This window comes from Mesomycoplasma hyorhinis ATCC 17981 (assembly GCF_000383515.1).
GTDB lineage: Bacteria > Bacillota_I > Bacilli_A > Mycoplasmatales > Metamycoplasmataceae > Mesomycoplasma > Mesomycoplasma hyorhinis.
In genome coordinates this window covers 1-45,527 of sequence record NZ_KB911490.1, presented here as the reverse complement: position 1 = coordinate 45,527, position 45,527 = coordinate 1, and the positions used below count along the sequence as shown (strand labels likewise).

General features: G+C 25.7%; 40 protein-coding genes and 3 pseudogenes. 21 read left to right on the top strand and 22 right to left on the bottom strand.

Features of this window, described 5'->3' with window-relative positions; translation table 4 throughout:
* Positions 1-116: IS3 family transposase (locus F801_RS04310; RefSeq protein ID WP_155225892.1), on the top strand; the 116-nt coding region annotated here is incomplete at its 5' end.
* Between the two features lie 475 nt (positions 117-591).
* Here F801_RS04310 and F801_RS0102050 read toward each other — a convergent pair.
* Entirely contained in the window at positions 592-915 is a 324-nt protein-coding gene (locus F801_RS0102050; RefSeq protein ID WP_014582700.1) for a hypothetical protein, read from the bottom strand.
* A 396-nt stretch (positions 916-1,311) separates the two neighbouring features.
* Between F801_RS0102050 and F801_RS0102045 the strand changes: the two genes are divergently transcribed.
* On the top strand, positions 1,312-1,584 hold the full coding sequence (locus F801_RS0102045) for an HPr family phosphocarrier protein (protein WP_014335727.1): 273 nt from the start codon (positions 1,312-1,314) through the stop codon (positions 1,582-1,584).
* Between the two features lie 4 nt (positions 1,585-1,588).
* Complete coding sequence (gene msrB, locus F801_RS0102040) at positions 1,589-2,020, top strand: peptide-methionine (R)-S-oxide reductase MsrB (RefSeq protein ID WP_020104573.1); 432 nt, start codon at positions 1,589-1,591, stop codon at positions 2,018-2,020.
* A gap of 47 nt (positions 2,021-2,067) precedes the next feature.
* Here the strand turns inward: msrB and F801_RS0102035 are convergent, their stop codons facing one another.
* The 3 genes from F801_RS0102035 to trpS are packed head-to-tail and all read right to left on the bottom strand — an operon-like array spanning position 2,068 to position 5,261.
* Positions 2,068-2,538, bottom strand: coding sequence for an MAG3450 family membrane protein (locus F801_RS0102035; RefSeq protein WP_014335725.1), 471 nt, complete (start codon positions 2,536-2,538; stop codon positions 2,068-2,070).
* Entirely contained in the window at positions 2,531-4,276 is a 1,746-nt protein-coding gene (thrS, locus tag F801_RS0102030; protein WP_013302419.1) for a threonine--tRNA ligase, read from the bottom strand. The genes F801_RS0102035 and thrS overlap by 8 nt, the downstream gene beginning before the upstream one ends.
* Before the next feature lies 1 nt (position 4,277).
* Positions 4,278-5,261, bottom strand: coding sequence for a tryptophan--tRNA ligase (trpS, locus tag F801_RS0102025; RefSeq protein WP_015084295.1), 984 nt, complete (start codon positions 5,259-5,261; stop codon positions 4,278-4,280).
* A gap of 50 nt (positions 5,262-5,311) precedes the next feature.
* On the opposite strand from trpS, the gene F801_RS0102020 reads away from it, so the two are divergent.
* From F801_RS0102020 to F801_RS0101995, 5 genes are all read left to right on the top strand, one after another.
* Positions 5,312-5,677, top strand: a complete 366-nt coding sequence (locus tag F801_RS0102020; protein ID WP_013302417.1) for a PTS sugar transporter subunit IIB — start codon at positions 5,312-5,314, stop codon at positions 5,675-5,677.
* Positions 5,670-8,816 (top strand): DEAD/DEAH box helicase, encoded by a 3,147-nt coding sequence (locus F801_RS0102015; RefSeq protein ID WP_020104572.1) that lies wholly within the window; start codon positions 5,670-5,672, stop codon positions 8,814-8,816. Before F801_RS0102020 ends, F801_RS0102015 begins: the two co-directional genes overlap by 8 nt.
* 43 nt (positions 8,817-8,859) lie before the next feature.
* Positions 8,860-9,150 (top strand): YneF family protein, encoded by a 291-nt coding sequence (locus F801_RS0102010; protein WP_013302415.1) that lies wholly within the window; start codon positions 8,860-8,862, stop codon positions 9,148-9,150.
* 16 nt (positions 9,151-9,166) lie between these two features.
* Positions 9,167-10,681 carry a 2,3-bisphosphoglycerate-independent phosphoglycerate mutase gene (gpmI, locus tag F801_RS0102005; protein ID WP_014335720.1) on the top strand — a complete coding sequence of 505 codons (1,515 nt, stop codon included), beginning with the start codon at positions 9,167-9,169 and terminating at the stop codon, positions 10,679-10,681.
* 134 nt (positions 10,682-10,815) lie between these two features.
* Positions 10,816-11,697, top strand: coding sequence for a ZIP family metal transporter (locus tag F801_RS0101995; protein ID WP_015084292.1), 882 nt, complete (start codon positions 10,816-10,818; stop codon positions 11,695-11,697).
* Here the strand turns inward: F801_RS0101995 and F801_RS0101990 are convergent, their stop codons facing one another.
* The gene (locus F801_RS0101990; protein WP_015084291.1) at positions 11,698-13,068 is read right to left on the bottom strand and encodes a hypothetical protein; all 1,371 of its coding nucleotides are present in this window, start codon (positions 13,066-13,068) and stop codon (positions 11,698-11,700) included.
* Between the two features lie 110 nt (positions 13,069-13,178).
* On the opposite strand from F801_RS0101990, the gene pyrH reads away from it, so the two are divergent.
* From pyrH to F801_RS0101955, 7 genes are all read left to right on the top strand, one after another.
* Positions 13,179-13,895, top strand: coding sequence for a UMP kinase (gene pyrH / locus F801_RS0101985; RefSeq protein ID WP_013302411.1), 717 nt, complete (start codon positions 13,179-13,181; stop codon positions 13,893-13,895).
* Between the two features lie 4 nt (positions 13,896-13,899).
* The gene (locus F801_RS0101980; protein WP_014335717.1) at positions 13,900-14,460 is read left to right on the top strand and encodes a ribosome-recycling factor; all 561 of its coding nucleotides are present in this window, start codon (positions 13,900-13,902) and stop codon (positions 14,458-14,460) included.
* Between the two features lie 4 nt (positions 14,461-14,464).
* Positions 14,465-15,388: a phosphatidate cytidylyltransferase gene (locus tag F801_RS0101975; protein WP_027332470.1), complete on the top strand. Its 924-nt coding sequence runs from the start codon at positions 14,465-14,467 to the stop codon at positions 15,386-15,388.
* A 29-nt stretch (positions 15,389-15,417) separates the two neighbouring features.
* The gene (locus F801_RS0101970) at positions 15,418-19,791 is read left to right on the top strand and encodes a PolC-type DNA polymerase III (protein WP_015084289.1); all 4,374 of its coding nucleotides are present in this window, start codon (positions 15,418-15,420) and stop codon (positions 19,789-19,791) included.
* A 38-nt stretch (positions 19,792-19,829) separates the two neighbouring features.
* Complete coding sequence (locus F801_RS0101965) at positions 19,830-20,252, top strand: S1 RNA-binding domain-containing protein (protein WP_015084288.1); 423 nt, start codon at positions 19,830-19,832, stop codon at positions 20,250-20,252.
* Entirely contained in the window at positions 20,219-21,712 is a 1,494-nt protein-coding gene (locus tag F801_RS0101960) for a glucose-6-phosphate isomerase (RefSeq protein WP_015084287.1), read from the top strand. Before F801_RS0101965 ends, F801_RS0101960 begins: the two co-directional genes overlap by 34 nt.
* A 101-nt stretch (positions 21,713-21,813) precedes the next feature.
* A complete protein-coding gene (locus tag F801_RS0101955) occupies positions 21,814-23,208 on the top strand; it encodes a glucose-6-phosphate isomerase (RefSeq protein WP_023518740.1) in 1,395 nt (464 codons plus the stop codon).
* A 22-nt stretch (positions 23,209-23,230) separates the two neighbouring features.
* Here the strand turns inward: F801_RS0101955 and F801_RS0101950 are convergent, their stop codons facing one another.
* The 4 genes from F801_RS0101950 to F801_RS0101935 all read right to left on the bottom strand — a co-directional run bounded on the left by F801_RS0101950 (position 23,231) and on the right by F801_RS0101935 (position 27,013).
* Positions 23,231-23,731: a dUTP diphosphatase gene (locus F801_RS0101950; protein ID WP_014335711.1), complete on the bottom strand. Its 501-nt coding sequence runs from the start codon at positions 23,729-23,731 to the stop codon at positions 23,231-23,233.
* Positions 23,732-23,808: 77 nt separating this feature from the next.
* Entirely contained in the window at positions 23,809-24,501 is a 693-nt protein-coding gene (locus F801_RS0101945) for a LemA family protein (RefSeq protein WP_014335710.1), read from the bottom strand.
* Between the two features lie 21 nt (positions 24,502-24,522).
* Entirely contained in the window at positions 24,523-26,544 is a 2,022-nt protein-coding gene (locus F801_RS0101940; RefSeq protein WP_020104568.1) for a hypothetical protein, read from the bottom strand.
* Positions 26,545-26,557: 13 nt separating this feature from the next.
* A complete protein-coding gene (locus F801_RS0101935) occupies positions 26,558-27,013 on the bottom strand; it encodes a hypothetical protein (protein ID WP_020104567.1) in 456 nt (151 codons plus the stop codon).
* A gap of 91 nt (positions 27,014-27,104) precedes the next feature.
* Between F801_RS0101935 and F801_RS0101930 the strand changes: the two genes are divergently transcribed.
* From F801_RS0101930 to mnmE, 4 genes are all read left to right on the top strand, one after another.
* Positions 27,105-27,539 (top strand): Dps family protein, encoded by a 435-nt coding sequence (locus F801_RS0101930; RefSeq protein WP_014335708.1) that lies wholly within the window; start codon positions 27,105-27,107, stop codon positions 27,537-27,539.
* A 92-nt stretch (positions 27,540-27,631) separates the two neighbouring features.
* Positions 27,632-29,221, top strand: coding sequence for an APC family permease (locus tag F801_RS0101925; RefSeq protein ID WP_013302401.1), 1,590 nt, complete (start codon positions 27,632-27,634; stop codon positions 29,219-29,221).
* 138 nt (positions 29,222-29,359) lie between these two features.
* Positions 29,360-30,976 carry an ABC-F family ATP-binding cassette domain-containing protein gene (locus F801_RS0101920; protein WP_014335707.1) on the top strand — a complete coding sequence of 539 codons (1,617 nt, stop codon included), beginning with the start codon at positions 29,360-29,362 and terminating at the stop codon, positions 30,974-30,976.
* Entirely contained in the window at positions 30,976-32,310 is a 1,335-nt protein-coding gene (gene mnmE / locus F801_RS0101915) for a tRNA uridine-5-carboxymethylaminomethyl(34) synthesis GTPase MnmE (RefSeq protein WP_015084283.1), read from the top strand. The genes F801_RS0101920 and mnmE overlap by 1 nt, the downstream gene beginning before the upstream one ends.
* Before the next feature lie 978 nt (positions 32,311-33,288).
* On the opposite strand, the gene F801_RS0101905 is transcribed toward mnmE, so the two are convergent.
* The 4 genes and pseudogenes from F801_RS0101905 to F801_RS0101890 form a co-directional block, all read right to left on the bottom strand.
* On the bottom strand, positions 33,289-34,035 hold the full coding sequence (locus F801_RS0101905; RefSeq protein ID WP_015084282.1) for a DUF3800 domain-containing protein: 747 nt from the start codon (positions 34,033-34,035) through the stop codon (positions 33,289-33,291).
* Positions 34,016-34,780, bottom strand: coding sequence for a hypothetical protein (locus F801_RS0101900; RefSeq protein WP_015084281.1), 765 nt, complete (start codon positions 34,778-34,780; stop codon positions 34,016-34,018). The genes F801_RS0101905 and F801_RS0101900 overlap by 20 nt, the downstream gene beginning before the upstream one ends.
* Before the next feature lie 129 nt (positions 34,781-34,909).
* Positions 34,910-35,520 (bottom strand): annotated as a pseudogene (locus tag F801_RS04030) (putative N-acetylmannosamine-6-phosphate 2-epimerase).
* Between the two features lie 160 nt (positions 35,521-35,680).
* Positions 35,681-36,601, bottom strand: coding sequence for a sodium:solute symporter family transporter (locus F801_RS0101890; protein WP_015084278.1), 921 nt, complete (start codon positions 36,599-36,601; stop codon positions 35,681-35,683).
* Between F801_RS0101890 and F801_RS0101885 the strand changes: the two genes are divergently transcribed.
* Positions 36,601-36,855, top strand: coding sequence for a hypothetical protein (locus F801_RS0101885; protein ID WP_020104566.1), 255 nt, complete (start codon positions 36,601-36,603; stop codon positions 36,853-36,855). The genes F801_RS0101890 and F801_RS0101885 overlap by 1 nt on opposite strands.
* Here F801_RS0101885 and F801_RS0101880 read toward each other — a convergent pair.
* Both F801_RS0101880 and F801_RS04305 read right to left on the bottom strand, forming a co-directional pair.
* Positions 36,824-37,336, bottom strand: a complete 513-nt coding sequence (locus F801_RS0101880; RefSeq protein ID WP_015084276.1) for a sodium:solute symporter family transporter — start codon at positions 37,334-37,336, stop codon at positions 36,824-36,826. The two genes, F801_RS0101885 and F801_RS0101880, sit on opposite strands and share 32 nt — an antisense overlap.
* A gap of 1 nt (position 37,337) precedes the next feature.
* Positions 37,338-38,157 (bottom strand): annotated as a pseudogene (locus tag F801_RS04305) (N-acetylneuraminate lyase).
* 228 nt (positions 38,158-38,385) lie between these two features.
* On the opposite strand from F801_RS04305, the pseudogene F801_RS04430 reads away from it, so the two are divergent.
* Positions 38,386-39,228: pseudogene (locus tag F801_RS04430) on the top strand (ROK family protein).
* Here the strand turns inward: F801_RS04430 and F801_RS0101845 are convergent.
* The 7 genes from F801_RS0101845 to F801_RS0101815 form a co-directional block, all read right to left on the bottom strand.
* Positions 39,223-39,915, bottom strand: coding sequence for a glucosamine-6-phosphate deaminase (locus tag F801_RS0101845; RefSeq protein ID WP_013302394.1), 693 nt, complete (start codon positions 39,913-39,915; stop codon positions 39,223-39,225). The pseudogene F801_RS04430 and the gene F801_RS0101845 overlap by 6 nt on opposite strands.
* Complete coding sequence (locus F801_RS0101840; protein WP_014335705.1) at positions 39,915-40,736, bottom strand: MurR/RpiR family transcriptional regulator; 822 nt, start codon at positions 40,734-40,736, stop codon at positions 39,915-39,917. Before F801_RS0101840 ends, F801_RS0101845 begins: the two co-directional genes overlap by 1 nt.
* A gap of 88 nt (positions 40,737-40,824) precedes the next feature.
* On the bottom strand, positions 40,825-42,249 hold the full coding sequence (gene gatB, locus F801_RS0101835; protein ID WP_020104564.1) for an Asp-tRNA(Asn)/Glu-tRNA(Gln) amidotransferase subunit GatB: 1,425 nt from the start codon (positions 42,247-42,249) through the stop codon (positions 40,825-40,827).
* The gene (locus F801_RS0101830; protein ID WP_014335703.1) at positions 42,239-43,615 is read right to left on the bottom strand and encodes an amidase family protein; all 1,377 of its coding nucleotides are present in this window, start codon (positions 43,613-43,615) and stop codon (positions 42,239-42,241) included. Before F801_RS0101830 ends, gatB begins: the two co-directional genes overlap by 11 nt.
* Positions 43,608-43,916, bottom strand: a complete 309-nt coding sequence (locus F801_RS0101825) for a glutamyl-tRNA amidotransferase subunit C (RefSeq protein WP_013302390.1) — start codon at positions 43,914-43,916, stop codon at positions 43,608-43,610. Before F801_RS0101825 ends, F801_RS0101830 begins: the two co-directional genes overlap by 8 nt.
* A gap of 6 nt (positions 43,917-43,922) precedes the next feature.
* Positions 43,923-44,792, bottom strand: a complete 870-nt coding sequence (locus F801_RS0101820) for a pseudouridine synthase (RefSeq protein ID WP_020104563.1) — start codon at positions 44,790-44,792, stop codon at positions 43,923-43,925.
* Between the two features lie 431 nt (positions 44,793-45,223).
* On the bottom strand, positions 45,224-45,527 hold a 304-nt coding region (locus F801_RS0101815; RefSeq protein ID WP_020104562.1), incomplete at its 5' end, for an IS3 family transposase.

Here is a 45,527-nt window from a genome sequence, read left to right as displayed (position 1 = left end):
TTCACAAAGCAATTGCAAATTATATTTATTATTACAATCACAAACGAACTGAAGATAGAATAAAATGAATGTCTCCCATTAAATTTAGGGAAACATTCATTTCAAATTATAATTAATTTAATTATTTAAAATTTTATTAAGAAAAGGGTATCACCTCATTTTTTGGGCTCATTATTTTAAAAACTTAACTAAATTTTAAAAGTAAATACTAAGTTAAAATTAAAAAATCCTTCAAAAATGAAGGATTTTGGACTGTTATTTCGTTATATTTTTTAGAATATCAACTATATCGTATGAAGGAAATAAAGTAATATTTTGATTTTTTGGTATAAAAAAATAGTTATAATCTGTCCTGTATGGCCTACAAAATCTTTTACATCTCTTGAGTGTTTACCATTATTTCACTCTGTATCAATAATATATAATTTTTTTGTTTTTTTAATAAATTTAAAAAACGGTTTCAGCCTTCAACCACCACCACCATATCTAGAATATGAAAAACCTTTGTAATAAGATTTTAATATGTATATATCATTACTAGAAAAAACCTCTTCCATTGTCACTTGTCAAAAGTATCTGAAATATATTTATTTAATGTTGGTATCACTTTGATTTTTCTAATTTTTTTATATATTGGGAATTTTTTATAACCATAACTTCGTTATAAAAAAAAGGAATTTTCAACTTTGAATTCTTTTCCTCTTCTTGTTTCAACAAATTAATTTCTTCGGAAGTCAGATAGCCTCGATCAAAGATTTTATCACTATAATTTGACAGTCAGTAAGTTTTGGATTTAAACATTTTTAAATATTGATTTCATTGTTCACTTCGGATGTCTAAAAAATTCTTATCAAAATAATAAATTTTTTCATTTAAATTTTCTTTATTTTTAAGAATTTCTATTTTATTATCCAATACATCTTTGTTTTTATTTTTATCATTAGAAACATTATTATTACAAGAAATTAAAGTAAAAGTAGAAGAAATTAATGTTAAAGAAAAAATATTATTTTATTGTATTTTCTAATTTTAACTATTATTTAAATTTAACACCTTTTTATTGTATAAGTAACTGCTCAAATATCTTTTATATAATTATATAATTTTCAAATAATGTACTTCAATTTTTTTTATAAAAATTATATAAGTATTCGAGTCTGTGATTTGAACTTTTCATATTTTTTTGTTTTTTTGTTTAAAAAACTTCCAAAAAGAAGGAAAAATAGATGGATTAATTTTTCTTGATACTTTAAAGAATTAAATATAAGTAAATATAGTAAAATATTATCAAATTAATTTTTAGGAGAAGATATGGAAACATTTGAATCAGTTGTTATAGATAAAATTGGTTTTCACGCAAGACCAGCTTCCAAAATAGCTTCAATAGCTTCTAAATTTAAATCAGATATTAAAATTATTTCTGGTGGAAAACAAGGAAATTTAAAGTCAATTATGAATATAATGGCTTTAGGTATTAAACATAGTGCAATCTTTCAATTAGAAATTGAAGGAGAAGATGAAAAAGAAGCAAAAGAAGCAATTGTTCAAGCAATGATAGATAACGAATTAATTTATAAAATATAGAATTATGAAGAAAAAAGAAGAACTTTCACATTTAACTGAACTTCAATATGAAGTAACTCAGAATAGCAAAACTGAAAAACCTTTTGAAAATGAATATTACAATAATTATAAAGAAGGACTTTATGTTGATATAGTTGATGGAACACCTTTGTTTTTGTCAATTCATAAATACGATTCAGAATCTGGTTGACCAGCTTTTACAACACCTATTGATTTAGAAGACATAGTTGAATTAGACGATTATTCTTATAAATTTGCTAAAAGAACAGAAGTTCGTTCTAAAAAAGCAAATTCACATTTGGGACATGTTTTTGATGATGGTCCAAAAGAATTTGGTGGTAAAAGATATTGTATTAATTCCTCTTCATTAAGGTTTATTCCCAAAAGTGATATGGAAAAAGAAGGTTATTCAGAATATTTAAAATATTTTAAATAATAAAAAACAGAGTTTAAACTCTGTTTTTTATTATTGATTTATTAAATTTAAGATTTTGTTTTTCTTTTATAGTTTTTTTTATGATTATTCATTTTTTTAGAAAATTTATTGTTTCTTTTTTCAGATAGATATTTGTAAAGAATTAAGGTAGGAATAATTAATAAAATAGAAATAATTATAATAAGTACTCTGAGTCAAGTATAACCTTGATTAGTAAGGGGATAAGTACACATTATCATTCAAAAAGATAACGCTAATACTGAATTATAAAAAGGAAATGAAAATTTTGTCATTCTTAAATAGTAGAACAAAACAGATAAAAGAGTTATGGCTAATCAATAGACAAACCCTATTGAAAAAAATACTCCAAAACTTATACTAGGAACTAGTTCTTTAGTTACATTATCATATTTAACATGTATTTCAGGAGATAAAAGTAAAAAAATCAAGAGAAAAGGAATAATAACTAATAAAAATGAAAAAATTCCATCAGGTATTTTTGTTATTTTTTTATTCATTATTTTCGATTTTTGCTTTTATAAATTTAATAAGGTCTTCAAAGTTTAAAGTATTAGAATTTTGTTGCCCATATTCTCTGTAGGTAATATTTTTGTTTTCTACTTCTTGATCACCAACGATAATTTGAAACTTGGTTTTTTGCATTTGAGCTTCTCTAATTTTTTTGTTTATTCTTTCATTTCTATCATCAACTGTTACATTAAAATTAAGCTCTTCTAATTTTTTAGCAATTTCAAGTGCAAAATCAGAGTGTTTGGAATTTTCAATAGGAATTACTACAAATTGTTTTGGACTTAATCAAAAAGGTAAAATTCCTTTTGTTTGTTCTAATAAAATAGAAACAAAACGTTCATAAGTTCCAATTAAACCTCTATGAATTAAAATCGGAGTCTCTTTTGCATTATCTTGGTTTATAAAAGAAATATCGAATTTTTTAGGTAGTAAAAAATCAAGTTGTAAAGTTGAAATTGTAATTTCATGATTTAAAACTGTTTTGATTTGAAAGTCAATTTTTGGTCCATAAAAAGCAGCTTCACCAATTTTTTCTTGATATTCAACACCAAGTTCTTTTAAAACCTTTTCAAGATCTGATTCAGCTTGGTTCCACATTTGATCATCATCAAAAAATTTTTCTTTATTTTCTGGATCTCTTTTTGAAAAAGAAACATAATTTACTTCAATTTTGAAGAATTTTAACACTTCGGAAATCATTTGGTACAGATGTTTAAATTCATCTACAATTTGAGTTTTAGCTACAAAAATATGTCCTTCAGTTAGCAACATAGATCTAACTCTTTCAAGACCAGTTAAAGCACCTGATTTTTCATAACGATATAGTCTTGATTGTTCTGAAATTCTATAAGGAAGCTCACGATAGCTTTTTTTGAAAGTGTCAAACAAAATAATGTGGTGAGGGCATGTCATTGGTCTAGGAATTAGATTTTCACCTTCTACTACTAAAGCACCAAACATATCTTCTTTATAATGCGTGAAATGACCTGAGATTTCGTATAATTTTTGTTCTCCAAAGTGTGGAGTAAACACTTCTTTAAATCCATATTTTTTGTCATAAAACAAGATTTTTTCCTTGATTTTATTAACAATTTTCATTCCATCTTCTAATCAAATAGGAAAACCTTGACCAAATAACTTATTAAAGGTAAAAAGTTTTAATTCTTTACCTAATTTTCTATGATCACGTTCTTTTCTTTCTTGTAATATGTGTAGAAATTCTTCTAATTCTTCTTTTGTATCTCAAGCAGTTCCGTAAATACGAGTTAATTGTTCATTTTCTACTTTTCCTCTTCAGTATGCACCAGCAATACTAAGGAGTTTAAAATGCTTGATTTGCTTCATATTTTCTATATGTCCACCAGCACAAAGATCTTCAAAAAGATATTCATTTTTAGTTGGATTTACTATAGAAAAGAAGGTTATTTTTCTATTTTCGGAAGTAAATTGATCTAATAATTCTTTTTTGAAAATTTGTTTGGAAAAATCAATTTGTGTTCCTAGAGTTTGCTTCATAACAAAGTTATTATTAGCAAGTTTTTGCATCATTTTTTCAATTTTTATCAAATCATGTTCAGATAAAGGATTTACAAATTTAAAATCATAATAAAAGCCTTCATCAGTAGCAGGCCCAAATCCTAGTTGAACATCTGGAAATAGTTTGATTACAGCAAGTGCTAATAGATGCGAAGCACTATGATTTAGTTCTTTATTGATGTTCTTCATTTTATAAACCTATTTTTTGTTTAATAAATTTTAGGTGTTCAGAAGCTACAGCTTTAGCTCTTTCTTTACCTAATTGACTATATTTTTCTATATTATCTTTAACTTTCTTGTATTCACTTTGTATGTGAATTAAAAATTCTTTAACTATTAAACCAACTTCATGTTTGAGATCTTTGTAGTTTTTATCTTTAAAAAATTCCAAAGTTTTTTCCATTTCTCATTCTTTTAGTGAAGAAAAAATTGTAAGTAAGTTTTTAACACCTGGTTTATCATCACTTAAATAAATTTTATTTTCTGAATCAGTGATAGCTTTTTGAATTTTTTTGTAAGCTAATTCTGGATCATCAAGTAAAAAAATGGCTGAATTAGGTTGCTGAGTTGATTTAGACATTTTTTTAGTAGGATTAGTTAAAGACATAATTTTACCTCCAATTTTTGGAGTCATAATTTCAACTTCTTTAAATTTTGTTTTATATTTATTATTTAGTTTCAAAGCTAAATTTCTTGTTAATTCGATATGTTGTTTTTGATCTATTCCGACAGGAACAAAATCAGGATTATAAAGTAAAATATCAGCTGCCATTAGTGTTGGATAGGTAAGTAAACCAGTTGGAATTGTTTCAGTTCCGTTATCAGTTTTAATTTTACTTTTATCTTTGAATTGCGTCATTCTAGATAGTTCACCTATAGACGTGTGAGTTTGCATAATTCATGCTAATTCAGAATGTTCTGCAACATCAGATTGATAAAATATTATAGATTTTTCTGAATTGATTCCACAAGCCAAATAAAATGCAAAAATATCTTTTTTATTTTCTCTAAGCTCTTCTGGTTTAATATCAACTGTGAGAGCGTGTAAATCTGCTACAAAAATATAGGATTCATATTCTTCTTGCATTTTGACCATTGTTTTAATAGAACCTAAATAATTACCTAAAGTAAGTTTTCCTGTGGCAGTAACTCCGCTCACAATTCTATTTTTCATAATTTATTATTTTAGCATAAAAGGTATAATTTAAGATAAAAAGGTTTATTATGAGAAAAGCATCAAAATTTATTTATTATTTTTTAAAAATTATTACTTTTAATCAAATTACAAAATATTGGGCAAAAAAATACAACAAAGTCAACACAACTTTTATTACTTCCGATAAGATACCTTTTAGTTTGGAAGATTTGATAAATTTGCTAGGCAAAGATAATGTTGCAAACATAAACAATACACTTTCTAGAGTACAAATAACTTTGAATAATTCCAAAAATTTAGATCTTAATAAAATTAAAGAATTAAACGGAATTTCAGGCGTGGTTTTAAGTCAAAACACTTTAAACTTGATTGTTGGAAATAATGCATCTACAATAGCTCTTCAATTAAAAGAAAAGGTTTTAAACAATGGATAATTCAAATTGAAACAAAAAACAAGATTCAGATAATTATCAACGCTTATTAGATAATTTGATTGATATTAAGCGAAATGATAGTTGTTTGTTTGCTAAAGTTGATAATTCAGATTTTATTGATTTAGTTGATTTTTTATCCAAACAAGATAGAAGAAAAATATCTGTTCAACCAACTTTTGCAATTTATTTATCCAATGACTCTCTTCAGAAAAAGAAGGAAAAAATTGAAAAAGCTCTTTCAGCAGATGAAATTTATGAACTAGCTGAAGAGTATCGGACAGAGGTAGAAAAAAAGTTTTCTAAAGCGCTAAATCAAGATTTTGAAGAAGCTAAAAAAGATGTTGTTGATTTTTTTGAAAAAGAAATTCAAAAATCTGCAATTAAGTGAAAAAAATATATTAGAAAAGCAAATTCAATCAATGCTGAAAGAAACATTTGACCAGTTCATATTGGTTTTTGTTACATTAGCGTTAAAACCGATACTAAAACAATATTCGCACCTTTGTTTTTTAAAGAAGTAAATATTGAATTAAGACAATCACTTCCAATTTTGACATCTAATGGAGAAATTAAAGTAAATCAAAAACTACAAATTTTTCTCAAATCACAAGAACTTAATAATTTTGAGTTAGATTTTGATTTTTCACAAGCAACAATAGCTGAACTTGAAGAACAAATAAAGTATTTGTGACCTGATTACCAGATTCCTGACTTTGATGACAAAATTGACAAAAGTGCAATGAATGACATTAGAAATCAAAAAATTATTTTTCATTCTGGAATTGTTTTGGGTTTTTTCGAACCTTCAGGTGGTTATCTTAGACGTTCATTGGAAAATATAATTAATTACGATGATCCACGATCTATTATTAAAGTAGAATTTAATAAAAATGTTTACAAAAGAAACATCGAAAAAGCAATTTTTGAAGATGAATTAAATGCTTTTTTCAAAATAAATCACACTAATTTTTCACAAGATTGAGCACATGTTTCAGCTATATTACATAATACAATTATTTGAGGTCCTCCAGGAACAGGAAAATCTCAAGTAATAGCCAATATTCTTTCAAATATTTTAATTATTAATCGTTCTGCTCTTGTAGTTTCACAAAAAAAAGCAGCTTTAGAAGTTTTTAAAAACAGATTGGGTAAATTATCTTTGTTGTGTTTATTTTTACTAAATGACAAAAATATGGATAAAACTCAGTTTTATAAACCAATGGAAGAGTTAATTAACTATCTTGAAAATTTTCAAGAAGCTCATCCGATTAATTCATTAGAGATTGTAAATCAAAGTGATAAAACTTATTTAACACTTTTAAATAACATTTTTACTTCTAATTTTGAAGCTGCTATTTTTGTTTATAAAGAAATTAGAAAATCAATGCCAGAATTTAATGAAGAAGCAGTTGTACAGCTTTTTAAATTATCAAAAGATATAAAATTAAATCCAAGAATTTCACCAACCAAAAAATCTAAATTAGTTCAAAATATTATTGAATCACAAACAAATAAAAAGCTTACTTTTTTTCAAAAACTAATTTTGTCCAAACAAAGAGTTGCTTGACACGATGCTGATATAATCTTGACACATTTGAGTAAATACGATGGTGAATTAGATAATATTTTGCCCCATTTAGATAGGCTAAAACCTGAAGATATTTTTAATATTCATAGTTTTTTAACCTTCAAAAAAGAAGCAAAACAACAAGTAAACACACCAGAAGAAATTTTCCAATGACAGGTTAAAAAAATTTATAATAAACTAAATGATTATATTCAAGATAATTTCACAACTTATAAAAAATTTGCAAAAGAAATTAGAACTAAAACAAGAGATCCATACAAATTTTTTCTAAAATACAGTGAAGTAATCAAAGTTATTTATTCAGTAATTATTACTACACCTTCAACAGATCTTTCTATGTATGAAAAAGAAGAATTTAATTACGCAATAATTGACGAAGCTTCACAAATGTTTTTAGAAGAAGCTTTACCAATCTTATATCTTGCACAAATTAAAGTTTTTGCAGGTGATAAAGAACAAATGCAACCAACTAGGTGATTTGCTTCTAGTTATGGGGAATATATTGAAGATGAGGATGAAACTTTAAATATTAGTTCAATTTTAGATCACGCTGTTAGTGAAGGAGTATATCAAAATCTTTTAGATAAAAATTATAGATCACAACATGCTGCACTAATGACTTTTAATTCCAAAGAATTTTACAATTCACAACTTGATATCATTAATCAATTTGGTTCTAAATTTTTAAATTGTATTGAAGTTTTTAATCTAGATGGAGCTTGAATTAATGGGCAAAATTTAGTTGAAGCTGATTTTGTAATCAAAAAAACTTTAGAAAATCTAAACAAATATAACAAAATAATCTTATTAACTTTTAATGCTCAACAACAAAAAACAATTGAAGATATTATTTTTAAAGAATATCCTGAACTAGATGAAGCAATAACACAAGAAAAAGTTTTAGTAAAAAATCTTGAAAACATTCAAGGAGATGAAGCTGATTTACTAATAATTTCAGTTGCTTATGATAAAAATACAGGTTGACATTCAACTTATGTTTCTAAAAAAGGTGGAAAAAATGCTTTAAATGTTGCAACCTCAAGAGCTCGTGAAAAAATTGTTGTTGTTAAATCGGTAAAATCTGAAGATATTCAAAGTGGAGCACAAAGTGAAGATATTGCAGTTTTCAAAAGATGATTAAACTTTTTAGATTTAACTCATGAAGAACAAATCAATTATGCTTCACAAGAGGATAAAAAATTAAATTTTATTACAAATTCACAAGATAAATTCTTAGATTTCAAACAAGAAATTATTCAAGTAATTTCTAAAAAAATTGCTGATATACAAATCGTAAATAATTATTCAATAGGTACAATAAAATTCGATTTTGCTTTATTTAAGAAGCAAAAAATGGTTTTAGGTATTATTGTAGATAACTTGCAATATTACGGAGATATATTAAAATATTCAAAGTTTTTTGATATGGTTAAATTTATTGAGTTTAAAGGCTTTCCTCTATGTGTGATTAACTTTTTAGAATGAAAACTTCAGCCTGTTAAAGTGCTTGATAAAATACAAGAGTTAATATATGCTAAAAATAATTTATAAAAAAGCTTTATAATTAAAGACAATTAACAAATCAAGGAGAAAAATGAAAATTATTAATTTTGCAGAGACACAAGTAACTCAAAATGTAGTTAATGAAGCAGGTGGTGTTTCTCTGGGTGGGTGAATTGGAATAGTTTTTGCAGTTGGAATCATTCTATTCATTACTGGTGGAATCATTGCGTTATTTGTTTCTAGAAGAATGTTTGAAAAACAAATTAAAAACAATCCGCCAATTAATGAAAAAATGATAAAAGCAATGTATATGCAAATGGGTAAAAAACCATCAGAATCACAAATTAAAGCTGTTATGCGTTCAGTAAAAAATGCTAAATAGTAAAAACAGGAAAAAAATGAAAACAAAAACAGTAATTTTAATGGTAATTGACGGTCTAGGACTAAGAAAAGAAACTCAAGGAAATGGTTTTGCTTTAGCTCACACACCAGTTTTTGATAACTTATTTAAACAATATCCTTATTCAATTATTCAAGCTTCAGGAGAATTTGTAGGATTACCTGAAGGACAAATGGGAAACAGTGAAGTAGGACATTTAAACATCGGTGCAGGCTTTGTTGTTCACACAGGGATTTCTTTGATAAATAAAGCAATTAAAGAAAAAACTTTTGCTTCAAATCCAAAATTTATTAAAGCTTTTGACAATAGTAAAAAAACAAATACTCCTTTACAAATCATTGGATTATTATCTCCAGGTGGTGTTCATTCATCAGAAACTCATTTGTTTGAATTATTAAAAGCTGCACAAGCCTATGGTGTAAAACAAGTAGTAGTTCACATTATTGGTGATGGTAGAGATGTTGCACCTAAATCTATTTTAAAATCTATTGAGAAATTAGAAACACTTTTGGCTCAATTTGAAAATTATACAATCGGTTCAATAGCAGGAAGATTTTATACAATGGATAGAGACCAAATGTTTGATCGAGTTCAATTAGGTTTTGATGCTATTTTAGGTAAATCAAATGTTAGTTTTAGTGATGTTAGTGAATATATAAATCAACAATATGAAGAAAATATTACAGATGAATTTTTTGTTCCAGCAATTAATAAAAACCTTGATTTTTCTTCATTTTTAAAGGATAATCAATCTATAATTTTTTTCAACTTTAGACCAGATAGAACAAGACAACTAACTCATTTAATTTTGGATTCTTCATTGTATACTTACAAATCAGAATACAAAGTTAAAGTTAATGTTTTTGTTTCTATGATGAAATATGAAGGACTTGCAACAGATATAGCTTTTGAAGAAGTTGAAGTTAAAAAGCCTTTAGGAAAGGTCATTTCTGAGCATAATTTAACTCAGTTAAGACTTGCAGAAACTCAAAAATATGCACATGTTACTTTCTTTATGGATGGTGGTTTTGATATAGAATTACCAAAATCAGATAGAATATTAGTTGATTCATTAAAAGTAGCTTCTTATGCAAATGCTCCTCAAATGTCAGCAAAAGAAATTACAGATGCTTTATTAGCAAATGCTCATAAATATAATCTTGTAATTATGAATTTTGCAAATCCAGATATGGTAGGTCATACAGGAGATTTGCAAGCTACAATTAAAGCAGTTGAAGTATTAGATCAACAAATTGGTAGAATTAAAGATTGAGTAGAATCAAATGATGCAACTTTGTTTATCACAGCTGATCACGGAAATGCTGAACTAACAGAGGATGAAAATCACCAACCTTCTACAAAACATACAACTTTCCCAGTTATGCTAATTACAACTGATAAATCATTAAAGTTAAAAGATGGTAAATTAGCTAACATAGCTCCTACCATTTTAGATTATTTAGAGATTGAAAAACCTTTAGAAATGAACGAAGAATCTCTAATAATCAAGTAAATTTTAATTATATGTAGAAAGAGGAAAAAATTATTTTTCCATATACAGCAGATAACTTTAATAACAATTTAAATGTTGCTATTTTAGTTAATTTAATAATTTTTATTTTAATAATTTTAGTTGTTCCTATATTTTTGATTTTAATTATTGCAGTAGTTAAGCCAAGAATTAAAAAAATCACCAACACTTATCTTTATTCTTTAAGTGCTGGACTTTTGCTCATTGTAGCAACAGCAGGTCTTTTGCGTGAAGCTTATGAGAATGCTGAAAAATTTACATTTCAACAAGCTATTCAAACAGGTAAGTTATTTTGAGCAGAAAATAGTCAGTTTTGAGTAGCTCTTTTAGTTGGTTCAGGTGCTATTTTGGGTGTGTTTACTATTTTTATTGTTCGTTTTTTCTTTGTTAAGAAATTCAACAACGAAACACATTCCAATCATAAGGAACACAATCATGATGATCACATTATAAATTTTAAAGATATTGATAATCCAAAAGCAGCTTGATTAGCTATTATTTTACTTCTTTCACATAGAACAATAGATGGATTTATTTTGGGTTCTATTGTTTCTAAAATCAGTATTGGACAAAAGCTTAATTATGGTTTAATCATAACTTTTGTTGCTCACATTTTAATCGAGATTTTAATTATTTATTACAGACAAATTCAATATGGTGAAAAAGTTTGAAAAGCCGTTGTTTATAATTTATTAACTACTGTTTTATTAATTCCAATTATCACAATTGGTGCTTTTATAAATAGATTTTTAGAACAAGCAGGTTGAATTTTACCAATTGTAAATGCATCCGGTGGAGCAATTTTATCTTTTGTGGTTATTGTTGAATTAGTGCCAGAATTTATTCATTTAAGATCCGGTGCAAAAAAACAATGATATTTCACATTGATTTGATTTGTATGTGGAATCATAATAGCATCTATCTTACTTTCTTTCCACGCTCATAGTACAGATCTACCCAATTCAGACTTTAATGCACCTATAAAACTCCCTACATAGTTATTTTTTTAAAATAGCTAAATTGAAATAACTATCTTCTAAGGTATAAATTAATTTTTCTGGTTTGATTACAATTCTATATTTTGTTTTCATATCGCTTTTATAAGTGATTTTTTCAACATTAGATTTTAAAGAATTAGAAAAAGCAACTTTTTCTCACTGTCCAATAAATTTTTCAAGATATATATCAAATGCTTCATTTCGAACAAAAATATCCTTGAAAATGTTTTCCGAAACATTCTTACCGCTAAAAAGAGTTTCTCAAAAATTTATTTGAATTTTGAAAGGTATAGCAATTATTTTTCAAATATTAAAATATCTTGGATCAGGATCAAAAGAAAAATTAATTTTTACAAACAAGATACTAGCTTGGATTTGCTGATCTTTATCTAATTCAAATTCATAAATAAAATCTTTACTTTTTTTATTAGAAATAATTTCTGGATTATTTTCATCTTTGTTTAGAATTTCTCAAGCTCCTGAAAAATTAAATTTACCTAAACCTAATTGTGTATCAAAACCATTAAAAGAAATATTTCTTTTTTCAAATTGCTTTGCACTTGCATAAATCGCATTAAGAATTTTCAAGTTTTTATTAATGTAACTTTGTTTAGTTTCTGCTAACATATTTAACTTAGAAGCAAGTGCAGCAAATACAGTTGCTGAAAGTTTTGGATCATAACTAGTTTCAATTTTTTCTTCTTTTTTGAAGGATATTTTTGGGATAAAGATGTTGGGTTGGATTATGCCATTGTTATTATTACTAAAATTAGTTTTGTATAAATTCTGTGTTTGGCCAGGTAAAAATTTATCATTTTTATAAGAGCCATAAGTTCCAACTAACACAATATTATTAGTATCTCAAGCTAGTTTTGAATTAGCATCTTTGTTAAAAATATTAATTAAACCTTTTGTATAAAACAAATAAGTTAAAAAATTATTTTGAAGATTTGCTGGTGAATCAACATCTGAAAAAAACGGAACATCATTGTATAAATGAAGCACAAATTTTGTGGTTTTGGGATTGATTTCATCTAAAATCTTAAATCATTCATCAGATGTGGCAAATTCTTTAACTTCAACAATGGATTTAGGAGAAATTTTAGTAATGACCTTAATATGCTCTGATAAACCATTATTAGTTCATTGCTCATCTTTGTATTTTAAAATTACAATTTTATTTTCATCTAAAGCTTTATATTTATCTAAATCTTCTAAAAAATTAACTTCTTCATATAAAGAAGCGTAATTTACTTCATATTCAGCCTCCTCTTTTTTTACAGCTGCAGACATTCCAAGAATTCAAGTACTTGATAATAGTGCAAAAATTGGAACAATTCTTGTTAAAAACCTCTTAATTTTTATTTTCATACCCTTTTTTTCTTTTTTTTAAATATTTTTTCTAAAAATGAAAAAAATTAGGAAAAGTTGAAGAAAAAAACAAAAATTCAAGTAAAATAAAAAACAAATTAAGGTTAAATATGACAAAAGAAACTATTTTACTTAAACTTTCAGGAGAAAGTTTAGCTAATAAAGAAAAATCACTTGCTATAGATTATGAATTAGTCAAAAATGTAGCATCTCAATTAAAACAAGTTGTTAAATTAGGTTATAGAATTTTAATAGTTGTAGGCGGAGGAAATTTCTGAAGAGGAACTTCTGCTGAAAAAAACGGAATAATGCGAACAAAAGCTGATTACATTGGAATGTTGGCAACTTTAATGAACGGTTTAGCTTTAGAATCTGGCTTTAAAAAAGAAGGATTAAAAACTAGAGTTCTTTCTTCAATTGACATAGATTCAAGAGTGTGTGAATATTATGTTGCAGAAAAAGCAAAAAAATATTTAGATCAAGGAAATATAATTATTTTTGTTGGTGGAACAGGAAGACCTTATTTCACAACTGATAGTGCTTCTACATTGTTCGCTGCTGAAATGGGAGCTCGTAAAATTTTAGTTGGTAAAAACAAAGTTGCAGGAGTTTATGATGCTGATCCAAAAACACATCCAAATGCAAAACATTTTGAAACCCTCACTTATCATAATGCAATTGAGAAAAATTTAAAAGTTATGGATTCCACAGCTTTTACAATGGCTCAAGATAATGATTTAGAACTATTAATTTTTGATATCAAAGAAGAACATTCAATAGTTAAAGTAATTAATGGAAACATAAAACACACAAAGGTAGTAAAATAATAATATGGAAACAAAATTAGAACTTAAAGATTTTATAGAAATAATAAATTCAAAATCAAATCACATTTTTCAAAAATTAGAAAGAAATTTATCAAAAATTAATATCGGAAGAGCTAATCCACAACTAGTTTCTTATTTAAAAGTTGAATATTATGACTCTTTAACTCCAATTGGTGAAATTGCTGCTATTAGTGTTCCATCTCCTCAACAACTTCTTATCAAACCATATGATCAAAATGTAACTAAAAAAATAGCCTCAACAATTGTAGCTCACAAATTAGATGTACAAATCCAAAACGAAGGACATCAAGTAAGATTGATTCTTCCTGAGTTAACTACACAAAAGAGACAAGAATTAGTTAAAAGCATTAAAAAATTTGATGAAGAAGCAAAAGTTGAAATTAGACAAGTAAGACAAGAAGTAAATAAATTGGTGAAAAAAGAAGAATATAGTGAAGACGAGGAAAGAAGAATTCTTATCGAACTTCAAAAACAAATTGATAAAAAAATTCAAGAAGTTGATAAAGTACTTTCAGAAAAATCAGCCAATTTAATGAGTTTTTAAAATTATGCTTTCATTATTTAAAACTGACAAAAGTCAAAAAATAATAAAAAAATCATCAATAGCAATATTGATAGTTTTTTTTATTTTACCCATTATTTTTATCACTTATTACGCAGGATTACCTGGTAGAATTATTGGATTTATAATTTATTTTTCTATTTTTTCTTACGGAGCTTATGAGATTTTTGCAAAATTAAATAAAAATGTAGTTATTAATTTACTTGTTCTGATTAATATTTTTTGTATTTTTATTCTTCCTTTTAATGAGTTTAGATTTAGTATAGAAACTGGGGATGTGTCTTTAAATTCCTTCATTTTAATACATTATAAAAGTTGAGAAAATTACTTAATTAGTTTTGGTTTAGTGTTAGTTTGTGCTTTATTTGAACCTATAGAATGAAGGCAAAGAACAAGAAATTTTATTATTAGATTAGTTTTTTCTTATTTGATAGGAACATTCGCAAAATTTTTATTTTTTATTAATATAAATAAAATTGAATTATTGGTAGTTTTAGGTTTAATTGCTTCATTTTATGATGTTTTTGGTTATTTTTTTGGTTCTTGATTAGGAAGAAAATGAATCAAAAAAGGATTTAGTAAAATCTCACCAAATAAAAGCTGAGAAGGAGTATTTTTTGGATTTTTATTTTCTGCTACTTTTGTTGCTTTAGCCTTTTATTTTATTCCTTATTTTTCAATAAATTACTCAGGTGTTCAATTAAGTATTTTAATTGGAGTTTCTTTCTTTGCTTTACCAATAGCAGCGATACTAGGTGATTTACTATTTTCCTTCATAAAAAGAAGCCTAAATATCAAAGATTTCTCTACTTTAATTAAGAGTCATGGAGGAGTTTTTGATCGTTTTGATTCAACCTTTTTAGTTGTAATAATTTTTTCAATAATTTCGCCAATAATTTCCCTTTTCTAATTTTAGAAAATTGATAAAATGAGTAAACTATGAACGATAACCAATCTTTTATCTCTTTTTGCAAGAATATTAATTATGTCATTCCAAGCTATTTACTTGAAACCCAAGCTAGTTTAGAAGAAATAATCACAAAGGATTCAAAAAAATATATTTTAAAAATAAAAAGTTTGAATATGTTCAAATTCCAAGATTTTATTAATTTTCAGCAAAAAATTCAGCAATCTTTTTTTCAAAAATTTAATTATAAAATTCTTTTTGAATACGAACAACAATATTGTGAAAAAGAAGAATTTTTAAAATATATTAATTTTATTTATCTTACTTTGTACAAAAAAGAAGACTTTTTTAATCAATTTCGTTTACAAAATAAAGCACGTGAATTTTGATTTTATTTTATGGATGAAGAAATTGCCAAAGATTTAGAAGCAAAAAAGGATAAAATACTTTCTTTATTAAAAAGATTCGGTTTATCTTTTATCGATATCAATTTTGTAGTAGATTACGAAAACATTAAAAAACAAGCTTTAGCTTTTCAAGAGTTCTTAACCAACCAAAAAGAAGAAAATCTTAAACAAGCTCAAAAAGAAGCACAACAACAAGTCAAACCTTTAAAAACATTTAGCAGAACAAAATTTTCTAAATCAAAAAAATATGTTCCCTTAAAACTTAAAGAAGTTAGAACAGCAAATGAACAATTCATTGCTATTCAAGGTCAAATTTACAAACTTGAGGACAAAGTTACCAAAAATAAAAATGTTTTAAGAATGATAAATATTAGTGATTATGAAGAAGCAATAATTATTAATCACTTTTGCAATCCAGAGAATTTTTTGGATTTAAAAATAGGTGATTTTATTCATGTATATGGAGAAATTACTAAAGATTTTTACACAAGAGATATTATTGTTAAATCCGATAAGATAGAAAAAATTGATAATTTTTTCCCTATCAGAGTTGATGAAGCAAATACAAAAAGAGTTGAACTATTTGCAAGAACCAAAATGTCAACAATGGATGGAGTTACGAACGCTCAAGATTATGTGAAAATAGCAAAATTATTAGGACATAGTGCTATTGGAATTTCTGATCTCGAATCTGTTCAAGCTTTTCCTGATTTTTATTTTGCTTGTAAAAATGCAAAAATTAAAGCTATTTATGGTTCAACTTTTTCTACTACTCATTCAAAAATTTTTAAAGTTTTAAATCTTAGACAAAATCAAGATTTAGAACATGCAAGATATGTTGTTTTTGACTTAGAAACTACAGGCCTTTCACCTAAATTTAATGAATTAATTGAATTTGGTGCTGTTGTTTGACAAAATGGACAAATTTTAGAAAAGCATGAATTTTTGATAAAACCTAAAGAAAAAATTCCTTCATATATTAGCGACTTAACTGGAATTACAAATCAAATGATAGAAAATGAAGCAATTTCAGTTGAAGAAGCAGCTATCAAAATCAAGCAAATTTTTCAAAATAGTATTTTAGTAGCACATAACGCAAGATTTGATTATGGATGTTTAGTTGAGTTTTTTAAAGAACTTGAATTATATGAACTTGAACAACCAGTAATTGATACTTTAGAAGTTAGTAGGTTTTTAGCCCCTACACAAAAAAGACATAATCTTAAAGAATTGGCAAAAAATGCTTCAATTCATTATGATGAAACCGAATCGCATAGAGGGGGTTATGATGCTGAGGTTTTAGCAAAAGTATGAGATCAGTTTTTAATTAAATTAATAGAAAAAAACATTAAGGATTTAAATAGTTTGAATCAAGTTGGTTCAAATATTTTGGATTTTAAAAGAAGAGGTCTTTTTTCTAAAGAAATTAGAGTTATTGTTAAAAATCAACAAGGATTAAAAGAACTTTTCAAACTAGTTAGCTTGTCAAATACAGATAATTTTCTTTCTAAACCGCTTCTTTTTTATGACAAAATTCTACCTTCAAACAATTTATTATGAGGAACTAGTGGTTTAGATTCACAATTAATGGAAATTCTTTTTTATAATCATCACAATGATTTAGAAACATTTATTAAAAAATTTGACTTTATAGAAATTCCAACTCCTTCTTCTTTTATTCACCTTATTAAAAGAAATAAAATAAAAAAAGAAGACATTATCAAAGGATTAAAATTAGTTATTGAACTAGCTAGAAAACACAAAAAACTTATTGTTGCTTCTTCAGAGCCAAGATATATTAATAAAGAAGACAAAATTTTTCATTTGGTTTACATTTATGCAAAAGGTGTTGGAGGAAAACCTCATAATCTTTTCGGTGGTGATACAGATAAAAAAGAAGATCACATTTTTCCTACAAAATATTTTATGACAACACAAGAATTAAAAGCTGAGTTTGCATTTTTAGAAGATCAAGATTTAATTGATGAAATTGTAGTAAGAAATCCAAACAAAATAGCTGATTTAGTAGAACAAGTACAAGTAATTAAAGACAAACTTTATCCACCAAAATTTGATGATTCTGCTTCAAAAATAAAGCATTTAGTCTATCAAAAAGCACACGAAAAATATGGAGAAAATCTTCCAGATCAAATAGCTTTACGAATCGAAAAAGAACTAAATCCAATTATTGACAATGGATACGATGTTGTTTATTGAATTTCAAAAGAATTAGTGGATAAAGCTAAATCAGAAGGTCAAAAAGTTGGCTCTCGTGGTTCAGTTGGTTCTTCTGTCGTTGCTTATTTAATCGGGATAACAGAAGTAAATCCACTTGAGCCGCACTATGTTTGCAATCAGTGCAAAAATGTAAAATTTTCAACTGATTCAAATGTGTTATCTGGCTTTGATTTAAAAGACAAAAAGTGTAAAACTTGCAACATTTTATATGATAAAGATGGTCAAAACATTCCTTTTGAAACTTTTTTAGGATTCAAAGCTGATAAAGTACCAGATATTGATTTAAATTTTGCTGGAGACTTTCAAGTTCAAACACATAATTACATTAGAGAATTATTTGGAGAAAAATTTACTTTTAGAGCTGGAACAATTTTAGGTTATGCAGAAAAATCAGCTTTTTCATTAGCGAAAAAACTAAATGAAATTCAAACACGATTGTATTTAAATGAACATCCAAATGAATATGAATTTTCAATGTATTCAAACACTTTTTTAGATTTTTTAGCTACAAAAACAAGTGGAGTTAAAAAAACTACAGGACAACATCCAGGTGGAATTATTGTTATTCCAAATGATTTAGAAATTGAAGAATTCACACCTATTAACTTTCCAGCTAATGATGATAATTCAGATTGAAAAACTACTCATTTTGACTTTGAAAATATTCATGATAATGTTCTAAAATTTGATCTTCTAGGACATGATGATCCAATTATGGTTCGTGAATTAGAAAAATTAACAAATACAAAAGTTGAAAATATACCCAAATCAGATCCAAAAATAATTAAACTTTTTTCTTCATTAGAACCTTTAAATATAGATTCAAAAGACCTTCCAGGAGAACAAAATGGCGCACGAGGATTACCTGAATTTGGAACCTCTTTTGTTCGTAGAATGCTTAACACAGCAAGAGTAGAATCATTTTCAGATTTAATAAAAGTTTCAGGTCTTTCGCATGGAACTAATGTTTGACAAGATAATGCAGAAGCCTTGATTTCACAACATAATTTAACTCTTCGTGATGTGATTTCTTGTAGAGATGATATTATGCTTTATTTAATAAACAAAGGTGTTGATTCTCTTGTTTCTTTTAACATTATGGAATCAGTTAGAAAAGGAAAATCAATAACAGTTGAACAACAACAAATTCTCGAAAACCATAATGTACCAATTTGATATATTGAATCACTTAAAAAAATTAAATATATGTTTCCTAAAGCACATGCCGCAGCTTATGTTTTAATGGCTTGAAGAATTACATATTACAAACTTTATTATCCCTTAGCTTTTTATTCTGTTTATTTTTCTATTAGAATCGATTTTAAAAATATTGATGCTTTACTTTTACCAAAACAACAATTATCTAGTCAAATAATGGCTTTAAAACAAAGAGAAAACAGCAAAAAAGAAGACAAATTATCTGAAAAAGAGAAAAAATTAATTCCTATTTTAGAAGTAGCTGAAGAGTTAAAAGCTCGTGGTTTTGAAATAGAAAAAATTAACTTAAATCTTTCACAAGCAACACAATGAGTAATTAATGAAGAAAATAATTCACTAATTCCACCTTTTTCTTCACTAGATGGAATTGGAGAAGCAAATGCAGCTAAAATTATTGCCGCAAGAACAGAAAAATCCTTTTCTTCTATTGAAGATTTTGAAAAACGTGCTGGTGTGAATTCAACAGTTATTAAAAAATTAAAAGATATGGGAGTTTTTAAAGATCTTAGTGAAACTCACCAAATTACTTTGTTTGATTACTAATAAATAAATTTAATAATTCTAAGTTGTATAATAAGAATATGGAAATAGGACAAGTAGTTGTTTGTATTATTAAAGAAATTAAAGAAAAATATTTTTGAACAGATATGCCAGAAGGATATCAAGGTGTTGTTTTTGTAAATGAAATAAGCAACAAATTTATAAAGGATTTAGCAGCGACTAATTTTGAAATTGGCCAAAAAGTTAAGTTAGAAATTTTAAGCATTAATCATACAAATAAAAAAGCATCACTTTCTTTTAAAAATGTAAACACAAATTTTGATATACAAATAACAAGTACAAACACACACAAATTAGTAACTAAAAAACAAACACAATCCACTAAGAAAATAAACACATATGTATTACAAGCTACTTTAAATGGTTTTGACAATTTGAAAAAAGCAGCTGATAAAGAAATTGAAGAAAAATGAAAATCAATCTCATCATTGAAAAAGAATTAGATACAGAAATAAGGCGTATTAGAAAGCAAAAAAAGCCAAAATTATTAACTAGTTTTCAAAATAAAATCAAGACATTTCACGAAATTATCCAAAGTCAAGCTTCATCTATTTTAAAGAATTTAAGCTGACTAGATTTTCACAATAACATTAATCACCACGAACTTAGTGAAATGAAAAAGATTGTAAAAAAATTGCAATCCAAAAAGGTGAATGTTTTAGTTGTTATAACATCAGCCAAAGTTTTTTTAGGTATTAAAGCAGCTATTGATTTTGTCTTTGGAAATTTACCTTTGGAATCCAAAAATAAAAAAAATATGGAAGTTATTTTTATTGAAAATTGTTTATCTTCAACTGAGTTAGTGCAAAAACTCAATTATGTCAAAGGTAAAAATTTTGCAATTAATTTAATCTCAAAATCAGGAAATGACTTTGAAATTCATTTAGCTTTTAGATTTTTTAAAAATTTATTAATTAGACAATTTCACGATGATATAGTTGATAGAGTTTTTGTAACTACAACTTTAAATCATCAAAGTGTTCTAAAACAAATGGCAAATTTAAATAACTTCAAATTATTTTCTGTTGAAACAAATACTGACGAAAGATTTCAAATTCTTTCACCTATTGGTTTGTTTCCGATGTTGTGTGCAGGAATTAATATTAAAAAACTCATTCAAGGGGCCGCACAAGCAAATGCAGCTTTTAATCAACCAGATGTTCGAATTAATTTAGCTTATCAATATGCAGCTGCGCGCTATTTACTTTATAAGAAAAAAGGGATATCAGCTGAAATCTTAATAGGATTTGAACCTTTTTTTGCTTCATTAAATAATTGGTGAAGACTTTTATTTGCTTCATCAAATACTAAATTAACAAATAATTTAAATAAAAACAATAATGAAGAAAAAATACAAGATTTGCAAAAGGAATATGAAGATTTTGAAAGTTTAAATGAAGAAAATACAATAGAATTTGAAGACTTTTCTACTTCAACATCCCAAACCCAAATTACAAGTTTGCTGCCTGTTTCAGCAATTTTTACTACTGATATTTATACATATGCTCAATTTTTACAAGAAGGATCGAAACTATTTTTTGAAACATTAATGTTCATCAAAGAACCAATTTATGATATTTTAATAAACGAAGAACAACATAATATTTTCAGAAAAGATCAACTTGATAAATATGCACAAAAAACCGTGCATGAAGTCAATAAAGCTTCATTTTGAGCTACTGTTGATGCACATTCAATTTCTGGAAATATACCACAAATCATTTTAAAACTTGAAGATAACAGTCCAGAAACATTTGGATGATTAGTGATATTTTTCCAAAGAGCTTGTATTATGTCTTCCTTTCTTTTGGGTACTGATCCTTTTGACGAAACTATTTATGAAATTTTTAGAAAAAAATTTAATAATTTGTTAGAAAAAGAACAAAAAATAGATGATTTTTAACAGATTTAAAAAATCCTTTTTAAAAAATCCTTCTTTTTTATAGGTTTTAGTTGAAAAATTTAATAAAATTAGAAGAAATATTTATGGATAAAGGATTTATTATGTTAAATAATACAACAGAAGTAAAAAACAATATTTTATTTGAAATTCATGATGTCGATTTTGATTGAAAATCAGAAATTCAAAAACCAGAATATCAAAAATTAATTAAACAAAATCATGAAAAAATTAATTCAGTTTTAAAAGGAATTCCTGAAAAACTAGATTTTGAAGGGCAAAATTTTTTAGGATGAGCTAAATTTTCTGAATATGATTGGCTACAAAATACACAATCATATAACTATCAAGAGCTAATAAGAATGCAAAAAATTAAAAATAGACTTTTAGAACAAGGTGTTGAATTATTAGTTGTCATTGGAATAGGTGGTTCATATTTAGGTGCAAAGGCAGCAATTGACTTTGTAAAAGGAAACTTACCTCATGTGGATAAAACAAAGTCATTGGAAGTTATTTTTGCTGGAACATCTTTATCTTCAACTGATTTATATCAAAAATTAAATTATGCAAGTACTAAAAAATTTGCAATTAATGTAATTTCAAAATCAGGAACTACAATTGAACCAGCAATTGCTTTTAGAGAATTTAGAAAGCTTTTGGAACTAAAAGAAAAAGAAGGTGCAAGAGATTTAGTTTTTGTAACAACAGATAGACAAAAAGGTGCTTTATTAGAAATTGCAAAAGCAAATTATCCAAATGAAAATATTTTTAAAATTCCTGATGATATGGGAGGAAGATTTAGCGTTTTATCAGCTGTTGGATTTTTCCCTATGTTATGTGCAGGGATTGATGTTCATCAAGTAATTAGAGGAGCTTCATTAGCAGCTCAAAAATATTCACAATCTTTAGATATTTGAAATTTCAATCCAGCATATGTTTATGCATTAGTTAGATATATTTTATATAGAAAATTTAACAAACAAGCAGAAATTTTAATAGGTTATGAACCAAATCTAGCTTATTTTAATGAATGATGAAAACAATTATTTGGTGAATCAGAAGGAAAAGCAAAAAAAGGACTTTTACCAACTTCAGTAATTTTTAGTACTGATTTGCATTCACTTGGTCAATTTATTCAACAAGGATCACAAATTTTCTTTGAAACTTCGATTTTTATTCAAAAACCTATGTATAACCTAGTTGTAAGTAAAAGTAGACAAAATCAAGATAATTTAAATTATTTAGCTGAGAACTCTATTTCAATTCATGGTTTAAATGAAATGGTTTTTAAAGCAACATTGCAAGCCCATTCACAAACAGCACAAATTCCGAATATGGTTTTAAAATTAAAAGATAACAGTGCTGAAACTTTTGGTTGATTAGTTATGTTTTTTGAAAGAGCTTGTGCTATGTCAGCATTTTTACTTGATGTTAATCCATTTAACCAGCCAGGAGTTGAAATTTACAAACATAATCTGAAAAAAATGTTATCAAAATAAAAACCAGCAATCGCTGGTTTTTTTAATAATTTGAATTGATTCTTTGTAGATTAATTTTTGCTTTTTGTAAATAAGCACTTTTTACTTCTTCAAAAGTAAAATTAAGAAGGAAAATGAAGGCTAAAAAGTGTTCAAAAAGATCTTTTAAATCTTCTGTTTTTTTAGAATAACCAAATTTTGTTGCTAAATAAAAAGTTTTTAAAAATTGATCATCTAAATTTTTGCTTTCAACAAATTTAGCTTCTAAAATATAGTCCAAATTGTGTTCATTAGCTAGTGAACTAAGAAAATGAATTGCATCCACATATTCTTCTTTCATTTTTTCAATATTGTTTTTTTTGTTTACTTTTCAATATTTAAAAGATTCAATTTCGTTTGCGAATTCTCCGATTTCAATTATTAAAGCCATGACTTTTTGCATTGAAATTTTTTTTGAATTAATTTCTTGATTTCTTTGTTTCATTGAGTTTGTAAATAAAATGTCTAACTGTTTTTGATGTTCAAAAATATCTTTAAAATTCATATCAAACATTATACTAACTACAAACAAAAGACAAAATAAAAAAAGCAAGTATTTTCTTGCTTTTTTTATTGGATTTATTATTTGTTGAAATCACTTAAACCAGACATATCAACACCTTTTTTTTGTTCTTCAGAAGCAACAAATAAAGGTAGAGTGTATAATTTCATTTTTTCAGCTTTAACAACAGCTGGATAAAGCATAATGCTTTGGTTAAATTGAGTAACATCCATATTGTAAAGTCTTCTTGAAGCAGCAATTTCATTTTCAATATATTGACTTGCACTTATAAGATCAACAATAATTGAGTTTGCTTTTAAGTTTGGATATTGTTCATAAGCGATGTTAATATCTCTTGCTATAGAGTTCATTAAAATTTGTTCTTTGTTAGATTCATTAATATTGTTTTTTGTTGTTTTTCCAGATCTTAATTCAGCAACTTTTGTGTATGTATCATTTTCAAATTTTAAATATGCTTTTGTTTGTTCAAATAACTTAATTAAAGTATCTTTTCTTTTAGCTAGATTCAATTCGATTGAACTAGCTGAGTTATTGATTTTTAATTGTTGGGAATTAAATTTGTTAGGTCAACTTACAAATCAAATATATAAAAATATAAAAAATCCAATAACTGTTAAAGAACCTAAAACAACAAGGATTCAAAATGAAGTCTTTTGTGATTGTGTAGCTACAGCATTAATTACTTCATTTTGTACATTAGGATTAAAACCTTCTTTGTTTTCAGGTCTTTCTTGTCTTGTATCTAATAACATAATATTCCTTTACTTTTTGAACTAATCGTTCATTATTTCATCTGTTAATTGTACTACTTTTAGTATTTTTTTTTCATTAATTGAAGTATCATTTACTAAAATAATTGTTCTGTTTTCTTCTACTATAGAATAAATATTTTTATTATTTAGTAGACTTTCGAGTTCTTTCATTTTTTCTGATTTGTTTTCTAGCGAAAACATTTGTATATATTTTAAAAATGTTCGAAGTTGGTAGGGAACAAAAGAAAACTGTGTTCAGTTGTTTTGTCAAGAATTTGAGTTTTGTTGTGAATTTGTTTGATTATCAAGATTTTTTGCTTCTTTTTTGTTTACAATAAAAATCCATTTTGTTTCATTCATTTCATAATAGCGTTCAAAAGGAACTAAAATGTGATGACATCCTGTGTGTCTTCCACAGACTAATACATCATCTAATAATGATTTTGAATAATATGAATGAAGAGTTGCATAAATAGCAAACATATTTTTAGATCCATTGTTATCAATAATTAGATGATGATCAAAAGTCAATCATGTTTTAGTTGTATTTCCACCTTTTAAAAATGAAAAATATTTTCAATATGTTCATGCTAATGTTTGTCAATCGTCTTTAATGAGCTGATCATTTTCGTGCTCTTGTTGACTAATTCTATAGTTATGTTTTGTTAAATAACTCTCTCTATTAAAAACAGGAAAAATCATAATTGTTGACATTGCTTTTATTAAACTAGCAAAATAAATATGACTCATTTTTTGTATAGTATCGAAATTTTTTTTAGGCTCTATAGTAAGATTAACTTCTTTTAAAACATTGATAGAATCAATTTCTTTATAAAATTCTACTTCAGAGTTAAATTCTCTATTTATTAACAACGTGTTTTCAATTTTATATAATTGATTTAAATTATCTGACTTTTTCAAAGCCACAATATCTTCTTGTGTTTTAATAGTAAAAAATTCTAAAATTGAAGCAGACATTTCATTTTCATATGAATAATTGCTTGATTTTTCTTCATTTTCATCATAATCAGAAGAAATTTTTCTAATATTTTCATCGTGAAAATCGAGTCTAATTTTCTTTTGAAATTCTGAATTTTCAAACTTAATTTTTTTATTTGAAGAACCTTTTTCGTTCAATTTTAAATGAAAACTAATATTTGGATGAAAGTTAGTTTTAGATAGTAACACAGAAGTGGATGTTAAAAAAGGAGTATTTTCATTGTGTATAGCAGTTAGAGTTTCATATCTAGTTTCTATTTCTTTTACTCATTGACCATTAACTTTTCTTCTAACTACAACTGTATATGGATAAGATTCACTTTTAGATGTTGTAATTAGACGAAAAAAACGACTTATTAAATCTCCATCTACAAATGGAGTTGATTTATAGAAAAAAGAAATATTTTTATCCAAAGCAACAATATCAGGTTTTAAATGGAAACCTTCTTGTAAAAAGATATTATAACGTTTTGGATTGAAGTCATAAAAAACAGATTTATATGCTTGATCAGAAAGAGTAAAACCTCATTTTTTAAATACAAAATTAGTAATATCTTTATAGTTTATATAAGAAAATAGTCTTCTGTTGGATTTTTGAATATGATCTTCTAATTGTTGTATTTGTGCTTCTTTTTCTTTATGAATATTGTTAAAATCACTAATATCTTTTCAATATTGTTTGAATTTGGATAACAAAAAAAATCCTATAATAACAAAACAAAGCAAAATAATTAAAAATAATTTGAATTTTTTAAAAATAATTTTGTTTGTCTTTTTATAATCTTTTATTTCTTGTTTAAGTTGACTTATTTTTGAAAAAGCTTCAACAATATCATCGTATAAGTCTTGATTTTCCTTGGTAAATTCTTCAAAAAATAATTCTAAAATTGGAATAATTGATTTCAAACCATCTTTGTAAAATTTTTGAAAAGGATCATTAGTTATTTGAGTTGGAACAAATAAAGCTTTATCGCTTTTTAGAAATTGTTTAAATTCTTCTTTTTCTTGTTTTTCTTTTTCTTCTAATTCTTCTTTATTTTTCATTTTTTCCTATTAATTAACATATTTCTTCAGGATCACTGTAGTCAATTAAATAATTTACTTCAATGAAATTTAAAGATAAATATTTGTTGAATTTGTTTCAGTAGTAGTTATAAGCTAATTTGTTTTCAAGTTCAATATTTTCTATATGACTATTTTGCATAGCAATAAAATAAAGCAAATCAGTTTGTTTATTAGGCCTGTAACTGACTTTTTTAACTTGAAAAAACCTTCCATTTGCTAAAAAATTGATATTATTAGCTTTTTCAGATTTTGTTTTTATATGTACAGGAATCATATTTAAATCATTATTGGGACCATTTAAATTTTTGGATCTCATAAAATCTATACTTCAAGCCAGTTCACTGTCTTCATTTTCATAGTCAGAATACTTGATTTTTCTTCCTGCAAAGTCAAAAGCAAATTCACAATTATTAAAATATTTTTGTCAAATTAATTTTTTTTCTTCCATTTTAATTCCCTTCATACTAAATTATATAAATTATAATAAAAGCTTTTAGTTTTTGTTTTTGAAAAAAGGTTTTTGTAGTATTATTTAGTTCATGAACAAATTATTCGAAAAATTAAATACATTATTTTCAACATTAATAGTGTTCCAATCAAATGTTAAAAACTTTCACTGACACATTAAAGGAAGTGACTTTTTTATTTTTCATAAATACACAGACGATCTTTCAGCTAAATCATTAGATTTTGTAGATGAAGTAGCTGAAAAATTAATTATGTTTGATCAAAGTGTGGAAACAGAATATGCTAACATACTAAAAGCAAGTTTAGTAAAACAATTTCCAAAAAAATTCATCACATCAAGACTGGCAACACAAGCTATAGTTGAACAAATGCAAACAGTTTTAGGAATTTGTAAAGAAATTCAAGGATTAGAAAATGAATCCATATTTGTAGTTGCACCATTAATTGATGAGATAGTGTTGTTTTTCCACAAATTCCTATGACAATTTAAATCATCCATTGAATAGTTATTTCAATGCTCTTACAATAAAGCAATAAATTTTTAAAATTTATTATTTTTTTGTTAAATTATCTGAAAAAATTTTTGTAAAGGAACAATATGACATTAAAAAACGCCAGAAAATTAGGTTTTTTTGCAGCATTAGCAATGCTTGTTGGTTCTGTTGTTGGAGTTGGGATTTTCTTCAAAAATAATTCCATCCAAAAAGTAACTGACAGTCAAGGTATAACATGATTACTAGCCTGAGTTGTAGGTGGTGTTATTTCTTTAATTGTTGCATTAAACTTTTCAGAAATAAGTTTTCTGAAGCCTTCAAAATTAAATGGTTTATCTAATTGATTATACAGATCTGGAGGGAAGAAGCTAGGATATTTTACAAGTTTTTCTTATGCATTTTTCTACTATCCAATCATTGCTATGACACTAGGTGTCATTCTTTCGGAAGTGTTAGTTTATTTCATCGGTTCAGCCGCTGGAAAAGATGTTTCTCTTCCTTATTATGCACATTTTTTAATTGGTTCAGTGTTTATTCTTTTATATTTAGTTCTAAACCAATTATCAATAAAAATATCAGGATGAGTCGCACTTATCTCAACAATCTTAAAGTTTATTCCATTGCTTTTTGCTTTAATTATAGGGATTGCTTTGGCAAATTCACATTTTACAAACCAAAAATTACCAAACGCCTTTTCAAATACCACTTTTGATTTAAGTAAATTAATATTAGCTCTTCCTGGCGTATTGTTTGCATATGACTCATTTTTATCAATTGGGTTATTTCAAAAAAAAGTTGTAAATCCAAGAAAAACAGTACCTAGAACACTTATTATTTCTATGATTATCATTGTAAGTGTTTACTCACTTATAGCTGTTTCTTCAATATTACATAACTCAGGAACTATATGAGGAATTATCTCTGATGTATTTGATTTATCAATAGCAAAACCAATAAATATAGTAGTAACTTTCTTCTTACTAATTTCTGTTATTGGAGTTACAAATGCAATGGCATCAGCAACTTTAATTCAAATGCAAGATCAAGCAAGAATTAGAACAGTTTTTGGAGTTCGTGCTTTAGCTAAAAAAATGGGCGAAACCAAAGCTGCTTGAATTTTATTAGCTGTAACATTTGCTTTTTGAATTTTAATTGTTCAATTTCCAAGTATGTTTGCTCCATTTCTAAAACAAGTTGTTGTAGATAATAAAGTAGTAGAAGGACAATACTTATATGGTTCAGGAACAGATACATTGCTAGAATATATGTCAAATACTCCTACAATTTTCTTCTTTGTTTTATATGGTTTATCACTAGCTACTTATTCTTTAAAAAGAAACAAAATTTCAAATCCAAAAAATAGACATAATAAATATGCATTCCACACAATCACAATTCTTGGTTGTTTAGTAATATTAATTATGGAAGTTGCATATATTTATTCACTAATATCAGCAGTAGTCCAAGCTCCATGAGCAAATTCAAATGCAGGATTTTTTGCAAGTGGAGGAGTATTTCTTCCTTGAATTTATGCTTTTGTTGTTTTCATAGTTCAAATACTTCTATTTATAGGATTACCAGTTGTTAATTTCTTCTTAATAAAAATGTTTGAAAAAAGAGATATTCTTAAACAATTCCCATTATTAGTAGAACTTTCTCCTAAAGAATTAAAAGAAGAAGGATTTGAATTTTAAGCTTTAAAAGAAATTTAAATACTTATAAAAATCTGTAAAAATCAAACTTAAAATTCAGTTTGATTTTTATTTTTTTAAACACTAAAATATATTAAAATATTAATAAAAGTTTTTCAAAGTTTTAAAAAAGGAAATCAAATGTTAGAAATTATAGAGTTATCAAAGATTTTTTCAGATAAAAAACTATTCGAAAATGCAAATTTAAAATTTGTAGAAGGTAATACATATGGAATTATTGGAGCTAATGGAGCTGGAAAATCTACTTTTTTAAAAATTCTATCAGGTGCAGTTGAATCTAGTTCAGGACAAATAATTAAAACTCCTGGACAAAGAATTTCTGTTCTTTCGCAAGATCATAATCAGTTTGATGAATATAATGTAACTGATGTTGTTATAATGGGAAATGAACAACTTTACAAGATTCAAGAAGAAAAGAATAGAATTTATCAAGATGAAAATGCAACAGAAGCTGATTATACAAGAGCAAGTGAATTAGAAGAACAATTTGGGATTTTAGGTGGCTGAAATGCAGAAAATGATGCACAAAGCTTATTATCAGAACTTAATATTCCAAAAGAAGCTTGGAATTTAAAGCTAAAAGATTTAAAAGCTTCACAAAAAGTTAAAGTTTTACTAGCTAAAGCTCTTTTTGGTGAACCAGATATTTTAATTATGGATGAGCCAACTAATCATCTTGATATTAAATCAATTAAATGACTAGAAGAGTTTCTTGTTAACTATAAAAACATAGTAATTGTAGTTTCTCACGATAGTGATTTTCTAGATCAAGTTTGCACTCATATTGTTGATATTGATTTTGGAGAGGTTAAATTATTTACAGGAAATTATACTTTCTGAAAAGAATCTTCAGCACTTATTAAAGAGATGCAAAAAAATGCAAATGCAAAAAAAGAAGAACAAATAGCAAAATTACAAGCATTTATTGCAAAATTTTCTGCCAATGCTTCTAAATCTTCACAAGCTACTTCAAGAAAAAAATCTTTAGAAAAAATTACTCTTGAAGAGATCAAACCATCATCTAGAAAGTATCCTTTTATTCGTTTTAATACCTATCCCAAGCCTGGCAAGCAAATTTTAACAGTTGAAAATCTTTCTTATGTAAATCCAGAAACTAATGAAGTTTTATTTGATAATATTTCCTTTACTTTAATGCCAAATGAAAAAATGGTAATCTTTGGTGAAGATGATTTAGTAAAAACAAAATTACTAGATATTATAGCTTTAAAAGAACAGCCAACAACAGGAACCGTTACTTGAGGAAATACAATTAATTTTGACTATTTTCCGAGCAATAATGCTTCTTTTTTTGTAGCAAATATAAATTTACTCGAGTGATTAAGTCAATGACCTTTAAATAATACTTTAGAAGAAAACAAAGACAATTCAGATCATCGAATTCGTAGTTTTTTAGGGCGTATGCTTTTTAACGGTGATCAAGTATTTAAAAATGTTCAAGTAACATCAGGAGGAGAAAAAGTAAGATTGATGTTTTCCAAAATGATGTTAACTGAATCTAATTTTTTAATTTTTGACCAACCACTGGATCACTTGGATTCTGAATCAATCGATTCTGTAATTGAAGGTTTGCAGTCTTATAATTCAGGACTTATTTTTACTACCTATAATAGAGCCATGATTAAAAAAGTTGCTAATGTGATTTTAGATATTCGTTCAGATGCTAGCTATATTTTTAAAGGAACTTTAGAAGAATATGAACAAAAAATGGGGTACTAATGATTAAAGATACAATAGTAGCAATAGCTTCTGGTCAAGTAAATCAAGCAATTTCAATCATTAGAATTTCAGGTCCTGAAGCTTTTACTACTGTAGCTAAAATTTTCAAAGGTCGCGTTGGAACAACTTCAAGAGAAGTAACATATGGTTTAATTCACAATAACGGAGAATTAATTGATGAAGTTTTAGTTTTATGATTTAAAGGAACTAATAACTTTGTTGGTGAAGACACAGTTGAAATCAATGCTCATGGCGGGGTTTTAAATACAAATCTGATTTTGGAATTACTACTTTCACAACCTCATGTTCGCCTTGCTGAGCGAGGAGAGTTTTCTCGTCGTTCATTTTTAAATGGCAAAATGGATTTAATTAAAGCCCAAGCTATTCATGATTTAATTATGGCTCGTACAAAAAAACAAGCACAATTATCTATCAAGCAGTTTTCTGGTAAAACAAGCATTTTTATTAATGAATTAATCAATGATTTGTTAAATATTATCGCGATAATTGAAGTAAATATTGATTATCCAGAATATGATGATGTTGAAGTTTTAACAACCGAAGTATTATTACCAAAGCTAGAGGCTTTATTAGCAAAATTTGAAAAGACAATTGAAGCTTCTGAAAGGAGCAGAATTATCTTTGAAGGAATTAAAGTTGCTCTTGTTGGTACACCTAACGTTGGTAAATCATCTTTATTAAATGCACTAATAGAACAAGATAAGTCAATTGTTAGTGATGTTGCAGGAACTACAAGAGATGTAGTTGAAGCTTCCTTTGTTTTATCTGATATTGTTTTCAAACTAGTAGATACTGCAGGAGTTAGAAAAGCAAAGAATAAAATTGAACAAATCGGAATTAAAAAATCTCTAGAACAAATTGAAAAAGCTTCAATTGTGATTCATATTATTGATGCAACAAAGCAAGAAAATGAATTTGATAAATTAATTCAAGAACATAGCAAAAACAAAGATTACATTAAGGTTTATAATAAAAAAGACTTAAATCCTTCAAATTTCGACGCTAGTGACAAAATTTTAATTAGTGCCAAGCACAAAGATATTAGTCAGTTAGAATCATATATGAAAAAACATTTTGTAAATAAAATATCAGAAAATGAAGAAATTATCTCTAATACCCGTTCATTGTCATTAATAAAATCTGCTTTTTCATATCTTAAAGATGCTTTTCTCTCTTTAAAAAATGGATTTAGTCCTGATATAGTAATAGTTGACTTGACTCAGTCTTGAAAAGATTTAAAAACTATTACTGGTGAATTAACAAGTGATAGCTTGTTAGATACAATTTTTGCTAATTTTTGCTTAGGAAAATAAACAAAAATTTACAAATTTTCTTTAATTTTGGTCTAAAAATATTTATTTTGCATTATCTTTTATGGTAATTCTTAAAATTTTTTTGAAATATTTTCTAAATTTTTTTATAATATATAAATGGATTTTATATTTTTATAATTTTATTATTAAACTTTTAAATAATTAACTTATTGTGTGTTGTTGTTATTATTCTACAAAGTTTATATTATTTATATATAATCCATAACCAAACAAAAAATAAAAGAGGTAAAAACAAAAGAATTAATTTCGAAAAAGTTCTAGTTTTCTGCTTGCTTTATCTGGATTAATTTTTTCTGTCGCATTTATTTCATTTGTAAATACAAAAACACGATTAGAAGCTACTACTGCATTTCGAACTATCGTTGGAATAAAAACTAGTCAATCAGGTAATATGAAAGTTATAGATATAGATATGCATTTAACTTCTACCAAACAAGAAATTATTTTCAAAATTGACAAACAAACATTTTTTCTAATAGAGTTTTAGATTCAATTAGATCTACATTAGAAAAATTCAGTTCCGACATTAAAAATAGTTCGTGTTTAAATTAATCTTAATATAAATCAAAAAACAGAAAAACAAATAGAATTACATAATGAAATTATAAAATCGGTATCTTCTTTATCTAAAGAAGAACAACAAACCTTTGTAAAAAATATATCTAATTGATACTCAAAGATAAACAAATATCTAAATAGCAAATAAAACAAGCACATCAAGAAAATCAATACAAATCATTAGAAAAAATTAAAAGTAAATTCTTAAGTTACTTTCAAGATCAATATGATAAATTTGCTAAAGAAGAAGCTTAAAACATTCTGAGATCTTAAATCAAAAGCATTTACTAGAAAACAAATAATTCTAAAGATTTATTAGACTAAGTTTTTTAAAGGTTATCTTTTAACAAAAAAAGAGCTTTCGCTCTTTTTTTTGTTTTTTGTTTTTTTATGGCGGTTTTATTTAATTTTTTTAATTTGATTTCAAGGTACAAATATAAACTTATAAAATCGTTTTAAAAATTGATTAATATTATCTGTTTCATTGCTGTTTAAATAATTAAAAGATAGATTTGCAACAAAATCACAAACCCTAATAACAGGAGTATGCCTTGAATTTAAATATTTAGTTGTTATTTCAACATTTGAAATTAAAACATCATTGAATTCAGGATTTGAAATTCCTTTTAAATCAGCCAAAATTAACTCAGTTAAATCATAGTAACCATTTGATTTATTGGTTTGTTGATCTAAACGAAGCCTAATAGTTAGTTTTTGATTTGTATCAATTTTATTTTCAATAATCAATTTTTCAAGTGTATTACGAATTATTTTTTTGATCATATAATCTTTAAATCGCCCAATACTTTCTTTTTTACTTAGAATTTCAGGATTTATTTCATAAAAATATGTAGCAACTAAAATTATTGAAGAAAAATCTGTAATATTAAAAATTTGTTCTTTGTGCTCACGCTTTACTTTAGAAGCCTTGATTTCTTTAAGATTTTTATAAATTTTTATATTTCTTAAATGATTTTCAAAAGCTAAAAACTTATTATGAATTTTTAAATATTCATTTTCATTTAAGAAATACATTCCAGCATAAACAAATACTTCATCATTACTGTTTGTGTGAAATATACCTGCATCATCAAAATAAAAACTAATAACTTGTTCACTTTGTTTTTTAGATTTTTTGGTAGACATTTTGATAAATTCAAATTAATATGTATAAATTAAATTGCTTGCTTTCTATTTTTTTATTTTGATAATAATAAATTAAGTGATCTTTAAAGTTTTTATCAACAAAAGTATAAAAGTATTGACTAAATAAATAGAAGGATTTAAAGAAGATAGATTCTTTAGTAAATGAAGTAGATGTCAATTTTATACTTTTATTTTTAGCTTTATTTAAAATTATTTTTAATTTAGAAAAAAGTTCTCCTTGCATTTCAAAATCAAAATCTTGAAGATTAATTTGATCAGTGTATTTGTTAAATAATTTCTCTATTAGCGAATTAGCGTTATTGTTTTTTACTAGATCAAGAACCAAATTTCTAGATTTTAGAAACATTTTAGAAGAAACAAATAAATGCAAAGAGATAAGAAGAATTAAAGCAATAAAACTAATAGAACTAATTATTCAAAAAGCTTGATCTTTTTGTATGTTAGATAATCTCGAATCGGATGCATTAAATATGACGACCATAATTATAGAAACAATAAAAAAAGCAACAATAACTAAGAAATATAACAAAGCTTTGATAAGAAAAAAAGCTTTTAAATCTTGTTTGTTTGCTTCTTTTAAATAAAAATATTGGTCTAATTCAAAGTCTTTTAAAGATTTAATTGCAAGTTTAGAATAATGTTTTTCAAAAGAAAAAACAAAAATAATAATTAAAAATAAAACAAAAGGCAAAATGATAGTAATTGCTATATGAGCGCCAGACATATTACCTCCTATTGGTTTTATTAGTTAATATTTTAATTTTACTATAATAATATTTTTCTCTTTTAAAAAGAATTATTTTAGTAAAAAAAGAGAATTTTTGTTCTCTTTTTTTATTTTTAAGCTGACAAATTATATTTTTATTTTGTCATAAAATTGTTTTGTTATATATTGAACACGAGTAATTGCTGAACCTACAACAACTGCATCTGTATTTCCTAAATAAAGTCCATTTCTTGCTCTGATTGGAGTATCAAAACCACCTTCAGCAATTAATTTAATATTATTAGCACATCACAATGGAGCAGCTCATTTTAAGAATTCATAATTTTTTTCTGTTGAGCTTTGATTTTGTGTTTGTTTTGTATATCCACGCAATGTTGTTCCAATGTAATCAAAACCTAGTTCAATAGCTTTTTGTACATCATCATAATCCAAACAATCAGCTATTAATTTTTGGTGTTCAAATTTATTATTTTTAAAAAATTCTACTAGTTGTTCTAAAGTATTTTTCTTTGGTCTGGTTCTTAAAGTTGCATCAATAGCGATAATATCAACTTTTGTTTCAATTAGTTTTTTAAGTTCATTAATGGTAGGTGTAATAAAAACATCAGTTCCGTGATACTTTTTTTGATAATACCAATAATAGGAACTTTTAAATCAGCGTTAATAATGTCTTTGATGTTATTAATTTGACTAGTTCTAATGCCTTCTGCACCAGAAGCTACAGCTGCTTTGGCCATTTTTAATACAGTTTTACCACCGTATAAAGGTTCGCCTTTTAAAGCTTGGCAAGAAACAATAAATGCCTTATTTTTTAATAATTTTTCCATAATCAAAATTAAACTTGATTGTTTTGAATCTGGCTATGTACAACTTTTGTAAGATCACTTAGTTGATTTACTAGATTCTTAAGTTCTTCTTGTCCTTGTTGTGTTTTTTGTAACATTTTTTCTTTTTGTAAATTTCTTTTTCTAGTTTTAAAAGTGTATTAAATTCAGTTGTTTTTGTTCAAATACTTAAATTAACAATTGATTTATCAACCATATCTAGAGCAAAAAGAAAAGATGAAAGATAGCCAATACCAAGAGAAATAACAAATGATATGATTGTAATTCAAGCAGGTCCAAGATTAATACGAGCTTGCCTTGGAATGAATCTTTGTGTCATTATTCATAGAGGTAATGAAACAGCAAAACCACAAATTAAACCAGATAGAGCCCCTTTTCAATTAGTTTTCTTAGTAAAAATACCTAAAATAAAGGTCCCTGCAACAGGTGCAGCAAATAAACCAATGATGGATAGGAAATAATTTATTATATTTCCTTCTTTTGTATAAATTAATAAAGCTGCAACGAGAAAACCAAAAGCACCAAAGACAACTATTAAGATTTTAGAATATAAATTTAAAGTTTTATCACTTGTTTTTGGTCAAAAATATTTTCAAAAATCAACAATAATAGTTGTAACTAAAGAATTTAATGAAGAAGAAATCGTTGATTGACTAGCAGCAAATACCGATGAAAGAATAAGTCCACTAATTCCTATTGGTAGTACAGAAATAATAAAGTATGATAACAACTGATTATTAGCTGCATTTTTCACTTGTACTATTGTTGATATAGCAGTTCGATCATCGACATCATATCCTTTAGAAGAATAGTAAGTATACAACATTGATCCAACACCGTAAAAAATTATTATGGTTACAAGAACTAAAATTACATTGATGTAAATTGATTTAATAACAGAACCAATATTGTGTCCTGTTTTATATCTTTGTACTATGTCTTGGCTAGCTGTGTGAGTAAAAAGTATTTTCAATGATTTTAGAAAGGAAAATGAAGAAAATTCCTCCTGAAGCGAAATCTATTTTTCATTGTGATTCTTTAGTAAAGAAAGAATATTTTAAATTAGGTGAGCTTCAGTGGGTATTTACTAAACCAAAGATTAAAATTAATAAAATTCCTAAAAAGAGAATAAAACCTTGAACCGCATCAGTTCAAAGCACTCTTTTAAAACCATCTAAAAATGTTGAAATTACTACTACAACAATAACAATAAATAGTAGTAAATAACATTAATATTAACAAATAAAGACAGTGCTAATGTAGGAATATATAAAACAATTGCTATTCTAAAAATGTGAAATAAAATAAAGGAAATTGAAGCAATTGCACGTAAAGAATAATGAAATCTTTTCTCTAAATAAGCATAAGCAGTAGATTCCCTCATTCTACAATAAAAAGGAACTACAAATTTAATTAAAATCGGTACAACTAAGAAAAAAGAAAGTTGTGCTATAGCTGACATTCATCCTGTTTTAAAAGCTAAACCTGGAGTTGATAAAAATGTAATTGAACTAAGTCCTGTAGCTCAAATAGATAAACCAATTACTAAAGCAGGAATTTTCATTCCTTTAGCTGTTAAATATTTTGAGTTATTGAATTGACCTTTTGCTTTCTGGCCTTTTGCTTGTAAAAAGAAGAAAGCACCCATTGCTAACATAGCAAGAAGGTAAAACACTATCACAACTCAGTCTAATCAAGAAAAATTCATATTATTGTTTAATAATTTTTTGTAGTTCTTTTGCTTTTTCTAATAGAGTACTACGGTCATATTGGTAGAAAGGTTTTCTAGTTGTTCCGTGGATAATTCCTTCTACTTCAAAAACAGCTTTAATTCCAGCCATTACTCCCATATCAACTAATTTAGATACATAATCATTGTATTTATGTACAGATTTTTGTACTAATTCTTTATCACCTTTTTCAAAAGCGTCAATTATTGCTCTAGCTCCTTTTGTGTTGATGTTATAAGTAGATCCAATAAAACTTTTTGTTCCAAGGGTTAAAGCAGGTGCTATTGCTTCATCAAAAGCAAATAAGAATAATTTATCAGGATAGGTTCTAAGAAGTCTTTCGAATAAGAAAATATCTGTTGAACCATATTTAGCACCAACAACATTTTTGATGCTTAATAATTCACCAAATTCTTTAACACCAATTTTTTACCAGCTAATTGAGGTAAGTAGTAGATAAATAAAGGTAAATCTACATTTTTTGTAATTTCTTCATAGTAAGATTTAACTTCTTGGAAAGAAAAATTGTAATAATATGGAGTAATTTCACTAACTGCATCAAATCCAAATTCTTTTGCTTTTTTACCTAAGTAAACTACTTCATGAACATTCACATTACCTACTTGAGCAATTAAGATAACTCTTTTTTTGTAGCTTTTGCTACTCTTTCAAGAATTTTTTCTTTTTCTTGTAAAGACAATGTTAAAAATTCACCAGTTGAACCTGTTACATAAAATCCGTCAATTTTTTGGACATTAATTAGATACTCTACTAATTTATCAATAGCAGCGTAATCCACTTTTTCTTTTGGTATCAAATGGAGTGATTAATGCAGGGAATAGTCCTTGATATTTTTTGTTCATAATAAAAACCTTTCTGTAAAAATTTAAAGTATAAAACAGTAAAATTATAAGTAAGTGAAAATTGTCAAATTTTAAATGTAAAATAATTTCATTTTTTTACTATGTAAAAATTAGATAAAATACTATTTGCTTATTGTTTAAAAATTAAAGGAAAAAGAAGAAAAATGAAGTACTATTTTTTAGCAGATGTAGGTGGAACTCATATTAAATATGCTTTATCAACAGCAAGAGCAAAATTTGTTTTTGAAAACAAAGTTAAAACTGATCACAAAAACATTATCAAGCAATTAAAAGAATTAATCAAACCATATGCAGAACAACTAAAAGCCATAGGAATTGCTTCAACAGGAGTTGTGGATAATCAAAGACATAAAATTGTTTATGCTGGCAATAATTTAGAAGTTTTAAAAGGAACAAATTTTCGTTTGTTAGCTAAATAATTTAATGTTCCAATTTGAACAGAAAATGATGCAAAAGCTGCAGCTTTTTCTGAAATTCGTAAATCTTCAAGTAAAAATTTTGCATTAGTTACTTTTGGCACTGGTGAAGGAACAGGAATTGTTAGAGATGGTAAATTATTAAGAGGTAAAAACTTTTTAATTGGTGAATTAGGTTATACAAAATGAAATAATAAAAACTTGAATGATTTTCTAAGTTTTAGTAGTTTTAATAACAAATTAAAACAAGAATTTGAACTAAGCTCAACTGATACTGAAAACTTTAATATGATATATCAATCTAATGTTGAGTTTAGAAACATTTTAAATTCTTATTTAAAAAATGTTGCTCAATTTTTAGCACAAGTTTCTATCTATTTTGATCTTGATGAAGTAATTTTCGGAGGGGGAATTTCCTATTTAAGTCCTATATTTTTGAAGAAAATTGAAGAATATTTTTATCAAGAATTATCAAATACTCCATTTAAGACAAAGATAAAACCAACCCAATTAAAAAATAGTGCCAGATTGGTTGGTGTTTTAAAACTTTTACAAGCTAATAAATTATAATTTTTGATCAGTTAAAATCATTGTATTTGGATGATTTAATAAAGCACTAATTGGCAATTGTGAATTAAATTTAGTTGAGTTTACAAAGCTTTGAAGTGCTTTTTTCTTTGCTGGACCAAAAGCTAGAACAACAATTTGTTTTGCTTTGAATATTGTATCAAGACCCATTGTGATTGCTTTTTTAGGAACTTCATCAATGGATTTAAAAAAACGAGAATTTGCTTGGATTGTTTCAGGTTTTAAATTAATAATTCTTGTTTGTGAACTCTTTAAACTCCCTGGTTCATTAAAAGCAATATGCCCATCGTTTCCAACACCTAAAATTAGAAAATCTAAACCACCTGCTGCTTTGATTTGGCTATCGTATTTTGCGCTTTTTGGAAAGTAATTAGCTTTGAATTTTATTTTAGAAAACAAATGTTTAAACATAAAAAAATGATAACTTTGCTCATCTTTAGGATCTAATCTGTAATATTCATCTAAGTTAAAAGTTGTTATTTCACTAACATCAATTTTTTCTGTATTTACTTTGTTTGCAAAGAGTTTATAAAATTCAATAGGTGTTGAACCAGTTGGTAATCCTATGTTTTTGATTAATTTGTGTTTGATTTTGTTGGTTAATAAATCAAGTAAAAATTCATTTGCTCGCGTTTGATTATCAAAGACTTTGATATTCCTTTTTATCATTATCAGTTTCCCTTTTTAGCTTTTCAATTTTGACTGAAATATTCATATAACTCATTAGGTTGTCATACTTTGTTGTTAGATATTTTTCTAACAATAATATCAGCTATAAACATTTGATTAATTTTTGAAGTAAGAGCAATTCTTCTGTTTTTTTGTTCAACTGTTGCAAAATTAACTACAGCAATGTTATCAGTTGCTTTGATGTTGTAATTTTGTGTAATTATAATTAAATTAAAGCGGAATTTTTCAGCAGCTTGGAGTAAAAACCTAAATTCAGGTGAATCTAAATTTTTTGAAAAGATTATCACTGAAATATCTTCATATTTATAGGATTGTGAGTATAAAACTATATCATCAATTGAGTTAGCTAAAATAGAAACAAATTCAATGTTTAATAAAGCATTTTGCATCTCTTGTGCAATTTGTCTTGATGTTCCTAAACCATAAACAAAAGTAACTTTGGTTTTTTTCAAAATAGATATTGCTTTGTCAAGAGCTTCAATGTTTAGTTGTCTTAGTGTTTTTTCAATAGAAGTAAAATATAATAAATTAGTTTTTTCAACGTAGAAAGTTAACTCATTTGGAGCTATTTTTTCTTCTCTTACTTTAGCTTGCAAAAGTGTACGACGAAAATGATTAATGTCTTTATAACCAATTTTTTTGACATAGTGGGTGACTAAAGATGTAGCAACATCCGCTCTTTTTGCAAATTCCTGCATTGATTGTTCTAAAAATAAATTTATATTGGCCATTATATAGTCTTCTAAATGTTTTTCTGTTTTAGTAAGAGTGACATTACGTATTATATGTTCTATTTCCATATTTATAAATTTTAGATTATTTATGAATAATACAAAAAATAAAAATATTTTTTCTTCATTTTTTCCTAATTGTGAAGAAAAAATATGATTAGTTAAAAGCTAATTTTTTTGAAATTATCTCGCTTAGTTCAGTTGGATTTGCATTAGATTTGGTTTTTTTCATTGCCTGACCCATTAAAAATTTCTCTGTTTTGTCATTGTTGTTAGTGTTTTTTGAGATATATTCTTGATGTTCATTGATTAGTTCATCAAGTAATGTTTCCAATTCTTCTTTAGTGTACACTTTTATGTCTAAATTGTGGATAATTTCATCTAATGTTAAGTTAACTTCTTTGTTTTTGATTGGTAAGATTTTTTTAACATGTTGTAAATTAATTTTATTTTCTTCTAATTTTTCTAAGACTTGCTTTAAAAAAGAAGGTTTTATATTGAGATTTTGAAATCCCACTTTATTGATAATTGGAACAATTTCAGCAAAAAAAACTTTAGTTGTTTTTTCTAAATTATGATAATCAACAGAATCTAAATATTCTCAAAAATCTACATTGTTTAAAATTTGATCAATATAGAAATCACTAATTAAAGCTTCTTTTAATTTTAGTTTGACTTGTTCTGGTGTTGGTTTGATTTCTAAAAGTACTTGATTTTTGTACTCATTTGTTAGTGCAAAACAAGGAATGTTTGTTTCGGGAAAATAACGGTAATCTACAGAATCAGTTTTTTCTCTTAAAACTTTGTTTAAATTATTTTTGTCATCATATCTTTTAGTTACTTGTTGAACTTTTTGTGCATAGTTTAAAAGATTAGTTTGTTCTTCGATTTCAAGGTTGATTGCTTTTTTGATATTAGAAATGGAATTGATGTTTTTAATTTCTACTTTAGTTCCGAATTCATTTGATGTTGCTTCTTTTAATGAAAGATTAATGTCAGCTCTTAGTGATCCTTCTTCTAGTTTGGCATCAGATATCTTTAAGAATAAAGCTAATTTTCTAATTTCATCAACATAAGCAGCTGCTTCTTCTGCTGAAGACATTACAGGATAGGTAACTATTTCTATTAAAGGAGCTCCAGCTCGGTTGTAATCTAAATATGTAAATTCATCTTTGTGAATTTGTTTTGCTGTATCTTCTTCTAAGTGAATTCTTTGAATTGCTATTTGTTTTTGTTGATTTTCTTGAGTTGGAATATTAATAAATCCATTAGTTCCTATTGGTCTGAATTGTTGAGTTATTTGATAACCTTTTGGTAAATCAGGATAAAAATAATTTTTTCTATCAAAACAAAGCGCGCTTTCTATGTTCATATTTAAAGCAGAAGCTAAGAAAATAGCTTTTTTAACAGCTTCTTCATTGACTTTAGGTAAAGTACCAAGAAAGCCTAAATCAATTAAAGAAATGTTTGTATTTTCTTCTTTTGAAAATGAGTTTATGGCTTGAGAAAACATTTTAGTTTTTGTATTTAATTCTAAATGAATTTCTACTCCAATAACAGGAACATATTTTTTAGTTTCCATTATTATTCTCCTTTGTTAAAGATTTAATTAAGTCTTCAAAATAAAGTGAATATTTTAATAAATTAGCATCGTCATAAAGTTTGGATTCTACACTTAAGCTAAAAGGTAAGTTATTAAATTTAGCTAATGGAATACTAATTGAAGGATTACCTACTAAGTTAGCTAAAGTCAAAATATAATCTAAAAAATTGTCTTTATCACTAGAAGAATTTTCAATATTTTCAACATCAGGTGCAACTCCGATATAACTTGGAAAGATTACGCAATCATATTGATTTAAGATTTGATTATAGTATTGTTTAATAACTCTTCTTGCTTTTTTTGCTTTGATAAAAAATTTCTCTTGGTTGTCTTTAGCTAAATAATATGAACCTAAAATTAGTCTTTTTTGAAGGTGGTAATCAAATTGTGATCTTGTTTGTTCAAAAATTTGTTCTCAAGTTTGATTTGGTTGCGCATTTGCAAAAGTTAATCCATTAATTGCAGATAAGTTAGAAGTAGCTTCTGAATAAGTTATAATAGAATAAACAGGATCAATGCATCTTAAAAGTTCTTCATCTACATCAATAAATTTGACATCTACATTTTCTTTAATTAATTGGTGAACTACTTTATGAAATGCTTTAGTAACATAGCTTTTTACAAATTTAAATAGGTTTAAAACAGCTACTTTTTTTGGTTTAAAATCTTGTTTGTTTGCTTGAAAATCAAGTGATAATGATTGAATTTCGACATCTTTTGAACTTAAATCGTTTTCATCTTTTCCATAAATAACTTTTGCTACTTGAGCTGCATCATTAATATTATTTGTTAATCAAGCCACAGTGTCTAATGAAGTTGAATAAGAAAATAAACCATAACGAGATACAGCTCCGTAAGAAGGTTTAAAACCTACTTTTCCAACAAAAGCAGCAGGTCTTCTTACAGAATCTCCAGTATCTGAAGCGATTGCAAAAGAGATGTTTTCATTAATAGTTGCTGCAGCCCCAGAAGAAGAACCTCCAACTATTTTGCTTGAATCTAAAGGATTATAAATTGGTCCATTAGCTGAAAATAATCCAAGACCTCCAAGTCCTAATTCATCACAGTTTGTAATGGCAACAGGATTTGCGCCTTCATTAATGAGTTTCTCTATAACAGTTGCATTATAAGAAGGTCTAAAATTTTCAAGTGATTTTGAAGAACCAGTCACTCTATCATAAATATTTGCAAAATTTGCTTTTATAGTAAAGACACTATCACTTAAAAGTTTATTATTATCTTTTAATTTATTCAATTTTTCTTCAAAAATGAAGTAAACTGTGTTATTTTTATCCTCTTTTAAAGTTGCTTTTGCTACTTCAAAATTACCTAAATTCTTAATCATTAATCACCTTCTTAATTACTATTTTTCCATCTTTTGTATGAGTTGAATTTTTAAATAAAATTGCTTGATTTTCCTTCATTTTTTCTTTAGAAAGTAATATATCATCCTTTCTTAAGTATTTTAGATCTTCTAATTTTTCATCAACTCTATCTAATGGCTCAACATTGGATAAATCCAATTTATCTATTTGTTTTAAGCCATTTAACACTTTTTTTTCTTCATCTAAAAGTAAGTTAATAACTTTTTCTGTTGGTTTAAAGTAAAGCAATTTAGCTAATTCTATAATTTTTTCTTTTTCCATTTTTTCCTATCAGTTTGGTAGATTTATAAAAGTTTTATTATTTAAATATTTTAATTTACCTTCTAAATTTAAACAAATTATTTTATAAGAATGAAGAAATAATCTTTTATTTTTTTTACCACCATATTTAGTGTCTCCATAAATAGGATATCCCAGATGTTCTAAGGATACTCTTATTTGGTGTTTTTTACCAGTTAAAATTTGAGCTATTTTTAAGTTTTTAGAACTAAAAAAATGAGTTAATGCAACAGTGGCTGTTTCTTTGTTTGTAACTTGCATTTTTTTTAATTTTTCATTTTTTTCTATCTTAATTTTTACTTCAAATTCCTTCTTAATTTCAATATCTGATTGAAAAATATAGTATTTTAAAAAAGAATTTTGTTTTTTGTTTAATTCCACTAAAGAAAAGTAATTTTTAGCATAAATTATCAAACCAGAAGTTGCCTTATCTAAACGACCGATGTGAGAAGGGGTAAATGAATTAATTTTTTGCGTTTTTAAATATTTTGAAACTTGATTATCTAAACTTCAAACACCATCGTGAACAGCGACATTAATGTGTTTGTTTAACACTAAAATATTTTCATCTTCATAAATTACATCAAAATCAAACTTTATTTTTCTAGGTATATATTTTTTTGTTTGATTTTCTAATTCTTGAGTTTTTAATTTATCTAATTTTTCATTTGTGTAAATTTGAATAATATCATCTTGCTGAACAATGTATTTTTTTGTTTGTGGTTTTTTATTAACTTTAATTTCTTTTTTTCTAAAAAGTTTTTCTATTTGAGAAGTGCTATAATTTTGCAAAATTTTAGCCACAAATTTTAGTAATGTTCTTCCATGATCATTTTCTTTAGCTATTATTTTTAACATAAGATTAAATTTTAAAATAATAATTCATTTTTAAAGCTAAAAAATAGTTTTTTAATACAATAAAATAAGATATATCTTAAATTTTTTGTTTATTAGCTATAAACATTTAACTAATAATATTTTAAATAGTTATTTTTGATAAAAAACCTTCCAAAAGGAAGGTTTTTAGTATTTTTAAATACTATTAAATTCCTAATAAATATTAAAAAAGATTAGTAAAAATTATATAAAAGCTTTTTATTACTAAATAAAATAACTTATTTATAACTAAATTTAAAAATTGAAAATTTTACTTATTTTAGAATGTTCACTATTTTTTTATTTTGTGAAAAAGTAATATTTTTTACTTTTTCTATTGTACAATGGATATATTTAAACTAGAATAATACTGAGGTGATACCCTTTTCTTAATAAAATTTTAAATAACTAAATTAATTATAATTTGAAATGAATGTTTCCCTAAATTTAATGGGAGACATTCATTTTATTTTATCTTTAATTCGTTTGTAATTGTAATAATAAATATAATTTGCAATTGCTTTGTGAAATTGTTTAAAAGTTAAAAATTCTTTTTCGCGACCATAAAAACATTCTCTTTTTAATGTTCCAAAAAATGATTCAATGATGCTATTATCTAAACAATTTCCTTTTCGAGACATGGACTGAGTTATTCCTTTTTGTTTTAATTTTTCTGAAAATTGTTTATGTTGATATTGTGAACCTTGATCACTGCGA